The 55767-nt window shown below is 64.8% G+C and carries 58 protein-coding genes and 1 riboswitch (1 of these 59 running past the window's edge); of the genes, 29 read left to right on the top strand and 29 right to left on the bottom strand.

Going from position 1 to position 55767, the window contains the following annotated elements:
* The coding region (locus XF30_RS39565; protein ID WP_244609043.1) for an MFS transporter at window positions 1–737 on the bottom strand (737 nt) is incomplete at its 3' end.
* Window positions 738–967: 230 nt separating this feature from the next.
* Between XF30_RS39565 and XF30_RS29415 the strand changes: the two genes are divergently transcribed.
* The 7 genes from XF30_RS29415 to XF30_RS29445 all read left to right on the top strand — a co-directional run bounded on the left by XF30_RS29415 (window position 968) and on the right by XF30_RS29445 (window position 9336).
* Window positions 968–2629, top strand: coding sequence for a bifunctional metallophosphatase/5'-nucleotidase (locus XF30_RS29415; protein WP_109144611.1), 1662 nt, complete (start codon window positions 968–970; stop codon window positions 2627–2629).
* Window positions 2630–2751: 122 nt separating this feature from the next.
* A complete protein-coding gene (locus XF30_RS29420; RefSeq protein ID WP_109145896.1) occupies window positions 2752–3681 on the top strand; it encodes a histone deacetylase family protein in 930 nt (309 codons plus the stop codon).
* 72 nt (window positions 3682–3753) lie between these two features.
* The gene (locus tag XF30_RS29425) at window positions 3754–4005 is read left to right on the top strand and encodes an exodeoxyribonuclease VII small subunit (RefSeq protein ID WP_008132970.1); all 252 of its coding nucleotides are present in this window, start codon (window positions 3754–3756) and stop codon (window positions 4003–4005) included.
* A gap of 627 nt (window positions 4006–4632) precedes the next feature.
* Complete coding sequence (dxs, locus tag XF30_RS29430; protein WP_036004129.1) at window positions 4633–6561, top strand: 1-deoxy-D-xylulose-5-phosphate synthase; 1929 nt, start codon at window positions 4633–4635, stop codon at window positions 6559–6561.
* 218 nt (window positions 6562–6779) lie between these two features.
* Window positions 6780–7334, top strand: coding sequence for a nucleoside 2-deoxyribosyltransferase (locus XF30_RS29435; RefSeq protein WP_109145897.1), 555 nt, complete (start codon window positions 6780–6782; stop codon window positions 7332–7334).
* A gap of 27 nt (window positions 7335–7361) precedes the next feature.
* Window positions 7362–8096, top strand: a complete 735-nt coding sequence (locus XF30_RS29440; protein WP_109144612.1) for a TlyA family RNA methyltransferase — start codon at window positions 7362–7364, stop codon at window positions 8094–8096.
* Window positions 8089–9336, top strand: coding sequence for a class I SAM-dependent RNA methyltransferase (locus XF30_RS29445; RefSeq protein WP_109144613.1), 1248 nt, complete (start codon window positions 8089–8091; stop codon window positions 9334–9336). The genes XF30_RS29440 and XF30_RS29445 overlap by 8 nt, the downstream gene beginning before the upstream one ends.
* Before the next feature lie 9 nt (window positions 9337–9345).
* Here the strand turns inward: XF30_RS29445 and XF30_RS29450 are convergent, their stop codons facing one another.
* The 5 genes from XF30_RS29450 to XF30_RS29470 are packed head-to-tail and all read right to left on the bottom strand — an operon-like array spanning window position 9346 to window position 14279.
* Window positions 9346–10197 (bottom strand): ABC transporter permease, encoded by an 852-nt coding sequence (locus XF30_RS29450; RefSeq protein WP_036004112.1) that lies wholly within the window; start codon window positions 10195–10197, stop codon window positions 9346–9348.
* 2 nt (window positions 10198–10199) lie between these two features.
* Window positions 10200–11048 (bottom strand): ABC transporter ATP-binding protein, encoded by an 849-nt coding sequence (locus XF30_RS29455; protein ID WP_109144614.1) that lies wholly within the window; start codon window positions 11046–11048, stop codon window positions 10200–10202.
* Window positions 11045–12091: an ABC transporter substrate-binding protein gene (locus XF30_RS29460; RefSeq protein WP_109144615.1), complete on the bottom strand. Its 1047-nt coding sequence runs from the start codon at window positions 12089–12091 to the stop codon at window positions 11045–11047. Before XF30_RS29460 ends, XF30_RS29455 begins: the two co-directional genes overlap by 4 nt.
* Before the next feature lie 41 nt (window positions 12092–12132).
* Complete coding sequence (locus XF30_RS29465; RefSeq protein ID WP_109144616.1) at window positions 12133–13347, bottom strand: CaiB/BaiF CoA transferase family protein; 1215 nt, start codon at window positions 13345–13347, stop codon at window positions 12133–12135.
* On the bottom strand, window positions 13344–14279 hold the full coding sequence (locus tag XF30_RS29470) for a hydroxymethylglutaryl-CoA lyase (protein WP_109144617.1): 936 nt from the start codon (window positions 14277–14279) through the stop codon (window positions 13344–13346). Before XF30_RS29470 ends, XF30_RS29465 begins: the two co-directional genes overlap by 4 nt.
* Here XF30_RS29470 and XF30_RS29475 point away from each other — a divergent pair.
* Both XF30_RS29475 and XF30_RS29480 read left to right on the top strand, forming a co-directional pair.
* Complete coding sequence (locus tag XF30_RS29475) at window positions 14256–15278, top strand: GntR family transcriptional regulator (protein ID WP_225143588.1); 1023 nt, start codon at window positions 14256–14258, stop codon at window positions 15276–15278. The two genes, XF30_RS29470 and XF30_RS29475, sit on opposite strands and share 24 nt — an antisense overlap.
* Window positions 15279–15362: 84 nt before the next feature.
* Window positions 15363–16442 (top strand): Acg family FMN-binding oxidoreductase, encoded by a 1080-nt coding sequence (locus XF30_RS29480; RefSeq protein ID WP_192893284.1) that lies wholly within the window; start codon window positions 15363–15365, stop codon window positions 16440–16442.
* On the opposite strand, the gene XF30_RS29485 is transcribed toward XF30_RS29480, so the two are convergent.
* On the bottom strand, window positions 16439–17038 hold the full coding sequence (locus tag XF30_RS29485) for a hypothetical protein (RefSeq protein ID WP_109144619.1): 600 nt from the start codon (window positions 17036–17038) through the stop codon (window positions 16439–16441). The two genes, XF30_RS29480 and XF30_RS29485, sit on opposite strands and share 4 nt — an antisense overlap.
* Window positions 17039–17149: 111 nt before the next feature.
* Here XF30_RS29485 and XF30_RS29490 point away from each other — a divergent pair, with 111 nt between their 5' ends.
* The gene (locus XF30_RS29490; RefSeq protein ID WP_109144620.1) at window positions 17150–17989 is read left to right on the top strand and encodes a nucleotidyltransferase domain-containing protein; all 840 of its coding nucleotides are present in this window, start codon (window positions 17150–17152) and stop codon (window positions 17987–17989) included.
* Between the two features lie 4 nt (window positions 17990–17993).
* On the opposite strand, the gene XF30_RS29495 is transcribed toward XF30_RS29490, so the two are convergent.
* The gene (locus XF30_RS29495) at window positions 17994–18629 is read right to left on the bottom strand and encodes a hypothetical protein (RefSeq protein ID WP_109144621.1); all 636 of its coding nucleotides are present in this window, start codon (window positions 18627–18629) and stop codon (window positions 17994–17996) included.
* A 195-nt stretch (window positions 18630–18824) separates the two neighbouring features.
* Window positions 18825–19688 (bottom strand): DUF1194 domain-containing protein, encoded by an 864-nt coding sequence (locus XF30_RS29500; RefSeq protein ID WP_109144622.1) that lies wholly within the window; start codon window positions 19686–19688, stop codon window positions 18825–18827.
* 261 nt (window positions 19689–19949) lie between these two features.
* Window positions 19950–20026, top strand: a riboswitch (Fluoride riboswitch).
* Window positions 20027–20117: 91 nt separating this feature from the next.
* Here XF30_RS29500 and XF30_RS29505 point away from each other — a divergent pair.
* The 3 genes from XF30_RS29505 to clpS all read left to right on the top strand — a co-directional run bounded on the left by XF30_RS29505 (window position 20118) and on the right by clpS (window position 22200).
* Window positions 20118–21341, top strand: coding sequence for an MFS transporter (locus XF30_RS29505; RefSeq protein ID WP_109144623.1), 1224 nt, complete (start codon window positions 20118–20120; stop codon window positions 21339–21341).
* 28 nt (window positions 21342–21369) lie between these two features.
* Complete coding sequence (crcB, locus tag XF30_RS29510; RefSeq protein WP_036026142.1) at window positions 21370–21753, top strand: fluoride efflux transporter CrcB; 384 nt, start codon at window positions 21370–21372, stop codon at window positions 21751–21753.
* Window positions 21754–21894: 141 nt separating this feature from the next.
* Entirely contained in the window at window positions 21895–22200 is a 306-nt protein-coding gene (clpS, locus tag XF30_RS29515) for an ATP-dependent Clp protease adapter ClpS (RefSeq protein WP_036004073.1), read from the top strand.
* Window positions 22201–22242: 42 nt separating this feature from the next.
* Here clpS and XF30_RS29520 read toward each other — a convergent pair whose 3' ends face one another.
* From XF30_RS29520 to fabI, 4 genes are all read right to left on the bottom strand, one after another.
* Window positions 22243–23433, bottom strand: coding sequence for an adenylate/guanylate cyclase domain-containing protein (locus tag XF30_RS29520; RefSeq protein ID WP_109144624.1), 1191 nt, complete (start codon window positions 23431–23433; stop codon window positions 22243–22245).
* A 62-nt stretch (window positions 23434–23495) separates the two neighbouring features.
* The gene (gene aroC, locus XF30_RS29525; protein ID WP_036026145.1) at window positions 23496–24584 is read right to left on the bottom strand and encodes a chorismate synthase; all 1089 of its coding nucleotides are present in this window, start codon (window positions 24582–24584) and stop codon (window positions 23496–23498) included.
* A gap of 186 nt (window positions 24585–24770) precedes the next feature.
* Window positions 24771–25370 carry a histidine phosphatase family protein gene (locus XF30_RS29530; protein WP_036004064.1) on the bottom strand — a complete coding sequence of 200 codons (600 nt, stop codon included), beginning with the start codon at window positions 25368–25370 and terminating at the stop codon, window positions 24771–24773.
* Window positions 25371–25382: 12 nt separating this feature from the next.
* Entirely contained in the window at window positions 25383–26198 is an 816-nt protein-coding gene (gene fabI / locus XF30_RS29535; protein ID WP_018648668.1) for an enoyl-ACP reductase FabI, read from the bottom strand.
* A gap of 172 nt (window positions 26199–26370) precedes the next feature.
* On the opposite strand from fabI, the gene XF30_RS29540 reads away from it, so the two are divergent.
* The gene (locus XF30_RS29540; RefSeq protein WP_036004059.1) at window positions 26371–26859 is read left to right on the top strand and encodes an RNA polymerase sigma factor; all 489 of its coding nucleotides are present in this window, start codon (window positions 26371–26373) and stop codon (window positions 26857–26859) included.
* A 106-nt stretch (window positions 26860–26965) separates the two neighbouring features.
* A complete protein-coding gene (locus XF30_RS29545) occupies window positions 26966–27736 on the top strand; it encodes an anti-sigma factor family protein (protein ID WP_036004055.1) in 771 nt (256 codons plus the stop codon).
* A gap of 400 nt (window positions 27737–28136) precedes the next feature.
* On the opposite strand, the gene XF30_RS29550 is transcribed toward XF30_RS29545, so the two are convergent.
* Both XF30_RS29550 and XF30_RS29555 read right to left on the bottom strand, forming a co-directional pair.
* Window positions 28137–29099, bottom strand: coding sequence for a DnaJ C-terminal domain-containing protein (locus XF30_RS29550; protein ID WP_057026860.1), 963 nt, complete (start codon window positions 29097–29099; stop codon window positions 28137–28139).
* 166 nt (window positions 29100–29265) lie between these two features.
* Entirely contained in the window at window positions 29266–29673 is a 408-nt protein-coding gene (locus XF30_RS29555) for an RT0821/Lpp0805 family surface protein (RefSeq protein WP_036004044.1), read from the bottom strand.
* A gap of 113 nt (window positions 29674–29786) precedes the next feature.
* Between XF30_RS29555 and pdxH the strand changes: the two genes are divergently transcribed.
* A complete protein-coding gene (pdxH, locus tag XF30_RS29560) occupies window positions 29787–30428 on the top strand; it encodes a pyridoxamine 5'-phosphate oxidase (RefSeq protein WP_109144625.1) in 642 nt (213 codons plus the stop codon).
* A 26-nt stretch (window positions 30429–30454) separates the two neighbouring features.
* Window positions 30455–31207: an SDR family NAD(P)-dependent oxidoreductase gene (locus tag XF30_RS29565; protein ID WP_036004050.1), complete on the top strand. Its 753-nt coding sequence runs from the start codon at window positions 30455–30457 to the stop codon at window positions 31205–31207.
* A gap of 213 nt (window positions 31208–31420) precedes the next feature.
* On the opposite strand, the gene XF30_RS29570 is transcribed toward XF30_RS29565, so the two are convergent.
* Together XF30_RS29570 and XF30_RS29575 are read right to left on the bottom strand one after the other, a co-directional pair.
* The gene (locus XF30_RS29570; RefSeq protein ID WP_035696491.1) at window positions 31421–31639 is read right to left on the bottom strand and encodes a hypothetical protein; all 219 of its coding nucleotides are present in this window, start codon (window positions 31637–31639) and stop codon (window positions 31421–31423) included.
* 204 nt (window positions 31640–31843) lie between these two features.
* Entirely contained in the window at window positions 31844–32821 is a 978-nt protein-coding gene (locus tag XF30_RS29575) for a magnesium transporter CorA family protein (protein ID WP_109144626.1), read from the bottom strand.
* A gap of 339 nt (window positions 32822–33160) precedes the next feature.
* Between XF30_RS29575 and XF30_RS29580 the strand changes: the two genes are divergently transcribed.
* Entirely contained in the window at window positions 33161–33841 is a 681-nt protein-coding gene (locus tag XF30_RS29580; protein ID WP_036031037.1) for a L,D-transpeptidase, read from the top strand.
* A 36-nt stretch (window positions 33842–33877) separates the two neighbouring features.
* Here XF30_RS29580 and XF30_RS29585 read toward each other — a convergent pair whose 3' ends face one another.
* Window positions 33878–34960, bottom strand: a complete 1083-nt coding sequence (locus tag XF30_RS29585; RefSeq protein WP_109144627.1) for an extensin family protein — start codon at window positions 34958–34960, stop codon at window positions 33878–33880.
* Window positions 34961–35025: 65 nt separating this feature from the next.
* Between XF30_RS29585 and XF30_RS29590 the strand changes: the two genes are divergently transcribed.
* Both XF30_RS29590 and XF30_RS29595 read left to right on the top strand, forming a co-directional pair.
* Window positions 35026–36654 (top strand): fatty-acid--CoA ligase, encoded by a 1629-nt coding sequence (locus XF30_RS29590; protein ID WP_036004029.1) that lies wholly within the window; start codon window positions 35026–35028, stop codon window positions 36652–36654.
* A 253-nt stretch (window positions 36655–36907) separates the two neighbouring features.
* Window positions 36908–37762 (top strand): DUF1499 domain-containing protein, encoded by an 855-nt coding sequence (locus XF30_RS29595; protein ID WP_057026863.1) that lies wholly within the window; start codon window positions 36908–36910, stop codon window positions 37760–37762.
* 71 nt (window positions 37763–37833) lie between these two features.
* Here the strand turns inward: XF30_RS29595 and XF30_RS29600 are convergent, their stop codons facing one another.
* The 4 genes from XF30_RS29600 to XF30_RS29615 all read right to left on the bottom strand — a co-directional run bounded on the left by XF30_RS29600 (window position 37834) and on the right by XF30_RS29615 (window position 43261).
* Window positions 37834–38751 carry an MBL fold metallo-hydrolase gene (locus tag XF30_RS29600; RefSeq protein ID WP_109144628.1) on the bottom strand — a complete coding sequence of 306 codons (918 nt, stop codon included), beginning with the start codon at window positions 38749–38751 and terminating at the stop codon, window positions 37834–37836.
* A 163-nt stretch (window positions 38752–38914) separates the two neighbouring features.
* Complete coding sequence (locus tag XF30_RS29605) at window positions 38915–40129, bottom strand: acyl-CoA dehydrogenase (protein WP_036004014.1); 1215 nt, start codon at window positions 40127–40129, stop codon at window positions 38915–38917.
* 135 nt (window positions 40130–40264) lie between these two features.
* Window positions 40265–41341 (bottom strand): 3,4-dihydroxy-2-butanone-4-phosphate synthase, encoded by a 1077-nt coding sequence (gene ribB, locus XF30_RS29610; protein WP_036004011.1) that lies wholly within the window; start codon window positions 41339–41341, stop codon window positions 40265–40267.
* Window positions 41342–41530: 189 nt separating this feature from the next.
* The gene (locus tag XF30_RS29615) at window positions 41531–43261 is read right to left on the bottom strand and encodes a cation:proton antiporter (protein ID WP_109144629.1); all 1731 of its coding nucleotides are present in this window, start codon (window positions 43259–43261) and stop codon (window positions 41531–41533) included.
* A 67-nt stretch (window positions 43262–43328) separates the two neighbouring features.
* On the opposite strand from XF30_RS29615, the gene XF30_RS29620 reads away from it, so the two are divergent.
* Together XF30_RS29620 and XF30_RS29625 are read left to right on the top strand one after the other, a co-directional pair.
* Window positions 43329–43856 (top strand): DUF3124 domain-containing protein, encoded by a 528-nt coding sequence (locus tag XF30_RS29620; RefSeq protein WP_192893285.1) that lies wholly within the window; start codon window positions 43329–43331, stop codon window positions 43854–43856.
* Window positions 43857–43908: 52 nt separating this feature from the next.
* On the top strand, window positions 43909–45141 hold the full coding sequence (locus XF30_RS29625; RefSeq protein WP_109144630.1) for an aminotransferase-like domain-containing protein: 1233 nt from the start codon (window positions 43909–43911) through the stop codon (window positions 45139–45141).
* 20 nt (window positions 45142–45161) lie between these two features.
* Here the strand turns inward: XF30_RS29625 and XF30_RS29630 are convergent, their stop codons facing one another.
* Window positions 45162–45434: a helix-turn-helix domain-containing protein gene (locus tag XF30_RS29630; protein ID WP_036031024.1), complete on the bottom strand. Its 273-nt coding sequence runs from the start codon at window positions 45432–45434 to the stop codon at window positions 45162–45164.
* A gap of 159 nt (window positions 45435–45593) precedes the next feature.
* Between XF30_RS29630 and XF30_RS29635 the strand changes: the two genes are divergently transcribed.
* Together XF30_RS29635 and XF30_RS29640 are read left to right on the top strand one after the other, a co-directional pair.
* Window positions 45594–46046, top strand: coding sequence for a hypothetical protein (locus XF30_RS29635; RefSeq protein WP_192893286.1), 453 nt, complete (start codon window positions 45594–45596; stop codon window positions 46044–46046).
* 102 nt (window positions 46047–46148) lie between these two features.
* Window positions 46149–46388 (top strand): hypothetical protein, encoded by a 240-nt coding sequence (locus XF30_RS29640; RefSeq protein ID WP_109145899.1) that lies wholly within the window; start codon window positions 46149–46151, stop codon window positions 46386–46388.
* A gap of 61 nt (window positions 46389–46449) precedes the next feature.
* On the opposite strand, the gene XF30_RS29645 is transcribed toward XF30_RS29640, so the two are convergent.
* From XF30_RS29645 to XF30_RS29665, 5 genes are all read right to left on the bottom strand, one after another.
* Window positions 46450–47268, bottom strand: coding sequence for an aldo/keto reductase (locus XF30_RS29645; protein ID WP_109144632.1), 819 nt, complete (start codon window positions 47266–47268; stop codon window positions 46450–46452).
* A gap of 256 nt (window positions 47269–47524) precedes the next feature.
* On the bottom strand, window positions 47525–49090 hold the full coding sequence (locus tag XF30_RS29650; RefSeq protein WP_109144633.1) for an alkaline phosphatase D family protein: 1566 nt from the start codon (window positions 49088–49090) through the stop codon (window positions 47525–47527).
* A gap of 112 nt (window positions 49091–49202) precedes the next feature.
* A complete protein-coding gene (locus XF30_RS29655; RefSeq protein ID WP_109144634.1) occupies window positions 49203–49619 on the bottom strand; it encodes a hypothetical protein in 417 nt (138 codons plus the stop codon).
* Window positions 49620–49728: 109 nt separating this feature from the next.
* A complete protein-coding gene (locus XF30_RS29660; RefSeq protein WP_109144635.1) occupies window positions 49729–50730 on the bottom strand; it encodes an NAD(P)H-dependent flavin oxidoreductase in 1002 nt (333 codons plus the stop codon).
* A 61-nt stretch (window positions 50731–50791) separates the two neighbouring features.
* Window positions 50792–51529, bottom strand: coding sequence for an SDR family oxidoreductase (locus XF30_RS29665; RefSeq protein WP_036003972.1), 738 nt, complete (start codon window positions 51527–51529; stop codon window positions 50792–50794).
* A 173-nt stretch (window positions 51530–51702) separates the two neighbouring features.
* Between XF30_RS29665 and XF30_RS29670 the strand changes: the two genes are divergently transcribed.
* Window positions 51703–52167 carry a winged helix-turn-helix transcriptional regulator gene (locus tag XF30_RS29670; protein WP_036031008.1) on the top strand — a complete coding sequence of 155 codons (465 nt, stop codon included), beginning with the start codon at window positions 51703–51705 and terminating at the stop codon, window positions 52165–52167.
* Window positions 52168–52191: 24 nt separating this feature from the next.
* Here the strand turns inward: XF30_RS29670 and XF30_RS29675 are convergent, their stop codons facing one another.
* A complete protein-coding gene (locus XF30_RS29675) occupies window positions 52192–52566 on the bottom strand; it encodes a PRC-barrel domain-containing protein (RefSeq protein WP_036003959.1) in 375 nt (124 codons plus the stop codon).
* Window positions 52567–52711: 145 nt separating this feature from the next.
* Here XF30_RS29675 and XF30_RS29680 point away from each other — a divergent pair, with 145 nt between their 5' ends.
* From XF30_RS29680 to XF30_RS29695, 4 genes are all read left to right on the top strand, one after another.
* Complete coding sequence (locus XF30_RS29680) at window positions 52712–54499, top strand: thiamine pyrophosphate-requiring protein (protein ID WP_109144636.1); 1788 nt, start codon at window positions 52712–52714, stop codon at window positions 54497–54499.
* An 8-nt stretch (window positions 54500–54507) separates the two neighbouring features.
* Window positions 54508–54735 (top strand): hypothetical protein, encoded by a 228-nt coding sequence (locus XF30_RS29685; RefSeq protein ID WP_036003954.1) that lies wholly within the window; start codon window positions 54508–54510, stop codon window positions 54733–54735.
* Window positions 54736–54821: 86 nt separating this feature from the next.
* Window positions 54822–55376, top strand: coding sequence for a DUF4142 domain-containing protein (locus tag XF30_RS29690; protein ID WP_036003951.1), 555 nt, complete (start codon window positions 54822–54824; stop codon window positions 55374–55376).
* 159 nt (window positions 55377–55535) lie between these two features.
* Window positions 55536–55767: the 5' end (the start) of a phosphatase PAP2 family protein gene (locus XF30_RS29695; protein ID WP_109144637.1), read on the top strand. The gene runs 356 nt beyond the window's last position; the window shows 232 of its 588 coding nt (coding positions 1–232); the start codon lies at window positions 55536–55538; the stop codon falls past the right edge of the window.

The raw sequence follows: 55767 nt of genomic DNA on the forward strand, positions 1-55767 counted from the left end.
ATGAAACCCATCTGCGCCAGCAGCGCGAACGCGATCGGCAGCACCATGGTCCAGAACGCCGCGTTGGCGAGCACCGCCTTGCGCGAGCGAACCGGCGCTGAGGAGCCGGAGGAACGTCCGCCCGCTGCAGGCGCCATGCCTGCGGGCCAGCCGATGAAGGTCACGACCGCCGGCAGCACCAGCACCATCATCGCGAGGGTCGCCGCCAGCATCGCGGAACGGAAGCCGATGCTGCCGGTCAGCGACAGCAGCAGCGGGACGAGAATGATGCCGCCGCAAGTCGCGCCGTTGAAGGCAAGGCTGAGCGCAAGCCCGCGCCGCTGCTCGAACCAGGAATTCAGCACGGTCGCGATCACCACCGTGCCCATGCCGGTCCAGCCGACCGACATCAGCGCATAGGCGAGATAAAGCTGCCAGGGCGTCTGCACCAGCGCCAGCAGCACGGTCGAAGCGCCGAGCGCCGACACGCCGCACAGGATCAGCGCGCGCAGCCCGATGCGCTCGAGCAGGTCATCGGTGAAGATGACGAGCACGGAGGTCAGGAGAAACGAGAAGGTGCTGGCCGCGGAGATCAGCGTGCCCGGCCAGCCGTGAGCGCGCTGCAACTCGGCGAGATAGACGCCTTGGCCGTAGAGGCCGAAGCCGAACATGAAGAAGGCCATCAGGAAGCACGCCAGCACGACCCGCCAGCCGCGATAATACGGTGAGGATTCGTCGATCCGGGGGGCGGCAATCATGAATCTGACGGTCTGTCTGAAGCGAACGGGGCCGGATCGTGCCCCACAACCAGCGGTTTTTCAAATGAAACATTGTAGCTAATTGTTGCGGCACGTAGCGGACCTGGCATTCATCGAGCGGCATGGCTCGTGCGATGATGGGATTGTCGGGGGAACGACGCTGCGCGTGCCTCAAAAATGACGACAACAACCTTCGTGAAATCTTCGCGCCGAACGAATAGTCTAACTCCATGCGACATCTTCTCCGCCTGGCTTGCTTCGTCCTCGCTCTCACCGGCACCCTCCCTGCTGCGGCCCAGAGCGCAGCCCCCGTCGAGCTGCGCATTCTCGCGATCAACGATTTCCATGGCCATCTGCGGCCGCCGCCGGGCGGCATCCGCATCAACGACCCCGAGGACAAGTCCAAGAAGGTGACGGTGGTAGCCGGCGGCGCCGAGTACATGGCGACGCTGCTGAAGCAGCTGCGCGAAGGACACAAGAACGCCATCTTCGTCGCCGCTGGCGACCTGATCGGCGCGAGCCCGTTTCTGTCGGCGATGTTTCACGACGAGCCCTCGATTGAGGCGCTCTCGATGATGGGCCTTGCGATCAGCTCGGTCGGCAATCACGAATTCGACGAGGGCAACACCGAGCTTCTGCGCATGCAGAACGGCGGCTGTCATCCCGTCGACGGCTGCCAGGGGCCGCATCCCTTCACGGGCGCCAAATTCCGTTATCTCGCGGCCTCCACCGTCGAGACCGCGACCGGCAAGAGCGTGCTGCCGCCCTACGAGATCAGGGAGTTCGACGGCATCCCCGTCGGCTTCATCGGCCTGACGTTGAAAGAGACCGCCGGCATCGTCTCGCCAGCGGGCATCGCCGGGCTCGAATTCCGCGACGAGGCCGAGACGGTGAACGCGCTGGTGCCGCAGCTGAAGTCGCGCGGCGTCGAAGCGATCGTGGTGCTGATCCACCAGGGCGGCGAGCCCGCCGGCGACTACAATGAATGCCCTGCCATCACCGGGCCGATCGTCGACATCGTCAGGAGATTCGACCGTGCCGTCGACGTCGTCGTCAGCGGCCACACCCACCGCGCCTACATCTGCGATATCGACGGGCGGCTCGTCACCAGCGGCGACAAATACGGCACGCTCGTCACCGCGATCGACCTCAAGCTCGATCCTGTGACTCGCGATATCGTCGCCGCCAAGGCCGAGAACGTCATCGTCGCCAATGCTTCGCTGGCCAGGGATCCCGAGCAGACCGCGTTGATCGACGCCTACGACAAGCTCTCCGCGCCGATCGCCAACCGGCCCGCCGGCTCGGTGACGCAGACATTGTCGCGCGTGCCGAACGAGGCCGGCGAAAGCGCGCTCGGCGATATCATCGCCGACGCGCAATTGCTCGCAACGCGCGATGCGAAGGATGGCAGCGCTGTCATCGCGCTCACCAATCCCGGCGGCATCCGGACCGACATCGTTCCAAAGGAGAACGGCGCGATCACGTTCGGCGACGTCTTCGCCAGCCAGCCGTTCCGCAATCGTCTTGTCACCATGACGCTGACGGGCAGCCAGCTCAAGGACTTGCTCGAGCAGCAATGGCTGGACCCGAAGCGGCCGCGGATTCTCCAGGTGTCGAACGGCTTCAGCTATACTTGGGATGCTTCAAAACCGTTCGGCGAGCGCGTCAGCCTCGAGAAGATGACGCTGGGCGGCAGGCCGATCGAGCCGGGAAGCGGCTACCGCGTCACGCTCAACGATTACCTCGCCGTCGGCGGAGACGGGTTTACCGTCGCCAAGCAGGGCACCGCGCCACAATACGGCGGTTACGATGCGGACGCGCTGTTCGCGTTCTTCCGGGCGCACGGGCCGGTCGGTCCGCTGCCGCCCCGGCGCATCCTGCGGGTGAATTGATCCGGATCAAGCGGGCAGCCCTTTGCCATTCCCGGCCAAGCGCTTAGATTGGATTTTGCATTGCGTTTTGGCGCCGGATGCGCCAACGACGGCAAAAGCCCGTTTTCCGTGAGGCCGACCTGATGAGCACGCTTCTCCTTTCCCACAAGGCCTGCCTCGACCATGTCACGCCGCCGGGACACCCTGAGAGGCCGGATCGCCTGCGCGCGGTGGAGGAAGCGTTGTCGCATGAGCGCTTCCAGTTCCTGGCGCGCGAGGAGGCGCCTGAGGGCGATCTCGATCTCGTCACGCTCTGCCACAACGAGCATTACGTCACCGAGCTGCGCCACATCGCGCCCACCAGCGGTCAGGTCTACATCGACGGCGACACCTCGATGTCCCCCGGCACGTGGGAGGCGGTGATGCGCGGCGTCGGCGGCGCGGTTGCGGCGACCGAAGCGGTGATGGCCGGCGAGCATCGCAACGCCTTCGTCGCGGTCCGCCCGCCCGGACATCACGCCGAGATCGGCAAGCCGATGGGCTTCTGCTTCTTCGACAACGTCGCGATCGCCGCGCGCCACGCCCAGCGCAAATACGGCATCAGGCGCGCGGCCATCGTCGACTTCGACGTGCATCACGGCAACGGCACGCAGGACATCTTCTGGTCGGACCCGACCGTGATGTACTGCTCGACGCACCAGATGCCGCTGTTTCCGGGCACCGGCGCCAAAAGCGAGCGCGGCGATCACGACACCATCGTCAATGCGCCGCTCGCCTCCGAGGACGGCGGCCCGGAATTCCGCGTCGCGTTCGAGAATCTGATCCTGCCGCAGCTCGAGAAATTCAGCCCGGAGCTCTTGATCATCTCGGCCGGCTTCGACGCGCATTATCGCGATCCCCTGGCTTCGCTCAACCTGCGCGCGGAGGACTATGCCTGGGTGACGCGCAAGCTGATGGACCTCGCCGACAAGACCGCCGGCGGCCGCGTTGTTTCGGTGCTCGAGGGCGGCTATGACCTGCAGGGACTGAAAGAATCTGTTACGGCGCATGTCGGCGCCCTGATGGGCGCTTGACCCACCCGCCACATTACGCCCGTAAAACTCTGCTTTCTCAAGGTGAAGCGAATCGGGCAATCGGAAACGGATATGGCCGAAAACACTCAAGTCGACGTCTCCAGGCTCACCTTCGAGCGCGCGATCGAGGAACTCGAAACGATCGTGAAGCGGCTCGAGGACGGCAAGGTGCCGCTCGAGGAATCCGTGACGATCTACGAGCGCGGCGAGGCCCTGAAGCGGCGCTGCGAGGAATTGTTGCGCCAGGCCGAGGCGCGCGTCGACAAGATCACCACCGATGCCAGCGGCCAGGCCACCGGCACGGCCCCGCTCGACGTCCAGTAATAAGAGTGCTCTCCCGCTCAGTCTTCTGCCCCCGCAGGGCGGCGCAAGACCGCGACGCAGGTCCGCGTAGAATGTGTTCGCGGTAAGCGTGGCCGCTGCGTCCTTATCGCAGTGCGCAGCTCCCGGCCGGCATGCGGTTCCCTGGCGGTGGATACGCCCCTGCCTTCGAATCGGGTCGTTGAGAGCTAGAAAAGCCCATACTCGGGCCAAAAAGCCTGCCAAGAACCGAGCAAGGCCGGAACCCCTTACCCCGCACCGAGGTTAACCACTTCTGGTCCGCGAGTTGCACCTGCATACCCCTAATCGGCCCAGCGGGTTGGCTTTGGCCTAAGCTTTGGTGTAAAGCTGCGCGGAGTGTGGCTTTTTGTAAGCCTTGCGTGGGCACCGCTTACCGACGACAAGCGCTTCAAACTGCTAATGAAATTGGCTTGGGACGGACGAAGCCGATCTAAGTGACAGGGATCACAGAGACTGAACCGGAGCACACTTAAGCTTACCTAAGCTTGAAGGCGGGGCCTTGCCCCGTGCAGGTGGCTCCGACGGTTATAGGACTCGCGCTGCGCCGATATTGTGCAAACCCATCGCGCACCGGAATGACCTTCCGGTGCTGACAAATTGGAAATCGCCGTGAACGCATACAGTAAGACGCCGCTTCTCGACACCATCCGGACGCCGGAAGATCTGCGCAAGCTCAAGGTCGAGCAGGTTCGCCAGGTTGCCGACGAGCTGCGGCAGGAGACCATCGATGCCGTCTCGGTGACCGGCGGTCACTTCGGCGCGGGCCTCGGCGTGGTCGAGCTCACCACCGCGATCCATTACGTCTTCGATACGCCGCGCGACCGGCTGATCTGGGACGTCGGCCACCAGGCCTATCCGCACAAGATCCTCACCGGCCGGCGCGACCGCATCCGCACGCTGCGCACCGGCGGCGGCCTGTCCGGCTTCACCAAGCGCAGCGAGAGCGACTACGATCCGTTCGGCGCGGCGCATTCCTCGACCTCGATCTCCGCCGGCCTCGGCATGGCCGTGGCGCGCGACCTCTCCGGCGGCAAGAACAACGTTATCGCCGTGATCGGTGACGGCGCGATGTCGGCCGGCATGGCCTATGAGGCCATGAACAATGCGGGGGCGATGAACTCGCGCCTGATCGTCATTCTCAACGACAACGACATGTCGATCGCGCCGCCAGTCGGCGCCATGAGCGCCTATCTGTCGCGCCTCTATTCCGGCAAGACCTATCGCACGCTGCGCGATGCGGCCAAGCAGATCAACAAGCGCCTGCCCAAGATCCTCGCCAACCGCGCCAATCGCGTCGAGGAATATTCCCGCGGCTTCATGATGGACGGCGGCACGCTGTTCGAGGAGCTCGGCTTCTACTATGTCGGCCCGATCGACGGCCACAACCTCGACCATCTCCTGCCCGTGCTGAAGAACGTCCGCGACATGGAGACCGGTCCGATCCTGGTCCACGTCGTGACGCAGAAGGGCAAGGGCTACGGCCCCGCGGAAGCCTCCGCCGACAAGTATCACGCCGTCGTCAAGTTCGACGTCGCGACCGGCACGCAGGCCAAGGCCAAGCCGAACGCGCCGGCTTATCAGAACGTGTTCGGCCAGAGCCTCGTCAAGGAAGCCCAGAAGGACGACAAGATCGTCGCCATCACCGCGGCGATGCCCTCGGGCACCGGCGTCGACATCTTCAACAAGGCCTTCCCCGACCGCACCTTCGACGTCGGCATCGCCGAGCAGCACGCGGTGACCTTTGCCGCGGGCCTTGCGACCGAAGGCTACAAGCCGTTCTGCGCGATCTACTCGACCTTCCTGCAGCGCGGCTACGACCAGATCGTCCACGACGTCGCGATCCAGAGCCTGCCCGTCCGCTTCGCCATCGATCGCGCCGGCCTCGTCGGCGCCGACGGTGCGACCCATGCCGGCTCGTTCGACAACGCCTATCTCGGCTGCCTGCCCAACATGGTGATCATGGCGGCGGCGGATGAAGCCGAGCTGGTGCACATGGTGGCGACCCAAGTTGCGATCGACGACCGTCCGAGCTCGCTGCGCTATCCGCGCGGCGAAGGCCGCGGCATCGAGATGCCCGAGGTCGGCATTCCGCTCGAGATCGGCAAGGGCCGCGTGATCCGCCAGGGCAGCAAGATCGCGCTGCTCTCCTTCGGCACCCGTCTCGCCGAATGCGAGAAGGCCGCCGACGAGCTCGCCGCCCACGGCCTGTCGACCACGATCGCCGATGCGCGCTTCATGAAGCCGCTCGACACCGAGCTGGTGCTCAAGCTCGCGCGCGACCACGAGATCCTGATCACGATCGAGGAAGGCTCGATCGGCGGCTTCGGCTCGCATGTCGCGCAATACCTGACCGATCAGGGCGTGCTCGACACCGGCATGGTCAAGTTCCGCTCGATGGTGCTGCCCGACGTGTTCCAGGATCACGACACCCCGGCCGCCATGTACGCCCGCGCCGGCCTCGACGCCAAGGGCATCGTCGCCAAGGTGTTCGAGGCGCTCGGCAAGGATGTGAAGACCGAGACGGTCAAGCTGGCTTGATTGTCGCGGCAGACGCTGAACCCCACCTCTCCCGTAGGGAGAGGTCGGATTGCTCCTGGCGATGCGAAGCATCGTCCAGTGCAATCCGGGTGAGGGGCTCAGATCCCACGTGAGAGCGTAACCCCTCACCCGCGCCTTTGGCGCGACCTCTCCCCTTGGGAGAGGTTTTGCACCGCCAACGTCGCGGCAACTCCGATGCCTTCTCAATCGGTCGTGCGATGAAAATCTATCTGGCAGGCCCCGACGTGTTCCTGCCGGATGCCGTCGAGATCGGCCGGCGCAAGGTCGAAATCTGCGCCGCGCACGGGCTTACCGGCCTTTATCCCCTCGACAACGCGATCGACCTCACCGCGTGCGACGCCTCGCGGCAGATTTTCTGCGGCAACGAGGCGATGATGGACGCGGCCGATGCCATCATCGCCAACCTCACGCCGTTCCGCGGCGCCGGCGCCGATCCGGGCACCGTCTACGAGCTCGGCTACATGGCCGGCCGCCGCAAATTCTGCCTGGCTTATTCCAACGATGGCGCCGTCTATGCCGACCGCCTCAGTCGCTTCATGGAGGTCACCTCCGAGAACGGGCGGCTGGTCGATGCCCAAGGGCTGACGGTCGAAGATTTCGGCCTCGTCGACAACCTCATGATGATCCATGCGCTGGAGCTGCACGGCTGCCCGCTGGTGACGCCGGCCACTATGCCGACCGACGTCTGGCACGATCTCACCGCGTTCGAGACTTGCGTCCGGATGGCGGCCGCGCGATTGATCGCTACATAAGCTTTTTAGTCGTCCGTCGGAGATCCGATGCCCCCTGCCCGCAAGCGCGCGGATGTATTGCTGGTCGAGCGCGGCCTGTTCGAGAGCCGGGCGCGGGCCCGCGCGGCGATCGAGGCCGGCCTCGTCACGGCCGACGACAAGCAAATCGCAAAGCCGTCGGAGACGATTGCCGAGGACGCGGTGATCCAGGCCGAGCCGGCGCACCCTTACGTCTCCCGCGGCGGCGTCAAGCTCGCCGGGGCGCTGGAGCGGTACCCGATCGAGATCGAGGACCATGTCTGCCTCGACGTCGGCGCCTCCACCGGCGGCTTCACCGAGGTGCTGCTGGCGAACGGCGCGAGCCTGGTGTTCGCCATCGATGTCGGAACCAGCCAGCTGCATCCCTCGCTGCGCGATCATCCCAAGATCGTGTCGATCGAGGAGACCGACATCCGCAGCTATGAGGGCAAGCGCCTGCCGGCGCGCCCCGATGTCGTCGTCATCGACGTCAGCTTCATCTCGCTGAAGTCGGTGCTGCCGGTGGCGCTGTCGCTGGCAGCCGCGCCGATGAGCCTGCTGGCGTTGATCAAGCCGCAATTCGAGGCTGACAGGAAGCACAACAAGAAGGGCATCATCCGCGATGCTGCCGTGCACCGGGAGATCTGCGACGACATCACAGCCTTCGCGGCATCGCTCGGCTGCACCGAGATCGACATATTCCCCTCGCCGATCACGGGCGGCGACGGCAATATCGAATTCTTCCTGGGCGCGCGCCGTGGTTGAGCGCATCAAGATCGATCATGTCGGCCATCGCGGCGACGGCGTCTGCCTCGACGCCGGCGAAGCAATCTATGTGCCCTATACGCTCGGCGGCGAGACCGTCGAGGTCGATCACGTCGCAGGCCATCATCCCGACCGGCGCAAGCTGCTGGCAGTTGAAGTCGCAAGCCCGGAACGTGTCGAGCCGTTCTGTCCGCATTTCGGCGTGTGTGGCGGCTGCGCCATCCAGCATTGGGCGAACGAGCCGTATCGGGCCTGGAAGCGCAATATCGTGATCGAAACGCTGGCGCAGGCCGGCATCGATTGCGAGGTGGCGCCGCTGGTCGACGCTCATGGCGCCGGGCGCCGGCGCATCACGCTGCACGGCCGGTTCGGCACGCACGATATCCTCAAGGTCGGCTTTTCGGCTGCGAGCTCGCACGACGTCATCCCGATCCATCGTTGTCCGATCCTCGATCCCGCGCTCGAGGGCGCACTCGACGCCGCCTGGGCACTCGCCGAGCCGCTGACGTCCAAGATGCCGGTGACCAAGCCATTGGACATACAGGTCACCGCGACTGCCAACGGGCTCGATGTCGACGTGCGCGGCTCGGGCCCGCTGCCGACGGCGCTGGTCACGGCGCTGTCGCGCGTCGCCGAACAGCACCGCCTGGCGCGGCTGACCCGGCATGGCGAGCTGGTGCTGCAACGCCTGCCGCCGACGGTGAGGATGGGCCGCGCCGAGGTGACGCTTCCGCCGGGCTCCTTCCTGCAGGCGACGGTAGCGGGCGAAGAGACGCTTGCGGCACTCGTCGCAGAGCGCATCGGCAAGGCCAAGGAGGTGCTCGACCTCTTCTGCGGCGTCGGTCCGTTTGCGCTCAGGCTCGCGGAGAAGGCGCGCGTTGCAGCCTATGACAGCGACGCCGGCGCCATCGCGGCGCTGGCGAAAGCTGCGCGAACACCTGGCCTGAAGCCGATCAAATGCGAGCCCCGCGACCTGTTCCGCCGCCCGCTGGTGCCGCAGGAGCTCCGGGACTTCGACGCCGTGGTGTTCGACCCGCCGCGCCAGGGCGCGCAGGCGCAGGCGCTGAAGCTTGCGGCGAGCAAGATGCCGATCGTGATCGCCGTGTCCTGCAACGCCGCGACCTTTGCCCGCGACGCACGGCTCTTGATCGACGGCGGCTATCGGCTGGAGTCCGTGGTACCGGTCGACCAGTTCCGCCACACGCCGCATGTCGAGCTGGTGGCGCGGTTCAGCCGCTGACTCGGGCAGCTACGCCGAGGCCTCGAATTGCGGCTGCCATCGCAACAGGTAGGACTGCAGCGAGCGCACCGCGATCGCCAGCAGGATGCCGACGAACATCATGACGAAGATGGCCACCATCATCTCGCTGGCATTGGCCCGCGCCTCGGCTTCGATGATGAGCTTGCCGAGCCCGCGCTCGGCGCCGATGAACTCGCCGACAATGACGCCGATCAGCGCGAAAGAAACGGCCGGCAGGAGCGAGGCAAACACCCAGGCGAGCGCGGACGGGATCACGACCGTGCGCAGCACCGTGAATTCGCTGGCGCCGAGCAGGCGGGCGGCAGCGATCTGGTCACGGTCGACCGCACGCGTTCCTTCGAAGGTATTGAAGAACACCACGAAGAACACGACGAGCCAGGCGGTTGCGATCTTGGAGAGGTCACCGAGGCCAAAGATCAGGATGACGAGCGGGACCAGCGCAATGCGCGGTATGGAGTTGAGCGCCACGATGTAGGGGCTGAACACGCGAGAGAGGAAATCGGAACGGCCGAGCACCAGGCCGGCCGCGATCCCGCTCGCCGAGCCGAACAGAAAGCCCCACCAGGTGTTCTTCAACGTGACGAGTGTGGCAAGCCATAGATTGTTGTCGCTGCCCTTGATGCAGGCGGTAAAGCCGGTCGCGTCTGCGAAGCAGCCAAGCCGCAAGAAACTCTGCCAGATCAGCGACGGCTTGGCGACGAAATAGGGATCGAGGATTTTCGGCACGTAGGCCTTCGGCAGCAACGTCTTGCTCCATTCGAAGCCCCACTGCCAGACGACGAGAACGACTGCGAGAATGGCCAATTGCCAGAACAGGATGACGGTGCGGCTGTTGGACATGATCAGTCGGCCCTGGTGCGGCGGAATTCTTCGCCGAGGGAATGCCAGATATGGGAATAGAGCCGGGCGAACTCGGCCGTCTCACGCACGGCCACGGGATCGCGCGGACGCGGAATGGCGACGTCGAAGTCTTCCTTGAGACGCCCGGGGCGCGCCGAGAGCAGAATGATGCGGCTCGCCAGCGTCAAGGCTTCGCCGAGATCGTGAGTCACAAACAGAACGGTCTGCCGCTCGCGTTCCCAGATCTCCAGCAGCGTCTTGTGCATCTCGAGCTTGGTGTGGGTGTCGAGCGCGCCGAACGGCTCGTCCATCAGCAGGATCTCGGGCTCCAGGATCAGCGTGCGCATCAAGGCGACACGCTGGCGCATGCCGCCGGACAGCATGCGCGGGAAGCTCTGCGCAAAGCCTGCAAGGCCGGCCTTCTCGATGGCGGTGGCAACGCGCGCGGCGCGCTCGCTCTTTGGCACTCCCGCGATCTCCAGCCCATAGCCGATGTTCTGCTCCACGGTCCGCCACGGAAACAGCGTATCGCGCTGGAAGACATAGCCGACCCTGGGGTTGACCTCGCCGGTCTCGACCGTGTCCTGGTCGATCAGGATGCGTCCGCCGGAGCGCGGCAACAGCCCCGCGACCATATTGAGAATGGTGCTTTTGCCGCAGCCGGATGGACCGAGCAGCGCGACGAACTCGCCCTGCTTGACCTCGAAGGAAACGTCATCCACCGCCACGAACTCGCGTCCGGACGCGTTGAAGCGCTTGGCAAGACCCTGTACGGCGATGCGCGTGCGCGCAGCCGCTGTTCGATCCTCGTCGCGCGCGAGCGCGAGGCTCTGGCTTGGCGCGGCGATCATTTGTATTTCGCCCTGGCCGCCTGAAGGAAGCTCATGTCGACCGCATCCTCGTACCTGGTCTCGGGAATGTCCGTGCTCTTGCGGTACCAGGGCTTGGCGCCGCGCTCGAACGACGCCTTGTCGATGACGCCGTCATAGGCCCAGGTCGACTTGTCGAAGCCGAGCTCGGCGCTGACGGCATCGGGATCTATCCCTGAAAAATACTTCGGCGTGACCAGCGCCTGCACCTCCGCGAGCGGCGCCGCCTTCACAAAAGCCATCGCCCGGTAGATCGCGTTGACGTAGGCCTGCACCATCGCCTTGTCCTGCTGGACCGTGTCCTGGAGCGTGTAGATCACCAGCACGGGCAACGTCCCGCCGAAATCCTTCTCGAACACGCCAGGCTTCGACGTGTCGTAGATCGTCCGGCCAAAACCCTTCTTCTCGACCTCGACGATCCAGCTCGGCGGCGCCACGATGGCGTCGAACTGCTTGGTCTGCAGCGATGGGAACATCGTGTTGGGCCCGCCGCCCGCAACCCAGTTCACCTTGTTGCCGAGCCCACGCGCTTCGAACACATAGGTGCCGTACACCCAGGTGCCTGACCCGATGGCGGTCGCGGCAACGATCGGCTTGGCGCCGTCGGGGCGCTTGTAATCCGCGAGCTTCTCGATCGAATTGATGCCGCTCTCGTAGAGGTCCTGCCGGACCACGATGTTGGCGTAGGAGCATACCATCTCGGTCGCGAGCAGCATCCTGCAGGGCTTGCCGCGCGCACCGAGCTGGAGCGGATGGCTGGCATCGCCGTGCGCGAACAGCGCCTGCCCCGCCGCCAATGTCTGCCGGCCGAACGTACCGGCATTGCCGGTAACGAGCTTGGAGTCGAGCCCTTCGTCCTTGAAGTACCCCTTCAGCTCCGCGATCATGCCGACGGCGTAAACCGGCGACACCGGCCCGAAAGCGAGCGAGACCTGCTTGGCCTCCGCACGCAATGGCCCCGGCAGCAGTGACGCGCCGGCCCATGCAGACCCCGCGAACAGCGCCTGGCGTCTCGAAATGCTCATGTGATCCTCCTCCCTTGGTTCTTGTTCAATCGCGCGGTCCGTCAGGACGGCGGGACCTTGATTGTCCCTGCTTGTCGCAGCTGTTCGATCTCATCCGGCGACATCCCGATCTCGCGCAGGATCTCGCCGCTGTGCTCGCCAATACCGGGTGGATCGTAGCGGTTGGACAGCCGCTTTCCGTCCATGGCAATCGGCAACAGCGGTGTCTTGACCTCATTACCGTCAGGCAAACGGATGTCGGTCAGGCCGCCGGATTGGTTGAGATGCGGATCATCGAAGAGATCGCCGGGCTTGTTCACCGGTGCGTAGGGCAGATCGAGCTGCTCGAGCCGCGCGGCGAGATCGGCCTTGTCCCATTGCTTGAAGATATTTGCGATTTCCGGGATCAACCAGCCGCGATGATCGACCCGGTCATTGCTGGTCGCAAAGCGTGGATCGGAGAGCCAGGCTTCGCGATCGAAGGCGCGGCAGAACGCTTCCCATTGCTCTTCACCGACGATGGTGACGAACAGTTTCGAACCATCCCTGGTGTCGAAGAGGTCGTAGACGGGCCACGGGCTGTCCTTGATCGAATAGGGGATCGATGGCTGCCCGCTGACCACCTCGCACATCATCGCCTGGGCCATCAGGAACACGTTGTTCTCATACAGCGCACTCTGGATGTAGCGGCCCCGGCCGGTACGCTGCCGCTCGGCGAGCGCGGCCTGGATCGCGATCACACCGAACATGCCGCCCATGACGTCATTGACCGAGGCGCCGGCGCGCATCGGCCTGTCGGGCAAACCGGTCATGTAGGCGAGGCCGCCCATCATCTGCACGACTTCGTCGAGCGCCAGGCGGTTCTCGTAAGGACCAGGCAGATAGCCCTTGAGCGAGCAATAGATCAGGCGCGGCGCGAAAGCCGCGACGCTCTCGTAGTCGAGACCAATCCGCTTCAACAGGCCCGGCCGGAAGTTCTCGATCAGCACGTCGCTGTGCTCGATCAGTCTGCGTGCGATGTGCTGGCCCTGTGCTGTCGACGTGTCCAGAGCGATGCTGCGCTTGTTGCGGCTGTAGGTCGCAAAGAAGCCAGCGGCAGGTCCCTTGAAGGCGCGGGTACGGTCACCTTTGGGCGGCTCGACCTTGATCACGTCGGCACCGAGATCGGCCAGGATCAAGCCGCAGCTCGGCCCCATCACCATCTGGCTGAATTCGATGACCCGAAGGCCCGCCAACGGACGAAGCTCAGATCCCGTCTCACGCACAGCCATGGTCATGCCGCGCTCCGCAGGAGCTTGGGAATTCCGGCCTCGTGCAGATGCCCGGTCAGATGGTCTGCGGGGATGTGGCGGGCGAGAATCTCGCGGGTCTGCAGCAGGCGGTCGAGGTCGATGCCGGTGGAGAGCCCCATGCGCTCCAGCATGAACACCAGATCCTCGGTGACGATGTTGCCGCGTGCGCCCGGAGCGAAGGGACATCCGCCGAGGCCGGATACGGCGGCATCGAAACGGCGAATGCCCGCTTCAACGCCGGCGACGGCATTGGCCAGGCCGGCGCCGAGCGTATCGTGCAGATGCAGCCGCAGCGTCATTTGCGACCCGAGCTCGCGCTGCACCGCCCCGACGATCTGCCGGATCGATTTCGGCGTCGCATAACCGACGGTGTCGGCAAGCCCGATCTCGTCGGCACGCGCTTCGGCAAAAGCGCGCGCAACCCGGCACACCGCCGCTTCGCTCACCTCCCCTTCCAGCGAGCAGCCGAAGGAGGTGGAGATCGCCCCCATCAAGCGCGGCCGCTGCCCCAACGGCCGGGCGTCGATCGCAGCGCGGACTGCGCGAAACCCCTCGACCTGCTCGTCGACCGAGCGGCGCACGTTTGCGCGGTTGTGCGTCTCGCTGGCCGAGATGACGAAATAGACGGCGTCGACGCCGGCGCCGATGGCGCGCTCGGCGCCCTTCGGGTTCGGCACCAGCGCACCGATGAGAGTCGATTTGTGCATGAGCGCATGCGCCATCACCGCATCAACGTCGGCGAATTGCGGCACGACCTTCGGCGGGACGAACGACCCGGCATCGATCTCGCGTATGCCCGCGGCGGCGATCATGTCGATCAACGCGCATTTGGCCTCGGTCGGAACGAAGATGTCCAGGTTCTGAAGACCATCGCGGGGCGCGACCTCGCAAATGTGGACATCGGGCTCGCGGGCCATGTGGGTCTCCCTGGGGACGATTGTATATTGTTGCATAAAAGAACAATCCATGAGACAGTCTGTCAAGCCCTAAAACTTGCGTGCACTGCAATGAGCGCCACCGACAGTTCCCGACCGCGCAGCGACAAGAACGGTTCCGAGCGGGCCGAGCAGCTCGCCGGCCTGATCATGGCGCTAGCCCGCCGCGAAGGCATGAAGGCCGGAGACCGCTTGGTCGAACAAAGGCTTGCGGATGCGCTGGATCTTTCACGCGCGCCGATCCGGCTCGGCCTGAAGGCCCTGGAAGCGGCGGGGCTGGCGCGCGGCGAGCCGCATCGCGGCTTCGTGCTGGCGAAGAATCCGACCAGCGGCGCCGCCCAACCGGCGCTCGCGGCCGTCAGGCGCGGCGAGCAGGTTTATACGGCCATCGCAGGGGACGTGCTCGCGAGCCGACTCCCAGCCGACGTCACGGAGGCGGAGCTCTTGCGCCGCTATGATCTGAGCCGCGCGGAGTTGCAGCGGCTGCTGGACCGTATCGCCGCCGAGGGCTGGATCGCACGCCTGCCCGGCTATGGCTGGCGTTTCGCGGAGACGGTCTCGAGCCCCGAAGCGCAGGCGCAGGCCAAGGCGTTTCGCGCGGTGATCGAGCCGGCGGCGATCGCACAGCCCGGCTTTGCACTGCCCCAGGAGGTGATCACACGCCTGCGTGAGCGCCAACAGCGGGTCTTCGACGGCGAAATCGAGAAGATGACGATTGGCGAGATCTTTCACTCCGGCTGCGAATTCCACGAGGAGATCATCCGCGGAACAGGCAATCCATTCTTCCTCGAAGCGCTCAAGCGTGTGAACTCGATCAGGCGCCTGTTCGCCTATCGCAGCTTCGCCGATCGTGACGGCATGAGGCGGCACGTGCGCGAGCATCTGCGCCTGCTCGACGTTCTGGAAGCGCGGCGCTACAGCGAAGCCGCCGACCTGATGGCCCGGCACCTGCAGCGTCCGCTGGTCGCCGGCGTATCGTGATCCTGCCGACCTTGATTCCGGTCAATCTTCTCGGCGCCGCCTGGCGCTAAGAATGCCTCATCATGGGGTGTGGAGCGGAAGTCCGTGGCCAACCGGCGACAATTCATCACGACCGCGCTCGGGCTTTCTGCGGCAGCGATCGGCAGCCCTTCCGCCGCGCTGGCGGCGATGACCTATGACGAGGCCGTCAGCTCGTCACGGGCTCCGCTGCGAGCAGCGCCCAGGGATCGCGAGCTCGTCCGGTTTGCGACGCTTGCGGCCAACAGCCACAACACCCAGCCGTGGATCTTCGCCGTCCGCGGCAATGTCATCACGATTGCGCCTGACGTCGCGCGGCGCTGTCCGGCCGTCGATCCGGACGATCATCATCTCTTCGTCAGTCTCGGCTGTGCCGCCGAAAACCTCATCCTCGCCGCGGCCACGCTGGGCTGGCGCGCCGATCCGGTCGTCGACGGCGATCGCATCGTGATCACGCTCGACGAGGCCGCTCCTGCCGCATCGGCCCTGGCCGATGCAATTCCCGTCAGGCAATGCACCCGCGCGGCCTTCGCCGGCAAGCCTGCCGCGCCCGAGATCCTGCGCCAGCTCGAGAACGCCTGCCGGCAACCCGGCGTCGCTGCGATCCTGATCACCGAGCGTGCCGGAATGGCTGAGGTCGCCGACTATGTGCTCGAAGGCAATTCGGCGCAGATGCGCGACAAGGCCTTCATGCGCGAGCTCGTCGACTGGATCCGCTTCAACGAGGCAGAGGCGGTCGCGACCATGGACGGGTTGTTCGCGCCCGCATCGGGAAATCCTGCGCTGCCGTCCTGGATAGCCCGGCCGCTTCTGAAGCTGTTCTTCACCGAAAGCGGAGAAAACAAGAAATATCGCGAGCAGCTCGACAGCTCGGCCGGTGTCGTCGTGCTTGCTGCCGATCGCAGCGACACCTCGCACTGGATCGCGGTCGGCCGCGCCTGCCAGCGCTTCGGCTTGCAGGCGACCGCACTGGGACTGAAATATTCCTTCGTCAACCAGCCGGTCGAGGTCGCAGCACTGAGGCAGCAATTCGCGACCCGGCTCGGCCTCGGCGAACGACGCCCCGACATCGTGATGCGCTTCGGCACCGGCCCAAGCCTGCCGCAATCGCTGCGGCGTCCGCCGGAGCTGGTGATGCGACCCTAGCGCCGAAGGCCGCTCAGCGCCGGCGATTCGCCGGGCAGCATGTTCGATCTGATGTCGCTGTCCATGCGGCCCGAATCCTGCTGGGCGTAGCCGACACCGAACGACAGGCTGAGATTTGAGGTCGGCTTGAATTCGACACCCGCAAACCCGCCATAACCGGGCCCGGCGCTGGAGGTGAGCGGCGCCAATGAGCTGCCGATGCCGTTGCCGTATTTCAGCGTGTCGAAGCCGGCAAAGAAGGTGACGGGCATGCCGCCGGCGGTCTTCATCTGATAGCCAAATTGCGTGCTGTCATAAGAGAGCGCGCTGAAATTGCCGAGCGAGCCCGCCTGGTTGAAGCCGCTCAATCCGAGATTTCCGCGTTCGCGACCGATGACGAAGCCGTTCGCAGAGCTCGTACGCCAATCGGCCTCTCCGGCGTTGAAGCCCGCAAAGTTGCCATAGCTGTCGGAGCTCAGGCCGGCAGCGCCGCCAAGGCCGAAAGGCCCGCCGGGAATCCAATATCGCAGCGGCGCCACTTGCGCGTGAACCGGCGCTCCGCCGAGGCAGAACACGGCGAGAGCTGCAAGAGCGCATGAGCGTGCAAGGTCGAACATTCTGGCTACCGTCTAAAAGCCCTTAAAACTATACTCCTCGACCATCATCAATGCCAGCGGAGTGACCGCGCCGGCCCTCGCGGCCGCAGTTCTTTCGGGGAACCGCACCTGATGCCGGACGATCCGCTGCTCACCCGCCTGACATCCGTTGTTGCCGATGTACCTGGCGTTCAAGCTGTCGTACTCGGCGGCTCTCGCGCGCGGGGCCGCGCGCATGCGGCCTCGGACTACGATATCGGACTCTATTTCAAGTCAGCGCTGGACATCGGACGGTTGCTGGCCGCCGCGAAGACGATCGCGGACGATCCCGCCGCCACGACGGTGACGCCCGTCGGAGAATGGGGGCCCTGGATCGTCGGCGGCGCCTGGCTTTCGGTGGGAGGCTGCAAGGTCGACCTGCTCTATCGCGACGCCGACGCGGTCGAGGCCGGCATGGAATCCTGCGGCGCCGGCGTGGTCACCATGGACTACCAACCCGGCCATCCACATGGCTTCTGCTCGGCGATCTGGATGGGCGAGATCGCATATTGTCAGCCGCTGCACGATCCGACCGGCCTGATTGCCCGATTCAAGTCGATCGCACTTCCCTATCCGGAAGCTCTGCGCAGCGCCCTGATCCGGCGCTTCCAATGGGAAGTCCTGTTCAGCATCGAAAATGCCGAGCTCGCGGCCGCACGCAACGAAAGGACCCATGTCGCGGGATGCCTCTACAGGTCGCTCGCCTGCGTCGCGCAGGTACTGTTCGCGCTGAACGAGCGCTATCTGATCAACGAGAAGGGGGCGCTGCAGGAGGCAGCCGGCCTGCCGCTGACGATTCCACACCTGGTGGAGCAGGCCGACGAAATCTGGCGACTTGTCGCTGATGGCGGTTTCGCGCAGGCCTGCGCAATGCTGCGGCAGGTCGACCGAGAATTGAAGGCGCTGGCTCACCCCGGCGGAACAGCGCCGTAAAGGGTTATGCGGTCTTGTCGACCGAAGACGACGAATCCGCCGGCGGATATTTTGTCACCGGCACCATGAAGGATTTGGTGCCGACCTGGTAGATGATCTTGCCGTTCTGCCCGTCGTCGGTCGCGATCTGCGTCTGTCCGAACATGATGACGTTCTTGTAGACGAAGCCGGTGCCCTTGCGGGTGACGCCGTCGGTGGTGACGCTGACCTCGGCCTCCTTGCCATTGACCGACAGCACCTTGAAGCTCGCGCTCTTGCCGTTCTCGCTGGAATAGCCGCCCCAGCTTCCCATCAGGCGGCTGTCGGACGCCGGCGGGTCCTGCTTTTGCAGATTTGCGGTCTGCTTGCCGACGCCCCCGAACGAGAACAGCATCACCATGTTCTTGCCGTCCTTGGTGCCGACCGTAACCCCGCCGAAGGTGATGAGCGTGCCCTGAACCTCGCCGAAGCCGCGCTCGGTGCGTCCGTTGTAGGTGTACTCGACCTGCGCCCGGGCCCCGCGGATGTTGACGACCTTGAAGCCGACGGGCTGGTTGTTGCCGACCCAATTGCCCTTCCACTCACCGAGCAGAGCGCTCTGCCGGTACAGCCGCTCGTTGGCGGGCGAAATCTGGCTGGTGCTCGATGTGACGATGGCCATTGGATTGCTCGGACGGGCCTGACAAACCCGCTTTCGCACGCTTGGGCAGGTCAGGATGCCGGCGGGAACGAACAGTAACGATGCGATTAGGGCCACGCACCCGTTAACGAGCCGTTAAGCGCGCGCGTTGGCTGGGCGGGCAAAAGGTCTCAGCCGGAACTGGCGGGCGTGATGCCGCCGGAAAAAACCGCCCCCTCACCGCCCCCAGCGATCGGACCAGATCTTCTCGCCGATGAGGCAATTGACGCGCGGCTCCTTGTCGGCAACCGGCATCACGGGCCGCTCCGGGGTGCGGCCGGCGACTTCCATCAGCAGCTTGGTGCGGATCGCTTCCTTGAACTTGTCGCGCTCCTTGATCGTGATGACGAAGGACCCCGGCCCTCCGATGACGCAGTCCTCGTAATAAAGATCGAGATTGTCGATATCCATGGTCGAATAGGACGGCTCCTTGACCATGATCGGCAGGCCGTTGATGACGATGCCTTTCTCCAGCGCGGCGTCACGCGCCATCGTGACCGGGCCGCCATTGTTGTTCGGACCGTCGCCGGAAATGTCGATGACACGGCGCAGGCCGCGATAGGGATCCTCGTCGAACAGCGGCATCGCGAAGTTGATCGCGCCTGAAATCGAGGTGCGCGAAGCGCGCCGGATCGGCGTCTTCATGATCTCGGCGGCAACCGCGTCCGCCGTCTCCGGACCATCGATCAGCCGCCAGGGAATGATGATCTTCTGGTCGCTGGAGGCGGCCCACTCGAAATAGGTCACTGCGATGCGGCCGTTCGGGCCGAGCTTCAGCGCCTGCAGGAACTCCTTCGACTGGATCGCCTGTGCATAGCCCTCGCGCTGGATCGCGAGCTCGTCCATGTCCATCGAGTAGGACACGTCGACCGCGAGGATCAGCTCGACATCGACGCTCTGCGCGTCCTTGTCGGCCGCAAGCCGCTGCGGTTGAGTTCTGGGCGATTCGAATTTGGGTCCTGGTGCCGCGATGCCCGCGACGTCCCCTCCGGCGAACATGCCGGCCACCAGCACAGCCCCGATCGAGAACAGCAAACGCATCGCAGTCTCCCGTCGTATGACGCGATGGTGACATGCAATCGGCTTGCCGCAAAGGCCGAAGATCGCTTGTGCTTCACATTCGAGTTAGGAATTCACACGTTACGCAAGTCTGCCGCCATGTTGCCGCGCTTGCGTCGGGAACAGGGGCGATCTCAAGAGCCGTCGTTCCGGGACTCGCGAAGCGAGGGCCCGGAATCCAGCTGCCGGCGGAGGCACGCGACCCCGCCCACTTGTCCGGCACGATTTCCATGCTAGGTTGGTCGCACAGATGGGGATGGAGTCCCCCGACAACCGCCCGGCGGTCGATGACCTCATGGGCTGATGACTCCTGCTCGAGGAGAGGCAATCTTGGGCCTCTGCCTTTGGCGGGAGCATGGACACACCCGCCGATGGCGGGTTTTTTGTTGCCTGCTGGCGGCCGGCAGGCGAATGCGAGGGGACGACGAAGACGTGACGACACCGAATGCCGTACGTACCACGCTGCCCAGAGGGATCTGGGTGCTCGGCTTTGTCTCGATGTTCATGGACATCTCCTCCGAGATGATCCACGCGCTGCTGCCGGTCTATCTCGTCACCGTGCTCGGCGCCTCCACCCTCACCGTCGGCTTCATCGAGGGCATTGCCGAGGCGACCGCCTCGATCACCAAGATCTTCTCCGGTGCGCTGTCGGACTGGCTCGGCCGCCGCAAACTGCTCGCCGCGCTCGGCTATGGGCTGGCCGCCTTCACCAAGCCGCTGTTCCCGCTCGCGCCCAGCGTCGGATGGCTGGTAGCGGCGCGCTTCATCGATCGAGTCGGCAAGGGCATTCGCGGCGCGCCGCGCGATGCGCTGATCGCCGATATCGCCCCGGTCGGCCTGCGCGGCGCGAGCTTTGGCCTGCGGCAATCGCTCGACACGATCGGCGCCTTCGTCGGGCCGCTCGTGGCCATCGGCCTGATGTGGTGGACGGCCGACAATTTTACCCTCGTGTTCTGGGTGGCGGTGCTGCCGGCCTTCCTGTCCTTCGGGCTGATCGCGTTCGCGGTGAAGGAGCCGGAGCCCGATCCGAGCCGGAAACGTGCGGAAAATCCGCTCAATCTCGCCGCAATGCGCCAGCTCGGAGCGGTCTATTGGCGCGTCGTCGCCGTGGGCGTCGTGTTCACGCTCGCGCGCTTCAGCGAGGCCTTCCTAATCTTGCGCGCACAGAACATCGGGCTCGACGTGATGTGGGTGCCGGCTGTACTGGTGCTGATGAACGTCGCCTATGCACTGTCGGCCTATCCGGCCGGCGTGCTGTCGGACCGGATCAACCGGACCGGCCTGCTCGCGCTCGGCCTGGTCTTCCTCGCCGCGGCCGACCTCGCGCTGGCGCTGCTCCCGAGCCTTGCGGGCCTCGCGCTCGGAGTCGTGCTGTGGGGACTCCATATGGGACTGACGCAGGGCCTGCTCTCGGCCATGGTCGCCGATGCCGCCCCGCCAAGCCTGCGCGGCACCGCCTTCGGCTATTTCAACCTGTTCACCGGGCTTGCCTTGCTGGCTGCGAGCGTGATCGCGGGTGCGCTGTGGGACGCCTATGGACCGGCGGGAACGTTTCTTGCCGGGCTTGGATTCGCGCTGGTTTCGCTGGTGGGGCTGCTCGCCGTCGGCAAAGGTCTGGCCACCGAGGGCAAGTGAAGCAAATGGCGAAGTGGGGAACGAGACATTGAACATTCAATACATCCTCGCCGTTGCCGGCGGCGGAGCGCTCGGCGCGGTCATACGCTATCTCGTTGCGATCGGGTCGGGCCGCGCGTTCGGTACGGATTTTCCGTGGGGCACGCTGATCGTCAACGTCACCGGATCGTTCCTGATCGGCATTTTCACCGCGCTGTTCGCGACCAAATGGAACCTGCCGCAGGCCGCGCGGATGTTTCTGACGGTCGGAGTTTGTGGCGGATACACGACGTTCTCGACGTTCTCGCTGGATGCCTGGTATCTGATCGAGCGCGGCCAGACATGGGCATCTGCCGCCTACATGATTGCGTCGGTCGTGCTGTCGGTGGGCGCTCTGATCGCCGCATTACAGCTCGTTCGCGCACTTCCGTAACTCGCGCAGGCGCAAGTCGTGCATTCCTGCCCAGCCGCGACGGCATAGTGGCGAGCGGCCGCATATCTTGGAGCGCTCCCCGCTCCTGCGGTATGATGTGTTGGCTGGTGGCTCATTCGAGCCAGGGCGTTTCGGGACACGATGAACGACACCGTCACCAAACCGAAAACCAGGACCAGGACCAAGGTCGAGCGGCCGAAGCTCCACAAGGTCATCCTGATCAACGACGACTACACGCCGCGTGAATTCGTCACCATGGTGCTGAAGGCCGAATTCCGCATGACCGAGGATCAGGCCTACAAGGTGATGATCACCGCGCACAAGCTGGGCGCCTGCGTGGTGGCCGTATTCACCAAGGACGTCGCCGAAACCAAGGCAACGCGCGCCACCGACGCCGGCCGCGCCAAGGGCTATCCGCTATTGTTCACGACGGAGCCGGAGGAATAGGCTTCATCCTGCGACGATGAATGTCCTTCAGCTCAGTGCATATCACGCCATCACCACCGTCGTCTCCTCCGCCAGCCCGTAGACGCGCTGCGCCTTGGAAAATCCTGCGATCGGAAACTCGCCGAGCTGGTGCCAATCATGGCGGCAGACATTGGCAAAACCTTCCGAGGCGACGACGGTCCGCCCCAGGCGCCCCGTGATCTTCTCCAGCCTTGCCGCGAGATTGACCGCCGGGCCGATGCAGGTGAAGTCGAGGCGATTGCCGCCGCCGATATTGCCGTACAGGATGTTGCCGACATGCAGCGCGACGCCGAAGCGGAAGCGCTCGACGGCGTCGCCCACCGGAAAGGCGAGCGCCTCGACGCTGGCGCGCGAGTCGCGCGCCGCCTCCAGCACCTGCGCGCAGACATGAGCGGCATCGCCGACATATTCGTCGATCGGGAACACGGCGAGCAGGCCGTCGCCCATGAACTTCAGCACCTCGCCGCCATGGTCTCGGATCGCCGTGACCTGGCAGTCGAAATAATGATTGAGGATCTGGACAACCGTCTCGGGCGGCAGCCGGTCCGACAGCGCGGTGAAGCCGCGCAGGTCCGACAGCCAGATCGCCGCCTGCATGGTGTCGTTGTGACCGCGGCGGATCTGGCCGCCGAGGATGCGCGCGCCGGCGCGATTGCCGACATAGGTGTCGAGCAGCATCTCGGCGGTGCGGCGCATAGTGATGATCTCGCTGATGCGTGCGAGCGGCGCTATGAGAGCTCGGATGGCTGCGATGTCGTCGTCGCTGAAGCCGCCGGGCTGCCGCGTGATCCAGCTCGTCGCGTGAATGGAGCCGTCGAGAAAAGGCACCGGCACCGCGATATAATCGGTCGCGCCTTCGGCGTGCATGTCCTCGAGGAACGGAAATCGCTTGCTGTCGGGGTCGCCTGCGCGGCCCCTGACCTCGATGCCCTGCTCGAAAACCACGCGAAGCGGGCTGTGGGCGAATTGGGGCGTGTCCAGGATCTCAAAATCGACGCTGCCGATTTCAACTCCCTCGCCCTGCCGCCAGATGAAGTTGCGGCCGAAGACTTCGGGATGCAGCGTGCGGATGAAGATGCCGAACCGCCACAGCGGCAGGCCGGCCGCGACCAGACGTTCACAGAAATCGGCAATCCCTACGGCCGACTCCTGAGCCGCCCAAGTGCCGTCGATCAGCCAGTTGGAGATGCGCTGAAGCTCGGAGCTGTTCATGGCCGCATTTGCGGACGAAGTTGCAGGGCCGTCAAGCTGCGCGGTGGACTAGAACCGCGAGTTCAACGCCCGACCTGTCCGCGATCGCGCAGGAAGTGATCGGCCAGCACGCAGGCCATCATGGCCTCGCCGACGGGGACGGCGCGGATGCCGACGCAGGGATCGTGGCGGCCCTTGGTGAAGATCTCGGTCTCGGTGCCTTGCCGATCGACGGTGAGACGCGGCTGCAGGATCGACGAGGTCGGCTTCACCGCGAAACGTACCACCACGGGCTGCCCGGTGGAGATACCGCCCAGCACGCCGCCGGCGTGGTTGGAGAGGAAGCGCGTGCCGTCATTGCCGGAGCGCATCTCGTCGGCGTTCTGTTCGCCCGTCAGTTCTGCCGCACCAAAACCGGCGCCGATCTCGACGCCCTTCACCGCGTTGATGGTCATCATCGCGCCCGCCAGATCGGAATCGAGCTTGGCGTAGATCGGCGCGCCGAGACCTGCCGGCACGCCCTCGGCGACGACCTCGATCACGGCGCCGATCGAGGAGCCGCTTTTGCGGATGCCATCGAGATAGGTCTCGAAGAACGCGGCCTTGTCCTTGTCGGGACAGAAGAAGGGATTCTTGGCGACCTCGTCCCAGTCCCACTTGTCGCGGTCGATCTTGTGCGGGCCGATCTGCACCAGGGCGCCTCGCACCTTCACATCCGGCAGCACTTTCCGCGCGATGGCGCCTGCGGCAACGCGCATCGCGGTCTCGCGCGCCGAGGAGCGCCCGCCGCCGCGATAATCGCGCAGGCCGTACTTCGCCTCATAGGTGAAGTCGGCATGACCGGGACGAAACTTGTCCTTGATCTCGGAATAATCCTTCGAGCGCTGGTCGGTGTTCTCGATCAGAAGGCCGATTGGCGTGCCCGTCGTCACCTGAGCGCCGGTCTCGGGATGGGCCATCACGCCGGACAGGATCTTCACCTGGTCCGGCTCCTGGCGCTGGGTGGTGAAGCGCGACTGGCCGGGACGGCGCCGGTCGAGATCCCGCTGGATGTCGGCCTCGGTGAGCGGGATCATCGGCGGGCAGCCGTCAACCACGCAGCCGATCGCCACCCCATGACTCTCGCCGAAGGTTGTGACGCGGAACATGTGGCCGAAAGTGTTGAAGGACATCGCTGCTCGCGGGTTCGTAAGTCAATGCTGACTTAACTCGCCCTGAAATAGGGGTCAAATATCGGCGAAGCCGTCATGGCCGGGCTTGTCCCGGCCATCCACGTTCTTGGTGGCTGCGACCACGAAAGTCCGTGGATGCCCGGGACAAGCCCGGGCATGACGGCGGGGGCGAGGCAGCGCTCCGGGCTAACTAAACTTCTCCAACCGCCCGTCGCGGAACACGTAGACGGCGCCCTGCTCGATATAGAGCTCGGCGGCGCTGGCGGGCGTCTCGAGGCCCAAGGCCACCATCAGGGCTCGGCAGGTCCCGCCATGGGCCACTGCGACGGTGTCGGACAGGAGCTGGTCGTACCAGGTGCGCACGCGGACCTGCACGTCGGCGTAGGTCTCCCCGCCCGCAGGCCCCACGGTCCATTTGTCGGCGAGGCGCCTTGCATAGATGTCCGGATCCCTCGCCTCACTCTCGGCCAGCGTCAGCCCCTCCCAGGTGCCGTAGCCGATCTCGCGCAGACGATCGTCGAGCGCGTAATCGGCAGGCGGCAATTCGAGCTTGCCGCGCGCGAGCTCCATGGTCTGGCGCGCACGGCCGAGCGGGCTCGACACGTAAGCCAGCGCGGCCTTGTCGCGCCCGTCGCGCTTGAACAGCTCGGCGAGAATGCCGCCGGCCTGCACGGCCTGGCTGCAGCCGCGCGCGTTCAGCGGAATGTCCCTGGTGCCCTGAAGCCTGCCGAGCGCATTCCACTCGGTCTCGCCGTGGCGAAGATAGTAGATCGTAGGCTTGGGCATTTCAGTTAGAGGCTAGTCCTTCCCGCCAAGCGAGATATCAGGCGCATCCGGCCGCTTCATGCCGAGCACGTGATAGCCGGAATCGACGTGGTGCACCTCGCCGGTGACGCCGCGCGATAGGTCGGAAAGGAAATACAGCGCGCTGCCGCCGACGTCTTCGGTGGACACGTTGCGCCGCATCGGCGCGTTGGTCTCGTTCCACTTCAGGATATAGCGGAAGTCGCCGATGCCGGACGCCGCCAGCGTCTTGATGGGACCTGCCGAGATCGCGTTGACGCGGATGTTCTTCTCGCCGAGATCGGCAGCGAGATAGCGCACGCTTGCTTCCAGCGCCGCCTTGGCCACGCCCATCACGTTGTAGTGCGGCATCCACTTCTCGGCGCCGTAATAGGAGAGCGTGATCAGCGAGCCGCCATCCGTCATCAGCTTCTCGGCGCGCTGCGCCACCGCCGTGAACGAATAGCAGGAGATCAGCATCGACTTCGAAAAATTCTCCTGCGTGGTGTCGACGTAGCGGCCGTCGAGTTGCTCGCCATAGGCGATCGCATGCACCAGGAAGTCGATCTTGCCCCATTTCTCCTTCAGCACCGCGAAGACGGCATCGATGGTTGCGGCATCGGTGACGTCGCAATGGCCAAGCACGAGGCCGCCGATCTCGGCGGCGAGCGGCTCGACGCGCTTCTTCAGCGCATCGCCCTGATAGGTGAAGGCGAGCTCGGCGCCCGCGGCGTGGCATGCCTTGGCGATTCCCCAGGCGATCGAGCGGTTGTTGGCGACGCCGAGGATGACCCCGCGCTTTCCTTGCATCAGACCCGAATTCTGCGCCATTTTTGCACGTCCCGTCGAACTCTCGTTGAGGTCTGGAGGTACACCAGCCCTCCCCTGCGGTACAGCCCTAATCCGCAGCATTAACGCTGTTTCGAGTGCCGGAATAGCCGTTCCGCTTGGGTGTTATGATCGCTATAGGCGCGCGCCGAACGCCAGGGATGTCAGGACCGCAATGAGTGCGTTTCGCCAGAGTGTGGAAGCCATGATCCCGGCGTTGCGCCGCTACGCCCGCGCGCTCACACGCGATGCGGATGCGGCCGACGATCTGGTCCAGGATACGTTGGTACGCGCGCTGCGTTCGGAGCGGCTGTTTCTCGGAGGCGACGTCAGGAGCTGGCTCTATACGATCCTGACCAACCTCAACAAGAACCGGCGGCGCTCGCTGGCAAGGCGACCGCAATTCATGCCGCTGACGGATAACAACCCCGATGCCAGCGGGACCGAGGCCGAAGGACGCGACATCGAGAAGGCACTGGCTACTCTCGTCGAGGAGCAGCGTTCGGTGCTGCTGCTGGTGATGCTGGAAGGCATGAGCTACCGCGAGGTTGCCGACATCCAGGGCGTGCCGATCGGCACCGTGATGTCGCGCCTGGCGCGCGCAAGAGCCCACGTCAAAGCCTCGCTGGAGGGCGAGCGTACGGCGCTCAGGCGGGTGAAATGATGGCCGGGTCGATGCATCGAACGATCTCCGCCCGCAGCCGGATAGTGAGCTGCGCGAAGCTAACTCGCAGAAGGCATTTTGGGCCGCAGAGCCAGAGACGACCGATATGAACGACCGCAAGATTCCAGTAACCGAGGACGAACTGCACGCCTATGTCGACGGCGAGTTGCCGGCCGAGCGACGCGCCGACGTCGAGGCCTTTCTTGCCGCCCACCCCGAGGACGCCGAGCGGGTGCAGTCCTGGCGGACCATGGCCGAGATGCTGCACGCGCGTTACGATTCGATTGCCCATGAACGGGTGCCCGCACGGCTCGAGCTCGAGAGGCTGGAGCGCCGCCCGCGGCAATGGTTTTATGGCGCCGCCGCGGCCGTGCTGGTCGCCTTCGTCGCCGGCGGCACCGCCGGCTGGGTGGCGCATGGCGCCGCCAACGCGCCCTCGACCTTCCGGAGCTTTACGGCGGACGCACTCGACGCCCACCGCCTCTATGTCGTCGAGGTCCGCCACCCCGTTGAGGTCGGCGGCAACGAGCGCGATCACTTGCAGGCCTGGCTGACCCGGCGCTGCGGCTGGACCGTGTTCGCGCCGAACCTGGAGGCGAGCGGGCTGAAGCTGGTCGGCGGCCGGCTTCTGCCGGGACCGAACGGTCCGGCGTCGTTCCTGATGTACGAGGGCGCCTCGGGCGAACGGTACACCATCTACAGCGCCAAGACCGAGAATGGTGCAACGCAAATGCGCTACGCCAAGACGGACAAGGACGGCGCGTTGTTCTGGTCCGAGCGCGGCGTCGGCTACGTCGTCAGCGGCAGCAGCGATCGCGAGCGGCTGACCAAGGTGGCGCAGGCCGTCTACGACCAAGCAGAGAAAAACGGCACCTAGACAACCGCGCAAGGCCAGTGCCCAGATTCCGTCATCGAAAATTTGGAATCAGGACATCGACACGTCTCATTATCGCACCGGGTGCTCACGCGATTATGAGTGGCGTTCGATCCGCCGATCGACGCGGGCGGCCTCGATTGGGGTTTTTGGTACCGCGCTGGTCCCCCTCTCGAGGCCGCACCTTTTTATCGGCTGCCCCGCCGGACAGCCGACACGTCGAGACCATGAAGCGCTACCACGCCTCAGGCGTATGATGGGCATCATCTCCAGGACGATGCCGTGGTCCTTTAGGAGAACCCCTTCAGTTCGCTCTCGCCCTAAAGCGCGATGGCTCGCGCTTTAGCTCTTTGTTTGCGCATGATCTTTCCGGAAAACCGCTCCACACTTTTCCGGACATGCTTTAGCCGACACCGCTACGTGGATTGTAGGGGTGTTGGTCCCGCCACTTCTCCATCAATGCTTCAAGCTCGGCGTCGTTCCCGTCCGGTAGCATAATCCTGATGATGACGAAGAGATCCCCAGTTCCGCCGGCTTTCGGCAGGCCCTTGCCCTTGAGGCGGAAGGTCCGGCCGCTGGACGTGTTCTTGGGGACCGAGAGCTCCACGGCATTGCCGAGGGTCGGCACGCGGACCTTGCCGCCGAGCACCGCCTCGTAGAGCGTGACCGGCAGGTCGATCCTGAGGTCTGCGCCCTCGACCTTGAAGAACGGGTGCGGTGCAATGTTGATGGTGATCAGGAGATCGCCGGGCGGATGGCCCTGCGCACTTTCTCCCTGCCCCCGCAGCCTGATTTGCTGGCCCTCGGTGACCCCGGCCGGAATCTTGACGTTGAGCTCCTTGCCAGTCGGCAGCCGCACACGCTTCTCGCCGCCCTTGACCGCCTCTTCCAGCGAGACGCTCATGGCGACGTTGACGTCGAGATCGAGCCCGATGCCGCCAGTGTCGAACTCGAACTGGGCGCCGCCGCCGGCTCCGGGCCGTGCGCCGCGCATCCCGCCGCCGAACATGCTGTTGAGGATGTCCTCGAACGCACCGCCGCCCGGGCCGCCCGCACCGCCGCTTCGGAACGTATAGCTTTCGAACCCGCCAGGGCCCGCGCGGCCGCGAGGACCGCCGCCGCCCGGAAAACCCTGGAAGCGCGGCTTGCCCTCGGCGTCGATCTCGCCCCGGTCAAACTGCTTGCGCTTGTCCTCGTCGCCGAGGATCTCGTTGGCCGAGTTGATCTCGGCGAAGCGTTCGGCAGCCTTCGGATCACCCTTGTTGCTGTCAGGATGGTGCTTCTTGGCCAGCTTGCGATAGGCGCTTTTGATCGCGGCAGCGCTGGCGCTCCGCGGCACCCCCAAGACCTCATAGGGGTCGCGCATTCGTCACGTCTCCTTCAAGAAATCGAATTGTTCAAAGGGCTCCCCGCCCCACCTGCGGGTGATGTGGGAAGAGAGTGGCATTTTTGCAACTAGGAACGCGAGCTGAAGCTCTATCTTTGGAGCATGGTCTGATCGGAAAACCGGTTCCCACGTTTCCGGATCATGCTCAGCTCCGCCACGGCTTTAGCGTATGAATCTCCCAACGGCCACGACCGCTTTGGCAGCCGGCGCCCTGGAGCCAGCTTTCGGTATTGCCGTTGACGTAGCTCGCCAGGAAGTCGCGGCATTTGCGCCCGTCCTCGGCGGCATAGGACTGGGCGATGGGCGTCACCGAGCCGCGCGCCCCTGTCTCCGGATTCTCCCAATGCTGGCTGGAATCCTTGTCGCCCTTGCTGAGGACGTCAGAGGCGGCGTTGCGGGTGAAGGCGAGATCGGTCTCGGTCGGGGGAGCGTCCTTCGCCGGCCGCGCGATCGAGCCGGTGAGGTCGCTGTCCTCGGCCTTGGCATAGGCGCTGCCGTCGTTGCGGGAAAAGCTGCAGCCGCCGGCACCAAGCCCGATCAGAATCATCGTCATGACGAAGCCGGACGGCCGGATCGCCGATAGGCCAACGCGTCCCCATGCCCTATATAGGGCGGTAGCGGACAACAACGCGTTTTGGGCCGCGGGACGCAACTCGGACTCCGGACATGACCGACACGACCTCGATGAAACACCAGACACCCTTAACATCCGGTGATTTCACCGCCGCCGACGAGCCATTTGCGTTGTTCGAGGCCTGGCTGAACGAAGCGGTCAAGAGCGAGCCGAACGATCCGAACGCCATGGCGCTCGCAACGGTCGATCCCGACGGGCTGCCTAATGTGCGCATGGTGCTGATGAAGGGCTTCGATACCGAGGGTTTCGTCTTCTACAGCCACATCGCCAGCCAGAAGGGCCGCGAACTCGCCGCAAATCCTAAGGCAGCGTTACTTTTTCACTGGAAGTCGTTGCGCCGTCAGGTGCGCATCCGCGGCAACGTGACGCCGGTGACCGACGCGGAGGCCGACGCCTATTTCGCGACGCGACCGAAGCAGGCCCAGATCGGCGCCTGGGCGAGCAAGCAATCGCAAGAGCTGGAGAGCCGCTTCGCGTTCGAGCAGGCCATCGCCAAGGTCGCGGCCAAATACGTCATCGGCGAAGTGCCGCGGCCGCCGGGCTGGAGCGGCTGGCGCATCACGCCGGTGCGGATCGAGTTCTGGCACGACCGCCCGTTCCGCCTGCACGACCGCATTGAATTTCGCCGTGACGCGGCCGGCCAACCGTGGTCCAAGACGCGAATGTATCCGTAAGCTTTGGGCCGACCTGAAAGATGTCCATGCCGCATTCGTCCAATGCGCCGCGCCGTACGCTGCTCCTGACCGGAGCCAGCCGCGGCATCGGCCACGCCACCGTGATCCGTTTCTCCTCGGCGGGCTGGCGCGTCATCACCTGCTCGCGGCATCCTTTCCCGGAGGACTGCCCCTGGGACGCAGGGCCGGAGGACCACATCCAGGTCGACCTCGGCGATCCCAAGGACACCGCGCGCGCGATCTCGGAGATCCGCAACCGGCTCGAGGGCGGCACGCTGCATGCGCTGGTCAACAACGCCGCGATCTCGCCGAAGGGCGCCGGCGGCTCGCGGTTGGGCTCGGTCGACACCGACCTCGATACCTGGACCCACGTCTTCCATGTCAACTTTTTCGCGCCGATCATGATGGCGCGGGGGCTGATTGAGGAATTGAAGGCCGCCAAGGGGTCGGTCGTGAACGTCACCTCGATCGCGGGCTCGCGCGTGCACCCCTTCGCAGGCGCGGCCTACGCCACCTCGAAGGCCGCGCTCGCAGCGCTGACACGCGAGATGGCCTCCGACTTCGGCCGCATCGGCGTCCGCGTCAACGCGATCGCCCCGGGCGAGATCGACACCTCGATCCTGTCGCCGGGCACCGAGAAGATCGTCGAGCAGCAGATCCCGATGCACCGCCTCGGCACGCCCGACGAAGTGGCAAAGATCATCTACGTGCTGTGCACGGACACCAGCTCCTACGTCAACGGCGCCGAGATCCACATCAACGGCGGCCAGCACGTGTAGGCGGGCACTGTCATTGCGAGCGAAAGCGAAGCAATCCAGACTGCCTCCGCAAAGACAGTCTGGATTGCTTCGTCGCGGAGCCTGTCATCCGGCCCGCCGGAGGCGGGACCGGGTGGCTCCTCGCAATGACGGAAGTGGAAATGGCCGCTCAGGGAAGCAAGGCGATCCAGACAACGCCGCCGCAAGACCTGGATCGCCCTTACCTTCCGTTCCTCAATCGAGTCGAATCCGACGTGAGCGCTCGCGCGGCCGCGGAGCGGCCGTGCTGAATGCAGTCGAGCAGTCGTCGTCGTTCTCACCATCGAGCAGCGGAGCACCACAGTGCCGGCACATGCGTGCCGACATCGACGGCGCCTTGCCGCTCGCCAGAACCTGACGGTAGTTCGCCAGATCGATGACGTTGCGGGGCGACGTTATGTGTTTCTCAACCATGGCTGTTCCTCGCGGCTACGCCCTGCTTATCGCAGACAAGTTTCGCGCAAACGTTCAGCCCACCGCTCAAATTTTACCGGAGGAATTGCGGCATGACACACGCGTCACCGCGTCGCCGCAATCCCGATCGATTCTGCGACACGATTCATCGTGTCTATGCGAGCGGCGTAAGGTCTCGGTAGGTATCTTTGCTCGCGCACGATCCTACAGCCACTTCTTCCACTTGAAGATCCAGTAGGGGACGATGGCGGCGATCAGCATCATCACCAGCGCCATCGGGTAACCGTGCACCCATTCGAGTTCCGGCATCACCTTGAAGTTCATGCCGTAGATCGAGGCGATCAGGGTCGGCGGCATCAGGACAACGGCCATGACCGAAAACAGCTTGATGATGTTGTTCTGCTCGAGATTGACGACGCCGAGCATGGCGTCGAGCACGAAGGTGATCTTGCTGGAGAGATAGGAGGCGTGATCGGTCAGCGAGGCGACGTCGCGCTGCATGGTCTTGAGCTGCTCGCGCATGTCCTTCGACCACTTCACGCCCTCGACCACGGCGGACAGGAACGTCACGACGCGGCCGATCGACACCAGGCTCTCGCGAACCTTCGAGGTCAAGTCGCCCTTGCGGCCGATCGAGATCAGGATCTGGGAATATCGCTTGGCGTGGCCGTGGCGCTCGCTCTCCGGCTCGAATATCTCGTGGGAGACCTGGTCGATCTCGGCGCCGCAGCGCTCCAGAATGTCGGCGCAGCGGTCGATCACGGCGTCCAGGAGCTCCATCAGCACCATCTCGCCGGTGATCGAGGGCGTGCAGGAGCGGGCGAGCTTGGCCTCGACCAGCGCAAAGGGCTTGGGCAGGTCGTAGCGGACCGTCACCAGGCGGTGGTCGCCGAGGATGAAGGTCACCGCCGTGGTCCGGGGCATGTCGGTATCGGAGTGGCACATCAGCGTCGCGGTCATGTAGCGCGCGCCGTTCTCCATATAGAGGCGACTGGAGATCTCGATCTCCTGCATGTCTTCCCGGGTCGGGATGGCGATGCCCGCCAGCCGCTCGACCGCCTTGTCCTCGGCAGCCGAGGGGTTGACGAGGTCGATCCAGACTGCGTTCTCCGGCAGCGCTGTGAGATCCTCGACAACCGCCTTCTTGAGGGAGGTCTCGGAGGGAACGAACACCGAAAACATCAAAAACTCCAGAGATCCTGCGACAGAACGACAGCCCTTAGCGCGATTCTGACAGGTTCACGATGACAACAACATTAACGGAGCGTTTGCATCTGCGGCGGCCCTAGGGCTCAACTGTGGCGCCGGAGGAACAGTCTGGCGCGTCTTACCAAAAAAACCCGCACGACACCCCCAAATTTGCGGCAGAAAAGCCACAGGCGCGGTCTTACAGCCCTGGAAACCGGCTTCGGCGCTGGAATTGTGGCAGATTTCAACCATAATGGGCTTAACGGAGTCGAGGAACTTGGGCGCTACGCTCAGGTCCCTTCCGCACGGTATTGTTTTGATTGGAACCAAACCATGTCGTCGCTGAAAATTATGTTTGGGATTTTGGCCGCTGGCCTGATGCTGTCGGGCTGCATGCAGGCCACGACGCGTTACGAGGCGACGGACACCAAGGCGTTCAAGCCCAAGGACAAAGAACTCCTTGCCAAGGTGAAATACGAGAATACCGCGGTCGCAGAACCGTTCCGCCGCGCCATTGTCGAATTCCACCGCAAGGAAGCGCCGGGCTCGATCGTGGTCGATTCCGACAACCATTACCTCTATTACGTGCTGGAGGGCGGCAAAGCGATCCGCTACGGCATCACTGTCGGCGAAGAGGCCATGGCCTGGTCGGGCATCGCCAAGGTGGCCAGCAAGACCGAGTGGCCGGCCTGGCACCCCACCCCCGGCGAAATCTCGCGCCTCGGCGTGCCGACCTATGTCGCACCCGGACCGGACAATCCGATGGGCTCCCGCGCGCTGTACCTCCATTCTGGGGGCAAGGACACGCTGTTCCGCATCCACGGCACCAACCAGCCGGAATATATCGGCGCCTCGATCTCGTCAGGCTGCATCCGCCTGACCAACGAGGACGCGATCGATCTCTATGATCGCGTCAAGCTCGGCACCCTCGTCGTGGTGCTCGAGCCCAAGCACGGCGATTCGCCCTACAAGCCGCGCCTCGCGCTCCAGGGTGGTTCCAGCTCACCCTACTAAGCAGGCCTTGCCCGAGGCTTTTCAAAGGCGCCGGTTTCACCGGCGCTTTTTTGTTGCCGGCTGGTGCGATCGGGCTTTGTTGCCATCCGCCGCCGGCTTGTCCGTAGGTGCAGCAGGCTTTTCCGTCTCACCGCCGTCGGCGCCCTCCTTTGCCTCGGGCTTGGCCGCGACCTCGCGCGGCGGTGCCTCCTCGGGACGCTCCGCCGGCAGCAGCGGTGCGACCTGAGGCAGCGGATCCCACACGTTCCACTGGCAAATCCGGTAATCGTTGCGCCGTTGCACGAGATCGAGATGGATGTGGTCCTCGTGGTACCAGTCCGAGCCCGGGCCGAGCACGGTGGAAAAGCGAGTGCAGACCGAGTGCAGCACGCGCTCGCGCACCTCGCGCGAGGTGGTGCGGTCGGTCAGGCCGATCGACTGCCCATTGGCGAGCTTGATGCCGCGGATGTCGATGGCATTGGCCTTGCCATGCTCGGACAGCATCGCGCCGGCCACGCGGTTGCGGCCGCGGCACTCGAAGCTGTCGAAATTGTCGAGCTCGCTGACGGCGGAGCCGAGGCTGGTCGCCAGCGGCGTCATGTCCTTGCGCACCCAATCGGCGAGCGCGGACGCCATGGTGCAGCGGAGGATCGCCGCCGGCTTGACCGTCACCTTGCGCTTGTCCGGCAGCACGATGGCCTCCAGCCGCACCAGATCCTCGCCGCCGCAGGCACCGGGACCGCGGATATCCGGAATGGACGGCGCGATCGCGATCTCCTCGGTCAGCGCCAGCCGGCAGGCCGAGGCCTGCTTCTCGGGCGGCGGCGCGGCCTCGGCGGGCTTGTCCGCACCTGGCTTGTCGGGGGACGGCTTGCCGTCTGCCTGCGCCGCCCCCTCATCCGACGCTTTGGGGGCCTCCTCGGGACGCGGTTTCGGCAGCGGAATCCTGGCGGCGCGAACGGTTGCGCGGGGCTTCGGTGCTCCAAGGTTGAAGATATCGAGCGGCGCATGATATTTCCGCGCCTCTGCCCTTTCGGCGATCAGCAACAGCCCCGCCGCAGCGGTAACCATTGCCGCCCCGGCGGACATATAGCCGCGACAAGACCATTTGCGACGAAAGTCCGGCAGGCTAAAACTCATGGCAATTCTTTGGCCCAACGCTGAGAGCGATAACGCGCCCAGCGACTTCTCGGAGGAACGTCGGAATGCTTGGTTTGATGCAAGATTGGCCCCTGCTCTGCCACCGGATCATCGAACACGCCGCCAGGATTCATGGCAAGCAGGAGGTGGTCACACGCTCGGTCGAGGGACCGATCCATCGCACCAACTACGCCGAGATCCACAAGCGCGCGCTCAAGGTCTCGCAGATGCTGGAGCGCGACGGCATCAAGCTCGGCGATCGCGTCGCAACGATCGCCTGGAACACCTGGCGCCATCTGGAGGTCTGGTACGGCATCATGGGGATCGGCGCCATCTGCCATACCGTCAATCCCCGCCTTTTCCCCGAACAGATCGCCTGGATCATCAATCATGCGCAGGATCGCGTCGTGATGACCGATCTCACCTTCATTCCGATCCTGGAGAAGATCGCGGACAAGTTGCCCAGCGTGGAGCGCTACATCGTGCTCACCGACAAGGCTCACATGCCGGAGACCACGCTGAAGAACGCGGTCGCCTACGAGGACTGGATTGCGCAGGCCGACGGCAAATTCAAATGGAAGGACTTTGACGAGAACACGGCGGCGGCGATGTGCTACACCTCCGGCACGACCGGCGATCCCAAGGGTGTGCTGTATTCGCATCGCTCCAACGTGCTGCACGCGCTGATGGCCAACAACGTCGACGCGCTCGGCACCAGTGCGTCCGAGACAATGCTGCCGGTGGTTCCGCTGTTCCATGCCAACAGCTGGGGCATCGCCTTCTCCGCGCCCTCGCAGGGCACCAAGCTGGTGATGCCGGGCGCCAAGCTCGACGGCGCCTCGGTCTACGAACTGCTCTCGACCGAGAAGGTGACGCACACCGCCGGCGTGCCGACGGTGTGGCTGATGCTGCTCCAGCACATGACGGCCAACAATCTCAAACTGCCGGATCTGAAGATGGTGATCTGCGGCGGCTCGGCGATGCCGCGCTCGATGATCAAGGCCTTCCTCGACATGGGTTCGAACGTCCGCCACGCCTGGGGCATGACCGAGATGAGCCCGATCGGAACCGTCGCGGCGCTGAAGCCGCCGTTCCAGAATGCGACCGGCGATGCCAGGCTCGACGTGCTGCAGATGCAGGGTTATGCGCCGTTCGCCGTGCAGATGAAGATCACCGACGATGCCGGCAAGGAGCTGCCCTGGGACGGCAAGACCTTTGGCCGCCTCAAGGTCTCCGGGCCCGCCGTCGCCAAGGCCTATTACCGTGTCGATAGCAACATCCTCGACGAGGACGGCTTCTTCGACACCGGCGACGTCTCGACCATCGACGAGGACGGCTATATGCGGATCACCGACCGCTCCAAGGATGTGATCAAGTCCGGCGGCGAGTGGATCTCCTCGATCGACCTCGAAAACCTCGCGGTGGGCCACCCCGCCGTGGCGGAAGCCGCCGTGATCGGCGTGTTCCACCCGAAATGGGACGAGCGGCCGCTGCTGATCGTGCAGCTCAAGCAGGGCCAGCAGGCCACGCGCGAGGACATCCTGAAGTTCATGGAGGGCAAGATCGCCAAATGGTGGATGCCCGACGACGTCGCTTTCGTCGACGGCATTCCGCACACCGCCACCGGCAAGATCCTGAAGACGGCGCTGCGCGACCAGTTTAAGGATTACCGGTTCCCGAACGCGGCGGCGTGACGGGCTAGGTGCGCTCCTCCTTGGAGGGGCGTCCGCGTCCGACTTGTTGAAGCCTCCACGACGTCATGGCCGGGCTTGTCCCGGCCATCCACGCCTTGCCCCGCGGTGCGGAGAACGTGGATGCCCGGGACAAGCCCGAGCATCACGGCTTGGGCGTAGTCGGAACTCTTGAATTTGCTCCCGCGCCGTGGTCTCAACGGCGCATCGTCGCGCCAGATCGGCCGGCATCGCCAACCCCGGCAGAGCTCACCCGATGGCCCGCAGGTTTTCCGCTCCCTACCAGTCGGAGCCCGTGTCCAGCCTCGCGAGCTGGGCGCGCAATCTGGCCGTGTTCGCGGTTCTGGCGGTGGTGGTGTCGATCATCGTCGTCCGTTTCGATTTCCTGGAGCCCAAGCCGGCGCTGGCGACGTTCATCGGCGGGCTCGCGATCGCCGGCCTCTCGATCCTGTTCGGGCTCGCCGGCTTTGCCGCAATCTGGCAGAACGGCTCGCGCGGCATGGCGCGCATCCTGCTCGCCTTCCTGATCGACGGGGCGATCCTCGCCTATCCCGCCTATCTGGCCTTTCAATATCGCAAGCTGCCGTCGATCTACGACATCACCACCAATCCGATTGATCCGCCGCGCTTCGATGCGCTGGCGCGCCTGCGCACCGGCGAGGGCACCAACACCGCGGTCTATGCCGGCCTCTATTCGGCGGAGCAGCAGCGCCATTTCTATCCCGAGATCGAGCCCGTCGAGCTCGAGATCTCGGCCGACCGCGCCTATGCGATCGCGCTTCAGCTCGTCCACAAGCGCAAATGGATCGTGATCGACGAGCGCGCACCGCAGCCGCCGCGCCGCATCGGCCGCATCGAGGCGGTGGCGCGCACGCCGATCATGGGTTTCCGCGAGGACGTTTCGATCAGGGTCGTGCCGGATGGCGATGATTCCCGCGTCGATATCCGCTCTGCGTCGCGCAATTTCGACAGCGATCTCGGCAGCAATGCCGCACGCGTCAAGGCGTTCATCGACGACCTCAACACCGCCGCCGATGCCGATGCACTCAAGCCGGTGAAGAAGACGCCGGTGACGCCGCCCAAGGCGCCGGCGAAGACGGTGAAGAAGTGACTTGGCGAATGGGGAGTAGCGAATAGCGAATGGAGCCGCCCATTCGCTATTCCCCATTCGCTATTCGCCCCCTAGGCCATCCGATAGGTCCCGCCGATCACGGGATCGCCATCCGTCGCCACCACGCCGCGGGCGACCAGATCTTCCAAATGCGCCAGCACGGAATAGCCGGCAGCTGTCGTCAGGCGCGGATCGATACCGATATAGATCGCGCGGACCATGGTCGGGATGTCGGTCTCGCCCTTGGCGAGGCGGTGCAGGATCGAGGCCTCGCGTGCCTTGCGGTGGCGGATCAGGAAGCGCACGAAGCGCTGGCCCTCGGGGATCTCGGGGCCATGGCCCGAGAAATAGAGATCCTCCTCGCGGGTGGCGAGCCGGTCGAGCGAATCCATGTAGTCGATCATCGAGCCGTCCGGCGGCGCCACGATCGAGGTCGACCAGCCCATCACGTGATCGCCGACGAAGTTGAACTTCCGCTCCGGCCAGGCGAATGCCAGATGGTTGGCCGTGTGGCCGGGCGTCGCGACGGCTTCGAGCCGCCAGCCGTCACCTTCCACGACGTCGCCGTGCGCGAGATTGACGTCCGGGGCAAAATCGCGGTCGGCGCCGGATTCCGGATTGTGCTTCTCGCTCTCGAATCGCGGCCGCGAGGCGCGATGCGGGCCTTCGGCATAGACCGGCGCAGCCGTCGCCTGCTTGATCCGCGCGGTGTTCGGCGAATGGTCGCGATGGGTGTGGGTGACTAAGATGTGCGTCACGGTCTCGCCGCGCACGGCATCGAGCAGCGCCGCCGCATGCGCCGCATCGTCTGGACCGGGATCGATGATCGCGACATTGCCCTTGCCGACGATGTAGCTGACCGTGCCCGTGAAGGTGAACGGGCTCGGATTGTTGCAGAGCACGCGCCGCACGCCGGGGCGGACCTCCTCGACGATGCCGGGCTTCAGCGGAAAGTTGCGGTTGAACGGGACGTCGTCGTTGTCGGACATGGGACTTCCTGTGCCACACTCTCTGCCGTCATACCCCGCGAAGGCGGGGTATCCAGTACGCCGCAGCGCCAGTGACAAAAGCGAAGTCTCTGGGATACTGGATCGCCCGCCTGCGCGGGCGATGACAGTTGAGCAAGCTAGCCGCGGCGGAAAAACACAGTGACTAGAAAAACGCCTGAATGCCCGTGATCGCGCGGCCCAGGATCAGGGCGTGGACGTCGTGGGTGCCCTCGTAGGTGTTGACCGTCTCGAGGTTATGGACGTGGCGCATCACGTGATACTCGATCGAGATGCCGTTGCCGCCGTGCATGTCGCGGGCGGTGCGGGCGATGTCGAGGGCCTTGCCGCAATTGTTGCGCTTCATGATCGAGATCATCTCGGGCGCGAACTTGCCCTCGTCCATCAGACGGCCGACGCGAAGCGAGCCCTGCAGGCCGAGCGCGATCTCGGTCTCCATGTCGGCGAGCTTCTTCTGCACCAGCTGGGTCGCGGCGAGCGGCTTGCCGAACTGCTTGCGGTCGAGCGTGTATTGACGGGCGCGGTGCATGCAGTCCTCGGCGGCGCCAAGCGCACCCCAGGAGATGCCGTAGCGGGCGCGGTTGAGGCAGCCGAACGGGCCCTTGAGGCCGGACACGTTGGGCAGCAGGGCGTCCTCCGGGACCACGACGCCGTCCATCACGACCTCACCGGTTATGGAGGCGCGCAGCGAGAGCTTGCCGCCGATCTTCGGCGCGGACAGGCCCTTCATGCCCTTCTCCAGCACGAAGCCGCGGATCTGGTTGTCGTGCGCGGCCGACTTGGCCCAGACCACGAAGACGTCGGCGATCGGCGCGTTCGAGATCCACATCTTGCTGCCGGTAAGGCGATAGCCGTCCGACACCTTCTCGGCGCGGGTCTTCATGCCGGCCGGATCGGAGCCGGCATCGGGCTCGGTCAGGCCGAAGCAGCCGACCCACTCGCCGCTGGCGAGCTTGGGCAGGTACTTCTTGCGCTGGTTCTCGTCGCCATAGGCGTAGATCGGGTACATCACCAGCGAGGACTGCACCGAGTTCATCGAGCGATAGCCGGAATCGACCCGCTCGATCTCGCGCGCGACGAGGCCATAGGCGACGTAGCTCGCATTGGCGCAGCCATATTCTTCCGGCAGCGTGATGCCGATCAGGCCGAGCTCGCCCATCTCGTTGAAGATCTCGCGGTCGGTCTTCTCCTCGAGATAGGCCTTGGAGACGCGCGGCAGCAGCTTGTCCTGCGCATAGGCGCGGGCGGTGTCGCGAACCATGCGCTCGTCTTCGGTGAGCTGCTCGTCGAGCAGGAACGGATCGTCCCACTGGAAAGAAGCCGCAGCCGGCTTGTCCTTGGCCTGAGGGCGCACGCTCATGAAACGTCCTTTCGCGTCTGGTTCCGTCGATAATTGCCCGACAAAGTAAAGCGCCGCGGCAACAAGTTCAATTGCATCCTGGCTTGGTCGTTCCGGGGTGGCGCTTTCAGCGCGACCGGGAGAAGACAATGCGTGTCAGCTTTCGAGCTGCTCGTTGGCGACGATCTCGATGCCGAAGCCCGATAGGCCCTTGTAGTCGTGCACCGACGAGGTGAGATGCCGGATCGAAGTCACGCCGAGGTCGCGCAGGATCTGCGCGCCGACGCCGACCTCGCGCCACTGGCGGTTGCGGTCGGCCTCCGTCGACGTCTCGTCCGGCAGCGGCGAAACGGGCACGCCGGCCGCGCCGTCGCGCAGGTAGACCAGCACGCCGCGGCCGGTCTTCTTGAAATGCTCGAGCACGGCGGCCATGCGCTTGTGGCCGGTGAAGGTGTCCTTGACGATGTTCGGCTTGTGAAAGCGCGTCAGCACGTTCTTGCCGTCGCCGACCCCGTTATAGACGAAGGCGACGTGGGCGATGGAATCGAACGGCGAGCGGTAGGCATAGCCCTGCAAGGGACCGATCGGGCTGTCGGTGACGAAGGTCGAGACCCGCTCGATCAGCTTCTCGCGCGCCTGGCGATAGGCGATCATGTCCGCGATGGTGACGTGCTTGAGCTTGTGCCTGACCGCGAATTGCGCGACCTGCTCGCCCTTCATCACGCTGCCGTCGTCGTTCATGAGTTCGCTGATGACGCCGACCGGCGGGAGGCCGGAAAGCTTGCAGAGGTCGACCGCGGCCTCGGTGTGGCCGGAGCGAAGCAGCACGCCGCCGTCCTTAGCGATCAGCGGGAAGATGTGGCCGGGCCGGGCGAAGTCGTTGGCGCCGACATTGGGATTGGCGAGCGCGCGGCAGCACGAGGCGCGCTCCTCGGCGGAGATGCCGGTGCCGCCGTCGGGCTTGTAGTCGATCGAGACCGTGAACGCGGTGGTGTGCGCGGAATCGTTGTGGGCGACCATCGGATCGAGCCGCAGCCGGCGCGCGTCCTCGGTCGTCACGGGCGCACAGACGATGCCGGAGGTATGGCGGATGATGAAGGCCATCTTCTCGGCGGTGCACAGCGAGGCGGCGACGATCAGATCGCCCTCGCCCTCGCGGTCCTCGTCGTCGGTGACGACCACGAGCTCACCCCGAGCAAAGGCCTGCAAGACTTCCTGAACGCTATCGGGCATTTCCCAATCTCTATCGGTTATGGCCGGGAGGCTTAGCCGGACTTGGGTCGGGGCGCTAGTCTCCCCAGCGCAACCACATATGTCCGAGGGCGGGCCTGCCGATGGGTTTCAGGCTTGCACCGGGCATACCAGCGATATAGGCGCAGATTGCCCGCAAGGAAGGCGGGCAAGGAAGGCGGCCCGACGCCGTCAGGGCAGCACCTCGCGGCGCTCGCCGAGGCGCTGATCGAGCTCGGCGCGCTTGTCCGCGAGCAGGCCGGCCTGGGCGGCTTCGATCACGGTAAACAGCTCATGTGCATCGCTGAGCCGGGTCACGGTGACATAGCTGGCGCCGGCCTCGTAGAGCGCGCCGACGTCGGCCAACAGGTCGGCCGTGGCGACGATCAGGGCGGTCGGATTGAGCGCGCGGACGTGACGGACCAGCTTCTCGTTGGTGGCGCCCTTCAGCAGCGAATCCGGCACGCTGAGGATGATCATCTCGGACTTGCCGACGCCGGCATGGAGCAGCGTGTCGGCGCTGCTGATGTCGCCATAGATCACGTGCAGACCACGTGAAAGCAGGGTCTGGTACACATTGGGGTTGAAATCGACCACGGTGATCTGCTCCAGCAGCACCGGTGCCTGCCGTTCGATCTCGGCCAGCAGCGCACTCGCCGCACGGAAAAAGCCGAGGATGACGATGCGGCGGGCCTCGCCATGGCCGCCCCCGTGGCCCTCCTCGGCATGGCCGTTGCCATGGTCGAGATCGCGCAGGCCGATCCGCTTCAAGGGGCCGATCGCCCAACGGGTGATCTCGTCGCTGCGGGTCATCACGAAGGTCGAGAGCACCGCCAGCACCACGAAGGCGAACGAAGCCGCATTCGCCGTCTCGGCTGCGATGTGGCGGTCCGCGACGCCGGTCTGGATCACGACCAGCGAGAACTCGGAGATTTGCGCGAGGTTGAGCGCCGGTAACAGGCTGGCGCGCAGGCCCTGCTTCATCAGATAGAGCGGGATGAAGGTGGTGACGAGGCGGCTCACCACCGTGAACGCCGCGATCATCAAGGCGAGGCTGATGACCGAGAGGCCGGGCACGGGAATGGTCATGCCAAGCGCGACGAAGAACAGCGTGATGAAGAAGTCGCGCAGCGTGGTGACCTTGGCGGTAACATCGAGCGCATAGGGGAAGGTCGAGAGCGAGACGCCGGCGATCAGCGCACCCATCTCGCGCGACAGCGACAGTTGATAGGCGGTCTCGGCGACGAGAAAGCACCAGGCGAGCGCGCCGAGCAGGATCAGCTCGGGCCGCCGGGCGATCTGGTGGAACACGCGCGGCAGCACGTAGCGGCTGACCAGAAGCGCGGCCGTGACCAGCACCGCGACGCGGCCGATCGAGAGCAGGATGACGCTGACCTGCAGATTGGCGAGACTCGGCTGCACCGCCAGGAACAGGATGGCAAAGATGTCCTGGAGCACCAGCACGCCGAGCGTGATGCGGCCCGGCAGCGTATCGAGCTCGCGCTTCTCGTAGAGCACCTTGACGATGATGACCGTGCTCGACAGCGCGCAGGCGACGCAGAGATAGACCGCATCGAAATGCCCACCGCCGAGCGACAGGCCGATGCCGACGAAGAACAGAAGCCCGAGCAGACAGCCGCCCAGCAGCTGGCTGCCCGCCGCGAACAGGATCACCCGCCCGGCCCGAACGATCTTCTTCAGGTCGATCTCGAGCCCGATCATGAACAGCATGAAGATCAGGCCAAGCTCGGAGATGACGCTGATCGATTCCTGCGAATGGACCCAGCCGGCGCCGAATGGACCTATGCAGAAGCCGGCGATAAGGTAGGCCAGGATCAGCGGTTGCCGGGAGAAATGGGCGAGAAGCCCCAGCATCCAGGCGAACAGAATAGAGAGTGTGATATCGCGAATGAGCTCATGCATGCCAAATTGGTCCGTTTTGCCGCACCCTAGAGGTGGGTTGCGGTGCGACAAGCGAGCAATTCGTCACATGCGGAATGGGCTCTTCGCAGTCATGCTGCTCGCTCCCCTCGCCTTTGCCGTGCCCGCCGCCGCGCAATCCAAGGTCAGTATCGAACAAAACTTTGCCGATTCGCTCACCACGCCGCTGAAGGAGGACCTCGCCGTATCCGGCGGTTTCTACGTGCCCGCCTATTCCAGCGTCGCGATGAGCCAGGGCAAGCTGCGTGTCGACTTCTCGGTGACGCTGAGCGTACACAACGCCTCCGAGACCCAGCCGCTGGTCATCAAACGCATCGCCTATTTCGACACCGCAGGCAAGCAGGTCGAGAGCTATCTGAAGACGCCGGTGGCGTTGAGGCCGCTCGCCACCGTCTCGATCTTCATTCCGACCGACGACGTGCGCGGCGGGACCGGCGCCAATTTTCTGGTCGACTGGGCCGCCACGGGCGAGATCGCAGAACCCGTGGTCGAAGCCTTAATGGTTGGCGGCATCGCCAACGCGCATTACGCTTTCATCAGTCAGGGCCGTCCGACCAGGACGGCCGGCAAGAAGTAAGGCGGCCGGTGCAAAGCCGACGCTCAACAAGAACAAAACGAGGAACGCTCCCATGACGTCCAGCTTCGATTTCGCGCCCCTGTTTCCAGCAGGGCTGCCGGCCCCGTCTGCGCGCTGGACGGGCCTTGCCAAATACAGCTTCGTCGGCGGCAACAACGATTCCGAACAGGTGCCGCTCGACGAGCTGATCGAAGCGGCCGACACGGTGCTGCGGCGCGAGGGCCGCTCGCTCGCCACCTACGGTCTGGCGCATGGTCCGCAGGGCTACCTGCCGTTGCGCGAATTCCTGGTGACGAAACTCAAGCGCGACGCCGGCATCAGCTGCACGGTCGACGACCTCCTGATCGTCTCCGGCTCGCTGCAGGCGCTCGACCTCGTCAACGCCACCCTACTGACGCGCGGCGACACCGTGATTTTCGAGCAGGAGAGCTATCAGGGCTCCCTGACACGGCTGGCGCGGCTCGGCGTCAACGTCGTCGGCATTCCCCTCGACCAGGACGGCATGCGCATGGATCTGCTGGCCTCCGCGCTGGCCGACCTGAAGCGCCGCGGCATCCGGCCGAAATACATCTACACGATCCCGACGGTGCAGAATCCGACCGGCAGTATCATGCCCGAGAGCCGCCGCACCGAGCTGGTGCGGCTCGCGACCGAATATGGCGTGCCGATCTTCGAGGACGATTGCTATGCCGACCTCATCTGGTCGGGGCAGCGGCCGCCCGCGATCTACGCGATGAGCGAGAGCGGCGGCGTGATCCATATCGGCTCGTTCTCCAAGTCGATCGCGCCGGCGCTGCGCGTCGGCTTCGTCGTGGCGCCCTGGGAGGTGATGTCGCGGATGCTGTCGCTGAAGACGGATGCTGGCTCCGGTGCGCTGGAGCAGATGGTGCTAGCCACCTATTGCAAGCCGCATTTTTCAACTCACGTGCCGGCCCTGACCAAGGCGCTGCGCACCAAGCTCGACACGCTCATGGAAGCGCTCAACGAGCAGTTCGGGACCGCCGCTGAGTTCGAGGAGCCCAAGGGCGGCATCTTCCTCTGGGTGAAGCTGCCCGACCAGGTCGATACGCTGAAGCTGTATCAGGCCGCGCTCGCCGCCGGCGTCTCGATCAATCCGGGGCCGGAATGGTCGACCAGCAAGGGCCATTCCGCCTCGCGGCTGCGGCTGTGCTTTGCCAGCCCCACGCACCAGCAGATCCGCGATGGCGTCGCCGTGCTAGCCGAAGTCTGCCGCAAGGAGTTTGGCGTGCCCGCCCGCAGCGCCAATGTGGAGAAGCGAGCCTGAGGCCCAGTCCGGACGTCTCCTCACGCCGCCTGTGGCTGACTGCCGTGAATCGCGGAAGCCAGCCGCAGCAACAGGACGATGGAGACGTTGCCTTTGCCGGCCTCGATCTGGGCGATGTAGCGCTCGGAAATCCCCGAGCGCCGGGCGAGCTCCCGGCGCGACAGATCGCAGCGCATGCGTGAGGATCGCAACCGATCGCCCAGCTCGCTCAGAAACGCGGCCTCGGAATAAGGCGGTACGGCACAGCTCCCCGGCAGTACTTCGCCCGCAAAATCCATGACTTGATTCAGCATTGCTCTATCCACGTTCGCCTTCGGGAAACGCCATCTTATCTTCGAACCGCCCCGCCTCATTGACGCGGATCAAATTCGCGGGCGATCGGCAGCCGCCGTGGCAGGGCCGCGCGCGGGATGCTAAACTTTGGAATTGTTCGAGGCGGGGTTTTTCAGGACATGATGCGTTGTTCGGGCCGCTGGATCGCGGCTGCGGTGCTGTGGGTCGCGTTCACCCCCACGGCTGGTGCCGAGACGCTGGCCGTGACCGTGGAGCAATGGGGCCTGCTCGGCTCCTGGGCGGTCGATTGCTCGGGTAGGCCCGACCGCGACCAGGGCGCGCGCTTGACTTACGAAATCCGGAAAGACGGCCGTGTGATGTACCGGCGCGATTTCGGCGAGGCCAGGGACGAGAACGAGGTGGTGTCCGCCACGGTCAATGCCGAGGGCCTGCTCAATGTCATGGTGTACTTCCCCTCGCTGCATCAGGCCCGCGAGTTCGGGTTGCTGTTGCAGAAGGACGGCAGCCTGCGCGCGATCTACAATCGCGGCGAGCGCGGCGAGTACACGATCAGCAACGGCAAATACGTCGCCAGCGGTGCGCCGACGCCCGCGCAGCAGCGCTGCGATTAGCACGCCTTCGTCTGAACATCCGTTCAGAATTCTCTCCCCGCTCCTCCGGAACGTTCGCGCAAATCTGCGGTTTAGATGTGCATTCGTTTGGAGGAGGACATCATGACGAAGCTTGGTTATGTGTTTGCGGCTCTCGGTGCGCTCGTGATCGCGGCGCCGACGCTCGCAAGTGCGGAGACGGTGGTGATCAAGCGCAGCGGCGGCTATCATCATCATCACCACGGCCCGTACGGCGCCCGCGCCGAATTCCGCGGACATCGTCATCATGGCTGGCATCGCCACCATCGCGGCGACAAGGTCGTCGTGATCAAGCGCAGCCATCGCCATCACCACTGGGACTAATGCGCAACGCGACAAGGAAATGGCCCCTCACGGGGCCATTTCTATTGCCCGATCACTGCAGCTAATCCCACGCCGGCGCGAAACCTGGATTGACGCAGCGTCTGTCCTTCGCCAGCGCGGCGATCTTCTCGCGGTCGGCATCGTCGAGCGTGATCTTCAGCGCGTCGAGATTGGCCTGCTGGCTCTCGCGCCGCGAGGCCTTCGGGATCGCGGCGACGCCGTCCTGGTCGAGCAGCCATTTCAAAGCGACCTGCGCGGCGGTGGCATCGTGCCGGGCGCCGATGTCGGCCAGCACCGGATCGCTCGCGAAACGCCCTTGCGCCAGCGGACAATAGGCAACCAGCGGGATCGACCTCGGCTGGAGATAGGCAAGCACCTTCGATTGATCGAGCATGGCGTGATATTCGACCTGGTTGCAGGCGATCGGCGCCTTGATCTCCTCGACCGCGACCTTGAGCAGCGCGGTGGTGAAATTGGCAACGCCGATGGCGCGCGTGCGCCCCTCCTCCTTGAGCGTCATCAGCGTTTCGAACACCGCCCCCCAGTTCGCGGCCTTCGACGGCCAATGCGCGAGATAGAGGTCAACATGGTCGAGCCGGAGCTTCTTGAGGCTGGCGTCGAAAGCGCGGCGGATCGCATCGGAGCTGAGGTTCTCGTGCCAGACTTTCGTGGTGACGTGCAACTCGCCACGCGACACGCCGGACGCGGCGATGGCCGCGCCGATCGCCTCCTCGTTGGCGTACATCTCGGCGGTATCGATGTGGCGATAGCCGATCGAAAGCGCGCTCTCGACCGCGGCACGGCAGGCATCGCCCTGCATGCGGAAGGTGCCGAGGCCGAGCTTGGGCATGCTGATGCCCTGTGTTTTCAGATGATCCATGCAACAGGCTCCTGAGCAATTCAGCCCACCGGATCGCGCGGCGATGCCGCGTGAGCAGACTTTTCGGTGATGGAAAAGAAGTGGCGGGACCCCTCACCCTAGCGCGGGAGGAGCAAAGCGGCCAATCAAGATCGGGTTAGCAATGCCTCTCCATCGTCATGGCCGGCTTGTCCCGGTCATCCACGCATTGCCACGCGGCACGAAGAACGTGGATGCCCGGGACAAGCCCGGGCATGACGACTGGCGCGCCGCAACCTCACCAATGCTGCGCCACGACCGCGGGTTGCACCTGCGGCTGCGGCACGATGTCGACCGACCAGAGGTCGCGATTGTCGACGTCCTTCAGGGTCACCGTCATCACGCCGCTGTGGCCATCGATGTCGACCCGCCCGAAGAACTGCAAGCCGAAGCAGGGCGCGAGATTCTCGCCTTGCGCAGCGCTGCAGCCATGCTGGTACATCGCGACCGGGCCGAAGGTGTCGTCGAGCTCGCCCGGTCCCCAGCTGCCGGCATGCAGCGGGCCGGAGACGAACTCCCAGAACGGCTCGAAATCCTTAAATTGCGCCTTGTTCGGATCGTAGTAGTGCGCGGCGGTGTAATGCATGTCGGCGGTGAGCCAGACGATGTTGCGGATACCGGCGCGCGTGATGAATGCGAGCAGATCGGCGATCTCGTGCTCACGCCGGTCGGGCGGCCCATCGCCGAGCGCAACGGCATCCAGGCTGATCAGGCCGATCGGCAAGTCGGCCGCGATCACCTTCCAGGTCGCGCGCGAAGCGGCGAGCTCGCGCTTGAGCCAGGCGAGCTGCTCGGCGCCCAGGATCCAGCCGCGGTGATCATCGCCCTTGTTCCAGCTCTCGTCGCGGTAGCTGCGCATGTCGATCATGAAGACGTCGAGCAGCGGGCCGTAGGCGATCTTGCGATAGATGCGGCCGTGCCGCGCGCCGATGTCGCGGATCGGCATGAAATCGAAGAAGGCCCGGCGGGCGTGCGCGACCAGGCGTGGGGTGCCGTCGTCCTCGTGTCCGGTCTCGTCATAGGTCCCGATCGGCGACCAGTCGTTGGTCACCTCGTGATCGTCCCACTGCGCGAACATCGGCACCTGCGCATGGAAGGCGCGGAAGTGCTCGTCGAGATGGTTGTATTTGTAGTTGCCGCGGAACTGCGCCAGGGTGTGCGCCACCTCCGATTTCTCTTCGGTGACGATGTTGCGCCAGGTCTCGCCGTTCGGCAGCTTCTGCTCGGAAGGGATCGTGCAGTCCGCGTAGATGTGATCGCCACAGTGGATGAAGAAATCCGGATTGTTATCGAGCATGGTGCGATAGCTGCGATAGCCGCCGCGGGAGACGTCGATGCCCCAGCCCTGGCCCGCGGTGTCACCGGACCACAGAAACGAGATCGACTGGCGCGCTGCCGGCGCGGTGCGGAAATGGCCGACGCGGCTTTCGCCGACGAGTCCGGTGGCGATGTCGTCGAAGCGGACGCGGTAGAAGATGTCCTGCCCGGGCGGCAGATCCGCCAGCAGGAGTTTTGCAGTGAGATCGGCAGCGGGCAGCGCATCGCCGGAGGCCGAGACGATGATGGTCTTGAAGCTCTCGACCATGGAGCATTCCACCTGCATCCGCGCGGGCCGATCGGCGCGCGCCCAGATCACCGCGGAGCCGCCGGAGACATCGCCGGACTGGATGCCGCCTGCGATCTGCGGCCGATCGGCGGCGCGGCTCAAATGAGGCTTCGCGAGCGCGGCGATGGCGAGACCGGAGGCGGAGCGGACCAGGAACTGCCGCCGGGTCCAGGCGCGCGAGGCGCGGAGCGTTGCCATTCAGGAGACCTTCGTCGAATCGCGACGGAAGGTGCCTGCGCTCCTTGACTGCCAGCTTACGGTTTCTTGACTCCGCGCCTACGGTTTTGCGACGCGGGGATGACGGCTGTGATCACCGCTTCCAGTTGCAAATGCCGCCAGAGCGGCATGGCCAGGTCTGGATGCGGGTGTCCATCGCCTGCGCATCGAGCGGGTTGCCGCGGCGTGCTAGCTTGGCGCGGGCCGCCCCGCGCGACGGTGCGCTTCTGGCATGCGCGCTCTTCGGCTCGGCCACACGAACACGTTCGGCGGCAACCTTCTTCGGCACATCGACCGGCTCAGCACGCGCCTGCGCTTCGTTCGCGCCACGCGCTTCGAGCGCGACCGGCGCGAAGTGCGTCTCCGGCCCGAGACGTTTCGGCGACAGCACCGCCTTGGAGAGATCGAGACCGAGATATTCGCCGGGCTTGTAGTCGTCGGCGCGCGCAACACCGGCCCCTGCGACCAGGAGGGCGAGGGCAATTGCGAAGGGAACGCTTTTCAGGACCACGGACGCCTCCTGAAATCGATTTATGAAAGGGGCAATTTACCCCTATCTAGGAGGCGCCGCGCGTAATTCCAGCGGTCAGATGCCGCCGTGGTTAAGAAGTTTGACGGTGTCAGGCGACCTTTCGCGCAGCGTCCGTCCCGTCCAGGAACCCCATCAGGCGGCTGCGGATGATGGTTTCAGCCTCGCCCATGATGCGATCGATGAGCTCCTTGCAGGAAGGAATGTCGTGGATCAGGCCCGCGACCATGCCGCAGCTCCAGGCACCGGCGTCCATCTGGCCGTCCAGCATGATCTTGGGATAGACGCCCGCGACCTGGTCGTGGATGTCGTCGATCGTGAGCTTGGCGCCCTTCTCGCGCTCGATCTCGAGCAGGCGGTCGACATTGGCGTTCTTCAGGACGCGCTCGGTATTGCGCAACGCCCGCATGATCAGGCGGGTGTCGAGCTCGGTGGCTGCGACCAGCGCGTTCTTGACGTTCTGGTGCACCGGCGCTTCCTTGGTGGCGATGAAGCGCGTGCCCATGTTCATACCGGCCGCGCCCAGCGAGAGCGCCGCGACCAGGCTGCGACCATCGGCCATGCCGCCGGAGGCGACGAACGGGATCTTCAGCTCTTCCGCCGCACGCGGCAGCAGGATCATGTTGGGAATGTCGTCCTCGCCGGGATGGCCGCCGCACTCGAAGCCGTCGACGCTGACGGCGTCGCAGCCGATGCGCTCGGCCTTCAGCGAGTGGCGCACCGATGTGCATTTGTGGATGACCTTGATGCCGGCGGCCTTCAGCGCCGGCATGTAGGCTTCCGGGCTGCGGCCCGCGGTCTCCACCGCCTTGATGCCGCCCTCGACGATGGCCGCGATATATTCCGGATAAGGCGGCGCCGAGAAGGCCGGCAGGAAGGTGAGGTTGACGCCGAACGGCTTGTCCGTCATGTCGCGGCAGCGCGCGATCTCCTTGGCGAGCAGCTCGGGCGTCTTCTGCGTGAGACCGGTGATGATGCCGAGCCCGCCGGCATTGGAGACGGCAGCGGCCAGCTCGGCGAAGCCGACGAAATGCATGCCGCCCTGGATGATCGGGTGCTCGATGCCGAACAGTTCGGTGATCGCGGTCTTCACTGAAAATCCTCCCGGTTTTGCTTGATGTTGAGCTCAGTCTAGCCGGACTTTCTCGCGGCGGTCACCATTTCTCTCCGAAGGGGCGGATCTCCATCTCGAAGGTCCAGGCGCTCTTCGGCTGCTGGTAGAGCTGCCAATAGGCGCTCGCGACCGATGACGGCGGCATCAGGAGATCGGGATTATCGAGCGCATTCGGCCCGAGCGCCTCGAGCCGGCGCTGGCGCACCCATTCGGTGTCGACGCCGGAATCGATGATGAGATGGGCGACGTGGATGTTCTTCGGCCCGAGCTCGCGCGCCATCGCCTGCGCGACCGCGCGCAGGCCGAACTTGGCGCTGGCGAAGGCGGCATACCCGCTGCCGCCGCGCAAGCTCGCGGTCGCACCCGTGAAGAAGATGTTGCCGCCGCCGCGCGGCAGCATCAGCCGCGCTGCCTCGCGCCCGGCGAGGAAGCCGGAATAGCAGGCCATCTCCCACACTTTCCGAAACACGCGCTCGGTGGTGTCGAGGATCGGGAAATTGACGTTGGCGCCGACGTTGAAGATGCAGACTTCGAGCGGTGCATGCTTGTCGGCGTCGTTCAGGAAGGCGATGACCTCATCTTCCTTCCGCGCGTCGAGTGAGCGGGCGTGGATCTCGCCGCCGGCGGCTTCGATCTCTTGCACCAGCGGCGCCAGCTTATCGCCATTGCGGCGGCCGGCGAAAATCGAGAACCCTTCGGCGGCAAACTTCTTGGCGATCTCGGCGCCGATGAAATCGCCGGCTCCGATGACGGCCGCAGTGGCGTTTCGCTTGGACAAGACCGCCTCCTCCCATGGGCCGCGCTGCGAGCGCGCGGCATTTATGTGCCGGAGGCTATAGTTCAAAAATAGAACTGTCAAACTGAGCGGCTGAATGTTAGCTTCTAGTGAAAATCTCTCTGATCGATCAACTTAGTTCCTTTTTCAGACTGACGACTTGCAGGAACCGCATCATGAAATGGGACACGCTGGAGGAAGAGCCCTGCTCGCTCGCGCGCACCGTCGCCGCGATTGGCGACCGCTGGACGCTGCTGATCCTGCGCGAGTGCTTCCTGCGGGTACGGCGGTTCGAGGCGTTTCAGTCCTCGCTGCAGATCACACGCCATCTGCTCTCGGAGCGGCTGAAGAAGCTGGTCCGCTTCGGCATCCTGCGCCGCGTCCCCTATTCCGAAGCACCGAAGCGTTACGAATACATCCTCACCCAGAAGGGGCTCGACCTCTACCCGATCATCATGGCGATGGTGCATTGGGGCGACGCCCATATGGGCGACGAGCGCGGCCGCCCGCTGCTGCACGAGCACAAGAGCTGCGGCAAGCTGTTCGATCCCGTAATGGTGTGCTCGGAATGCGGCGAGGTGCTGCATGCCAAGCAGGTGCATGTGCATGCGGGCCCGGGGCGGAGAGAAGCGGCGGAGTGAGTGAGGCGCCGCGCCTCTCAAAGCTCAAGCGAAGGGAACACCGTAATAGGAGTTGATGCCGCGCACGGCGGCGTCGTCACTCCAGTTCCAGTCGGTCTTCTCACCGTATTTCGGCGCGCCTTCCAGATCCTTGGCGGTGATCGCAGTCACGTAACCGCCGAGCTCGGTGTCGTACTTCAGCGACTGCCAGGGCAACGGATAGTGATCATTGCCGAGACCGAGAAAGCCGCCGAAACCAAGCACCGCATATGAGACCTTGCCGCTGATCTTGTCGATCATGACCCGTTCGATTGAACCGATCTTGTTGCGATCGGCACCGTAGACCGCGGTTCCCTCGACCTTGTCGCTTCCGATCAGCCGGCCCATCTCGTTACGGTCCAGTTCGCTCTGATTGAGCATCGTTATTCTCCACTCAGCCATTTGTGAATCAACCGAAAGGGGTGCGCGATCGTTCCGGCGCGTGTTCCGGAAATGCTTGGGAACATCGCCACAAAGAACCGGTTCTCTGAGGCTATCGAGGCCGCAACAGAGAAAGCCGCCCGCAATGTCCCAGACCGTCTCCGACTTCATCATTCAGCGCCTGCACCAATGGGGCGTGCGCCACATCTTTGGCTATCCGGGCGACGGCATCAACGGCGTGTTCGGTGCGATGAACCGGGCCGACGGCAAGATCGGCTTCGTGCAGGCGCGGCACGAGGAAATGGCGGCATTCATGGCAACCGCCTACGCAAAATTCTCAGGTCAGCTCGGCGTCTGCATTGCGACCTCCGGTCCCGGCGCCTCGCATCTCGTCACCGGGCTGTACGATGCGCTGCTCGATCACCAGCCGGTGCTGGCGATCGCCGGCCAGCAGTCGCGCAACGCCCTCGGCGGTCAATATCAGCAGGAACTCGACCTCCTCTCGATGTTCAAGGACGTCGCCGGCGCCTATGTCATGCAGGCCTCCTCGCCTGCGCAGGTGCGGCACCTGATTGATCGGTCGGTGCGGATCGCACTGGCGCGGCGGACTCCCACCGTCATCATCTTGCCCAACGACTTGCAGGAGGAGAATTACGAGGACCCGCCCCGTGCGCACGGCACGCTGCATTCCGGCGTCGGGTACAGCCCACCTAAAGTCGTCCCTCGTGATGCCGATCTCGACCGCGCCGCGGAGATCCTCAATGCCGGCAAGAAGGTCGCGATGCTCGTCGGCGCCGGAGCGCTCGGTGCAACCGACGAAGTCATCGCGGTCGCCGACCGGCTGTCGGCCGGCTGCGCCAAGGCGCTGCTGGGCAAGGCGGCGCTACCCGACGACCTGCCATGGGTCACCGGCTCGATCGGCCTGCTCGGCACCGAGCCCAGCTACAACATGATGATGGAATGCGACACGCTGCTGATGGTGGGCTCGGCCTTTCCTTACGCCGAATTCCTGCCGAAGGAAGGCAGCGCGCGTGGCGTGCAGATCGACATCGATGCCAGCATGATGTCGATCCGCTTTCCCATGGAAGTCGGCCTCATCGGAGATGCCGCCGAGACGCTGCGCGCATTGCTGCCGCGGCTGAAGCCCAAGAGCGACGGCGCCTGGCGCCAGGGCATTCAGGACGACGTTACGACGTGGTGGAAGACTTTGGATGGCCGCGCGCATCAGCCCGCCGCCCCAGTCAATCCGCAGCTCGTCGCCTGGGAATTGTCGCCGCGCCTGCCCGACCGCGCCATCATCACCAGCGATTCCGGCTCATGCGCCAACTGGTTCGCCCGCGACCTGAAGATGCGGCGCGGCATGACAGCCTCGCTCTCCGGCGGGCTCGCCTCGATGGGCGCTGCGGTGCCTTACGCGCTCGCGGCCAAATACGCCCAGCCCGACCGCCCCGTGATTGCACTCGTCGGCGATGGCGCCATGCAGATGAACAACATGGCCGAGCTGATCACCGCGGCGAAGTATTGGCGCGACTGGAAGGACCCGCGTTTCATCGTCTGCGTCTTCAACAACGAGGACCTCAACCAGGTCACCTGGGAGCAACGCATCATCAACGGTGATCCCAAGTTCGAGGCGTCACAGCGCATTCCCGACGTCTCCTATTCGCGCTTCGCCGAGCTCGTCGGCCTGCGCGGCATCTTCGTCGACAGCCCACAGCTGCTCGGCTCGGCCTGGGAACAGGCGCTAACAAGCGAGATGCCCGTCGTGCTGGAAGTGAAAACCGATCCCGAGGTGCCGCCGCTGCCGCCGCACATCACCTTGCAGCAGGCGAAGAACTTCTCGCTCGCCCTGATGAAGGGCGACCCGAACGAGAGCGGGATGATCAAGGGAGCAGCGCGGCAGGTGCTGGAATCGATCCTGCCAGGAAAGCAATGAGGCGAGCCATGAGTGATTTCCGCGACATCCGGCACGGCGTCAACGATCCGGTCGACGGTCTCGACGTCAAGCGCCGGATCAGTGACAACCCCACCTCCCACGAGCAGGCGCAGCACCACGCGGACGTACGGGCCGACGCGACCGCCACGGCGGCCGAACCGTTCCTGCCCGAACGGCTTCGACGCAAGCCGACAGATCCCATCAATCCGCGCACCGGACGGAATCGCGCGGATTAGCCGTTAGGAACCTCGGCCCCGGCGGCGTGTTGGTCGCCGCACGTCGCCGGCAAGCGGCCACGCGACCTTTTCGGAAGGATTTGACCATGAAACGCACAATCATCGCTCTTGCCTGCATGATTCTCGCAGGCCCTGCCCTCGCCCAGTCGCTGGGCGAAAAGACCGGCGTGAATTCGGCGCTCGGCGTTGCGCCTGCGACCGCGGACTTCGTGACGCAGGTCGCGATCAGCGACATGTTTGAGATCGAATCGAGCAAGCTCGCCCAGCAGAAGGGCAACGCGGAAGAGAAAGCCTTCGCGCAGCAGATGATCACCGATCACACCAAGACGAGCAACGAGCTCAAGGGACTGGTCGGCAATGGCAAGGTGCAGGCCAAGCTGCCGACGGCGCTCGACAGCTCGCATCAGAGCAAGATCGACAAGCTCAAGAATGCGAGCGGCAAGGATTTCAGCTCGGACTACAATTCCTATCAGGTCAGCGCGCATGAAGATGCCGTGTCGCTGTTCGAGCGCTACGCCAAGGGCGGCGACAATGCCGAGCTCAAGGATTGGGCCGGCAAGACGCTCCCGGCGTTGAAGCACCACCTCGAGATGGCCAAGAACCTCGGCAGGGCACCAAGCGTCGGCCAATCCAGCAAGTAACGCATTGCTGAAAGGACGCCGGCCCTCCGGCGTCCTTCCTGACGCGCGATGAGAACGTCATCGCGCTGCCGCTGGGCGGTGCCTGCCGGTTGAGCCAGGAACCTTCTTTGTTTCCAGGCTTTACAAAACTGTCATGGAGGAACAGTCGCCGACGGACCGATGGCCCTTGTAACAGTCAAACCCACCCGGATCGATACGGCGATCGCCAACGAGATCGCGCACAATACCAAATCGGGGCTCGAGCATGCCGCCCAGGCCATGACGTGGGCCGCCGACGAGCATGTCCTGGTTGCGCTCGCGGCAGCAGGATGGCTCTACACCCGCCTCCGGCACCCGCAGCAGCGCCCCGTTGCCGATCACGTCCTGATCGTGTCGCTGGCGACGGCCGTGT

It is taken from the genome of Bradyrhizobium sp. SUTN9-2 (genome assembly GCF_003122645.1).
GTDB classification, from domain to species: Bacteria; Pseudomonadota; Alphaproteobacteria; order Rhizobiales; family Xanthobacteraceae; genus Bradyrhizobium; species Bradyrhizobium yuanmingense.

Bases quoted from the DNA above. Each gene is read 5' to 3' on its own strand.
- XF30_RS29415 (WP_109144611.1), top strand. From the start codon at position 968: ATGCGACATCTTCTCCGCCTGGCTTGCTTCGTCCTCGCTCTCACCGGC.
- XF30_RS29420 (WP_109145896.1), top strand. From the start codon at position 2,752: ATGAGCACGCTTCTCCTTTCCCACAAGGCCTGCCTCGACCATGTCACG.
- XF30_RS29425 (WP_008132970.1), top strand. From the start codon at position 3,754: ATGGCCGAAAACACTCAAGTCGACGTCTCCAGGCTCACCTTCGAGCGC.
- XF30_RS29435 (WP_109145897.1), top strand. From the start codon at position 6,780: ATGAAAATCTATCTGGCAGGCCCCGACGTGTTCCTGCCGGATGCCGTC.
- XF30_RS29440 (WP_109144612.1), top strand. From the start codon at position 7,362: ATGCCCCCTGCCCGCAAGCGCGCGGATGTATTGCTGGTCGAGCGCGGC.
- XF30_RS29450 (WP_036004112.1), bottom strand. From the start codon at position 10,197: ATGTCCAACAGCCGCACCGTCATCCTGTTCTGGCAATTGGCCATTCTC.
- XF30_RS29455 (WP_109144614.1), bottom strand. From the start codon at position 11,048: ATGATCGCCGCGCCAAGCCAGAGCCTCGCGCTCGCGCGCGACGAGGAT.
- XF30_RS29460 (WP_109144615.1), bottom strand. From the start codon at position 12,091: ATGAGCATTTCGAGACGCCAGGCGCTGTTCGCGGGGTCTGCATGGGCC.
- XF30_RS29465 (WP_109144616.1), bottom strand. From the start codon at position 13,347: ATGACCATGGCTGTGCGTGAGACGGGATCTGAGCTTCGTCCGTTGGCG.
- XF30_RS29470 (WP_109144617.1), bottom strand. From the start codon at position 14,279: ATGGCCCGCGAGCCCGATGTCCACATTTGCGAGGTCGCGCCCCGCGAT.
- XF30_RS29485 (WP_109144619.1), bottom strand. From the start codon at position 17,038: ATGTTCGACCTTGCACGCTCATGCGCTCTTGCAGCTCTCGCCGTGTTC.
- XF30_RS29490 (WP_109144620.1), top strand. From the start codon at position 17,150: ATGCCGGACGATCCGCTGCTCACCCGCCTGACATCCGTTGTTGCCGAT.
- XF30_RS29495 (WP_109144621.1), bottom strand. From the start codon at position 18,629: ATGGCCATCGTCACATCGAGCACCAGCCAGATTTCGCCCGCCAACGAG.
- XF30_RS29500 (WP_109144622.1), bottom strand. From the start codon at position 19,688: ATGCGTTTGCTGTTCTCGATCGGGGCTGTGCTGGTGGCCGGCATGTTC.
- XF30_RS29505 (WP_109144623.1), top strand. From the start codon at position 20,118: ATGCGAGGGGACGACGAAGACGTGACGACACCGAATGCCGTACGTACC.
- clpS (WP_036004073.1), top strand. From the start codon at position 21,895: ATGAACGACACCGTCACCAAACCGAAAACCAGGACCAGGACCAAGGTC.
- XF30_RS29520 (WP_109144624.1), bottom strand. From the start codon at position 23,433: ATGAACAGCTCCGAGCTTCAGCGCATCTCCAACTGGCTGATCGACGGC.
- aroC (WP_036026145.1), bottom strand. From the start codon at position 24,584: ATGTCCTTCAACACTTTCGGCCACATGTTCCGCGTCACAACCTTCGGC.
- XF30_RS29530 (WP_036004064.1), bottom strand. From the start codon at position 25,370: ATGCCCAAGCCTACGATCTACTATCTTCGCCACGGCGAGACCGAGTGG.
- fabI (WP_018648668.1), bottom strand. From the start codon at position 26,198: ATGGCGCAGAATTCGGGTCTGATGCAAGGAAAGCGCGGGGTCATCCTC.
- XF30_RS29540 (WP_036004059.1), top strand. From the start codon at position 26,371: ATGAGTGCGTTTCGCCAGAGTGTGGAAGCCATGATCCCGGCGTTGCGC.
- XF30_RS29545 (WP_036004055.1), top strand. From the start codon at position 26,966: ATGAACGACCGCAAGATTCCAGTAACCGAGGACGAACTGCACGCCTAT.
- XF30_RS29550 (WP_057026860.1), bottom strand. From the start codon at position 29,099: ATGCGCGACCCCTATGAGGTCTTGGGGGTGCCGCGGAGCGCCAGCGCT.
- XF30_RS29555 (WP_036004044.1), bottom strand. From the start codon at position 29,673: ATGACGATGATTCTGATCGGGCTTGGTGCCGGCGGCTGCAGCTTTTCC.
- pdxH (WP_109144625.1), top strand. From the start codon at position 29,787: ATGACCGACACGACCTCGATGAAACACCAGACACCCTTAACATCCGGT.
- XF30_RS29565 (WP_036004050.1), top strand. From the start codon at position 30,455: ATGCCGCATTCGTCCAATGCGCCGCGCCGTACGCTGCTCCTGACCGGA.
- XF30_RS29570 (WP_035696491.1), bottom strand. From the start codon at position 31,639: ATGGTTGAGAAACACATAACGTCGCCCCGCAACGTCATCGATCTGGCG.
- XF30_RS29575 (WP_109144626.1), bottom strand. From the start codon at position 32,821: ATGTTTTCGGTGTTCGTTCCCTCCGAGACCTCCCTCAAGAAGGCGGTT.
- XF30_RS29580 (WP_036031037.1), top strand. From the start codon at position 33,161: ATGTCGTCGCTGAAAATTATGTTTGGGATTTTGGCCGCTGGCCTGATG.
- XF30_RS29585 (WP_109144627.1), bottom strand. From the start codon at position 34,960: ATGAGTTTTAGCCTGCCGGACTTTCGTCGCAAATGGTCTTGTCGCGGC.
- XF30_RS29590 (WP_036004029.1), top strand. From the start codon at position 35,026: ATGCTTGGTTTGATGCAAGATTGGCCCCTGCTCTGCCACCGGATCATC.
- XF30_RS29595 (WP_057026863.1), top strand. From the start codon at position 36,908: ATGGCCCGCAGGTTTTCCGCTCCCTACCAGTCGGAGCCCGTGTCCAGC.
- XF30_RS29600 (WP_109144628.1), bottom strand. From the start codon at position 38,751: ATGTCCGACAACGACGACGTCCCGTTCAACCGCAACTTTCCGCTGAAG.
- XF30_RS29605 (WP_036004014.1), bottom strand. From the start codon at position 40,129: ATGAGCGTGCGCCCTCAGGCCAAGGACAAGCCGGCTGCGGCTTCTTTC.
- ribB (WP_036004011.1), bottom strand. From the start codon at position 41,341: ATGCCCGATAGCGTTCAGGAAGTCTTGCAGGCCTTTGCTCGGGGTGAG.
- XF30_RS29615 (WP_109144629.1), bottom strand. From the start codon at position 43,261: ATGCATGAGCTCATTCGCGATATCACACTCTCTATTCTGTTCGCCTGG.
- XF30_RS29620 (WP_192893285.1), top strand. From the start codon at position 43,329: ATGCGGAATGGGCTCTTCGCAGTCATGCTGCTCGCTCCCCTCGCCTTT.
- XF30_RS29625 (WP_109144630.1), top strand. From the start codon at position 43,909: ATGACGTCCAGCTTCGATTTCGCGCCCCTGTTTCCAGCAGGGCTGCCG.
- XF30_RS29630 (WP_036031024.1), bottom strand. From the start codon at position 45,434: ATGCTGAATCAAGTCATGGATTTTGCGGGCGAAGTACTGCCGGGGAGC.
- XF30_RS29635 (WP_192893286.1), top strand. From the start codon at position 45,594: ATGATGCGTTGTTCGGGCCGCTGGATCGCGGCTGCGGTGCTGTGGGTC.
- XF30_RS29640 (WP_109145899.1), top strand. From the start codon at position 46,149: ATGACGAAGCTTGGTTATGTGTTTGCGGCTCTCGGTGCGCTCGTGATC.
- XF30_RS29645 (WP_109144632.1), bottom strand. From the start codon at position 47,268: ATGGATCATCTGAAAACACAGGGCATCAGCATGCCCAAGCTCGGCCTC.
- XF30_RS29650 (WP_109144633.1), bottom strand. From the start codon at position 49,090: ATGGCAACGCTCCGCGCCTCGCGCGCCTGGACCCGGCGGCAGTTCCTG.
- XF30_RS29670 (WP_036031008.1), top strand. From the start codon at position 51,703: ATGAAATGGGACACGCTGGAGGAAGAGCCCTGCTCGCTCGCGCGCACC.
- XF30_RS29675 (WP_036003959.1), bottom strand. From the start codon at position 52,566: ATGCTCAATCAGAGCGAACTGGACCGTAACGAGATGGGCCGGCTGATC.
- XF30_RS29680 (WP_109144636.1), top strand. From the start codon at position 52,712: ATGTCCCAGACCGTCTCCGACTTCATCATTCAGCGCCTGCACCAATGG.
- XF30_RS29685 (WP_036003954.1), top strand. From the start codon at position 54,508: ATGAGTGATTTCCGCGACATCCGGCACGGCGTCAACGATCCGGTCGAC.
- XF30_RS29690 (WP_036003951.1), top strand. From the start codon at position 54,822: ATGAAACGCACAATCATCGCTCTTGCCTGCATGATTCTCGCAGGCCCT.